General features: G+C 63.9%; 47 protein-coding genes (2 of these 47 running past the window's edge). 25 read left to right on the plus strand and 22 right to left on the minus strand.

Annotated elements, in window-relative coordinates:
• The 3 genes from KRX12_RS07345 to KRX12_RS07355 form a co-directional block, all read right to left on the minus strand.
• A protein-coding gene (locus tag KRX12_RS07345; RefSeq protein ID WP_255549188.1) for an Nramp family divalent metal transporter crosses the window boundary here: on the minus strand, nucleotides 1–96 show its 5' portion. It extends 1,182 nt beyond the left edge of the window; 96 of the gene's 1,278 nt are visible here — the first part of the coding sequence; the start codon lies at nucleotides 94–96; its stop codon lies beyond the left edge, outside the window.
• Between the two features lie 226 nt (nucleotides 97–322).
• Nucleotides 323–2,140 (minus strand): 2-isopropylmalate synthase, encoded by a 1,818-nt coding sequence (leuA, locus tag KRX12_RS07350; RefSeq protein WP_218366207.1) that lies wholly within the window; start codon nucleotides 2,138–2,140, stop codon nucleotides 323–325.
• 294 nt (nucleotides 2,141–2,434) lie between these two features.
• Complete coding sequence (locus KRX12_RS07355; protein WP_218364685.1) at nucleotides 2,435–3,274, minus strand: DMT family transporter; 840 nt, start codon at nucleotides 3,272–3,274, stop codon at nucleotides 2,435–2,437.
• Nucleotides 3,275–3,500: 226 nt separating this feature from the next.
• Here KRX12_RS07355 and KRX12_RS07360 point away from each other — a divergent pair, with 226 nt between their 5' ends.
• Both KRX12_RS07360 and KRX12_RS07365 read left to right on the plus strand, forming a co-directional pair.
• The gene (locus KRX12_RS07360) at nucleotides 3,501–4,766 is read left to right on the plus strand and encodes an aspartate kinase (protein WP_218364683.1); all 1,266 of its coding nucleotides are present in this window, start codon (nucleotides 3,501–3,503) and stop codon (nucleotides 4,764–4,766) included.
• A gap of 164 nt (nucleotides 4,767–4,930) precedes the next feature.
• A complete protein-coding gene (locus KRX12_RS07365) occupies nucleotides 4,931–5,794 on the plus strand; it encodes a GDSL-type esterase/lipase family protein (RefSeq protein ID WP_218366208.1) in 864 nt (287 codons plus the stop codon).
• A 127-nt stretch (nucleotides 5,795–5,921) separates the two neighbouring features.
• Here the strand turns inward: KRX12_RS07365 and KRX12_RS07370 are convergent, their stop codons facing one another.
• Complete coding sequence (locus KRX12_RS07370) at nucleotides 5,922–6,521, minus strand: superoxide dismutase (RefSeq protein ID WP_218364679.1); 600 nt, start codon at nucleotides 6,519–6,521, stop codon at nucleotides 5,922–5,924.
• A 228-nt stretch (nucleotides 6,522–6,749) separates the two neighbouring features.
• Between KRX12_RS07370 and msrA the strand changes: the two genes are divergently transcribed.
• Nucleotides 6,750–7,403, plus strand: a complete 654-nt coding sequence (msrA, locus tag KRX12_RS07375) for a peptide-methionine (S)-S-oxide reductase MsrA (protein WP_218366209.1) — start codon at nucleotides 6,750–6,752, stop codon at nucleotides 7,401–7,403.
• Here msrA and KRX12_RS07380 read toward each other — a convergent pair.
• Nucleotides 7,400–7,990 carry a phosphatase PAP2 family protein gene (locus KRX12_RS07380; protein WP_218366210.1) on the minus strand — a complete coding sequence of 197 codons (591 nt, stop codon included), beginning with the start codon at nucleotides 7,988–7,990 and terminating at the stop codon, nucleotides 7,400–7,402. The genes msrA and KRX12_RS07380 overlap by 4 nt on opposite strands.
• 12 nt (nucleotides 7,991–8,002) lie before the next feature.
• The gene (locus tag KRX12_RS07385; RefSeq protein WP_218366211.1) at nucleotides 8,003–8,668 is read right to left on the minus strand and encodes an HAD family hydrolase; all 666 of its coding nucleotides are present in this window, start codon (nucleotides 8,666–8,668) and stop codon (nucleotides 8,003–8,005) included.
• Between the two features lie 134 nt (nucleotides 8,669–8,802).
• Between KRX12_RS07385 and KRX12_RS07390 the strand changes: the two genes are divergently transcribed.
• From KRX12_RS07390 to KRX12_RS07400, 3 genes are all read left to right on the plus strand, one after another.
• Nucleotides 8,803–9,747: an L-lactate dehydrogenase gene (locus KRX12_RS07390; RefSeq protein ID WP_218366212.1), complete on the plus strand. Its 945-nt coding sequence runs from the start codon at nucleotides 8,803–8,805 to the stop codon at nucleotides 9,745–9,747.
• A gap of 165 nt (nucleotides 9,748–9,912) precedes the next feature.
• Entirely contained in the window at nucleotides 9,913–10,638 is a 726-nt protein-coding gene (locus tag KRX12_RS07395; RefSeq protein ID WP_218366213.1) for a glycerophosphodiester phosphodiesterase family protein, read from the plus strand.
• 55 nt (nucleotides 10,639–10,693) lie between these two features.
• Nucleotides 10,694–11,608: a DUF5926 family protein gene (locus KRX12_RS07400; RefSeq protein WP_218366214.1), complete on the plus strand. Its 915-nt coding sequence runs from the start codon at nucleotides 10,694–10,696 to the stop codon at nucleotides 11,606–11,608.
• 59 nt (nucleotides 11,609–11,667) lie between these two features.
• Here the strand turns inward: KRX12_RS07400 and KRX12_RS07405 are convergent, their stop codons facing one another.
• The 4 genes from KRX12_RS07405 to KRX12_RS07420 all read right to left on the minus strand — a co-directional run bounded on the left by KRX12_RS07405 (nucleotide 11,668) and on the right by KRX12_RS07420 (nucleotide 16,501).
• Nucleotides 11,668–13,059, minus strand: a complete 1,392-nt coding sequence (locus tag KRX12_RS07405) for an HNH endonuclease signature motif containing protein (protein WP_218366215.1) — start codon at nucleotides 13,057–13,059, stop codon at nucleotides 11,668–11,670.
• A 113-nt stretch (nucleotides 13,060–13,172) separates the two neighbouring features.
• Nucleotides 13,173–14,081: an LCP family protein gene (locus KRX12_RS07410; protein WP_255550143.1), complete on the minus strand. Its 909-nt coding sequence runs from the start codon at nucleotides 14,079–14,081 to the stop codon at nucleotides 13,173–13,175.
• 507 nt (nucleotides 14,082–14,588) lie between these two features.
• Entirely contained in the window at nucleotides 14,589–15,302 is a 714-nt protein-coding gene (locus tag KRX12_RS07415) for a CPBP family intramembrane glutamic endopeptidase (protein ID WP_218364669.1), read from the minus strand.
• Nucleotides 15,299–16,501, minus strand: a complete 1,203-nt coding sequence (locus KRX12_RS07420; RefSeq protein WP_218364668.1) for an amidase — start codon at nucleotides 16,499–16,501, stop codon at nucleotides 15,299–15,301. Before KRX12_RS07420 ends, KRX12_RS07415 begins: the two co-directional genes overlap by 4 nt.
• A gap of 83 nt (nucleotides 16,502–16,584) precedes the next feature.
• Here KRX12_RS07420 and pheA point away from each other — a divergent pair, with 83 nt between their 5' ends.
• Both pheA and KRX12_RS07430 read left to right on the plus strand, forming a co-directional pair.
• The gene (gene pheA / locus KRX12_RS07425) at nucleotides 16,585–17,511 is read left to right on the plus strand and encodes a prephenate dehydratase (RefSeq protein WP_218366216.1); all 927 of its coding nucleotides are present in this window, start codon (nucleotides 16,585–16,587) and stop codon (nucleotides 17,509–17,511) included.
• Nucleotides 17,508–18,188 (plus strand): histidine phosphatase family protein, encoded by a 681-nt coding sequence (locus KRX12_RS07430; RefSeq protein WP_218366217.1) that lies wholly within the window; start codon nucleotides 17,508–17,510, stop codon nucleotides 18,186–18,188. Before pheA ends, KRX12_RS07430 begins: the two co-directional genes overlap by 4 nt.
• A gap of 30 nt (nucleotides 18,189–18,218) precedes the next feature.
• On the opposite strand, the gene KRX12_RS07435 is transcribed toward KRX12_RS07430, so the two are convergent.
• From KRX12_RS07435 to KRX12_RS07445, 3 genes are all read right to left on the minus strand, one after another.
• On the minus strand, nucleotides 18,219–18,566 hold the full coding sequence (locus KRX12_RS07435) for a metallopeptidase family protein (protein ID WP_218364663.1): 348 nt from the start codon (nucleotides 18,564–18,566) through the stop codon (nucleotides 18,219–18,221).
• An 11-nt stretch (nucleotides 18,567–18,577) separates the two neighbouring features.
• On the minus strand, nucleotides 18,578–19,591 hold the full coding sequence (locus KRX12_RS07440) for a septum formation family protein (RefSeq protein ID WP_218364662.1): 1,014 nt from the start codon (nucleotides 19,589–19,591) through the stop codon (nucleotides 18,578–18,580).
• Nucleotides 19,592–19,701: 110 nt separating this feature from the next.
• Nucleotides 19,702–20,445 carry a GntR family transcriptional regulator gene (locus tag KRX12_RS07445; protein WP_218364661.1) on the minus strand — a complete coding sequence of 248 codons (744 nt, stop codon included), beginning with the start codon at nucleotides 20,443–20,445 and terminating at the stop codon, nucleotides 19,702–19,704.
• Between the two features lie 115 nt (nucleotides 20,446–20,560).
• On the opposite strand from KRX12_RS07445, the gene serS reads away from it, so the two are divergent.
• From serS to KRX12_RS07460, 3 genes are all read left to right on the plus strand, one after another.
• Nucleotides 20,561–21,820 carry a serine--tRNA ligase gene (gene serS / locus KRX12_RS07450; protein WP_218366218.1) on the plus strand — a complete coding sequence of 420 codons (1,260 nt, stop codon included), beginning with the start codon at nucleotides 20,561–20,563 and terminating at the stop codon, nucleotides 21,818–21,820.
• 63 nt (nucleotides 21,821–21,883) lie between these two features.
• The gene (locus tag KRX12_RS07455) at nucleotides 21,884–22,795 is read left to right on the plus strand and encodes a 1-acyl-sn-glycerol-3-phosphate acyltransferase (RefSeq protein ID WP_218366219.1); all 912 of its coding nucleotides are present in this window, start codon (nucleotides 21,884–21,886) and stop codon (nucleotides 22,793–22,795) included.
• Complete coding sequence (locus KRX12_RS07460) at nucleotides 22,792–23,658, plus strand: HAD family hydrolase (RefSeq protein WP_255549187.1); 867 nt, start codon at nucleotides 22,792–22,794, stop codon at nucleotides 23,656–23,658. The genes KRX12_RS07455 and KRX12_RS07460 overlap by 4 nt, the downstream gene beginning before the upstream one ends.
• 170 nt (nucleotides 23,659–23,828) lie before the next feature.
• On the opposite strand, the gene KRX12_RS07465 is transcribed toward KRX12_RS07460, so the two are convergent.
• Complete coding sequence (locus tag KRX12_RS07465) at nucleotides 23,829–26,057, minus strand: N-acetylmuramoyl-L-alanine amidase (protein ID WP_218366220.1); 2,229 nt, start codon at nucleotides 26,055–26,057, stop codon at nucleotides 23,829–23,831.
• Nucleotides 26,058–26,285: 228 nt separating this feature from the next.
• Between KRX12_RS07465 and glf the strand changes: the two genes are divergently transcribed.
• Together glf and KRX12_RS07475 are read left to right on the plus strand one after the other, a co-directional pair.
• Complete coding sequence (glf, locus tag KRX12_RS07470) at nucleotides 26,286–27,431, plus strand: UDP-galactopyranose mutase (protein WP_218364656.1); 1,146 nt, start codon at nucleotides 26,286–26,288, stop codon at nucleotides 27,429–27,431.
• Between the two features lie 410 nt (nucleotides 27,432–27,841).
• Nucleotides 27,842–29,209 (plus strand): MFS transporter, encoded by a 1,368-nt coding sequence (locus KRX12_RS07475; RefSeq protein WP_218364654.1) that lies wholly within the window; start codon nucleotides 27,842–27,844, stop codon nucleotides 29,207–29,209.
• On the opposite strand, the gene KRX12_RS07480 is transcribed toward KRX12_RS07475, so the two are convergent.
• Both KRX12_RS07480 and KRX12_RS07485 read right to left on the minus strand, forming a co-directional pair.
• Nucleotides 29,206–30,066, minus strand: coding sequence for a mechanosensitive ion channel family protein (locus KRX12_RS07480; protein ID WP_218364652.1), 861 nt, complete (start codon nucleotides 30,064–30,066; stop codon nucleotides 29,206–29,208). The genes KRX12_RS07475 and KRX12_RS07480 overlap by 4 nt on opposite strands.
• A gap of 6 nt (nucleotides 30,067–30,072) precedes the next feature.
• Nucleotides 30,073–31,266, minus strand: coding sequence for a trans-acting enoyl reductase family protein (locus tag KRX12_RS07485; RefSeq protein WP_218366221.1), 1,194 nt, complete (start codon nucleotides 31,264–31,266; stop codon nucleotides 30,073–30,075).
• A 73-nt stretch (nucleotides 31,267–31,339) separates the two neighbouring features.
• Between KRX12_RS07485 and zomB the strand changes: the two genes are divergently transcribed.
• The 11 genes from zomB (at nucleotide 31,340) to KRX12_RS07540 (ending at nucleotide 50,333) form a co-directional block, all read left to right on the plus strand.
• A complete protein-coding gene (zomB, locus tag KRX12_RS07490; RefSeq protein WP_218366222.1) occupies nucleotides 31,340–33,133 on the plus strand; it encodes a flagellar motor control protein ZomB in 1,794 nt (597 codons plus the stop codon).
• 178 nt (nucleotides 33,134–33,311) lie between these two features.
• Entirely contained in the window at nucleotides 33,312–35,285 is a 1,974-nt protein-coding gene (locus KRX12_RS07495) for a glycosyltransferase (protein ID WP_218366223.1), read from the plus strand.
• Entirely contained in the window at nucleotides 35,278–35,796 is a 519-nt protein-coding gene (locus KRX12_RS07500) for a phosphatase PAP2 family protein (RefSeq protein ID WP_218364644.1), read from the plus strand. Before KRX12_RS07495 ends, KRX12_RS07500 begins: the two co-directional genes overlap by 8 nt.
• Complete coding sequence (locus KRX12_RS07505) at nucleotides 35,793–36,803, plus strand: decaprenyl-phosphate phosphoribosyltransferase (protein WP_218364642.1); 1,011 nt, start codon at nucleotides 35,793–35,795, stop codon at nucleotides 36,801–36,803. The genes KRX12_RS07500 and KRX12_RS07505 overlap by 4 nt, the downstream gene beginning before the upstream one ends.
• A gap of 312 nt (nucleotides 36,804–37,115) precedes the next feature.
• Nucleotides 37,116–38,144 carry an alpha/beta hydrolase family protein gene (locus tag KRX12_RS07510; protein ID WP_218366224.1) on the plus strand — a complete coding sequence of 343 codons (1,029 nt, stop codon included), beginning with the start codon at nucleotides 37,116–37,118 and terminating at the stop codon, nucleotides 38,142–38,144.
• A gap of 332 nt (nucleotides 38,145–38,476) precedes the next feature.
• Nucleotides 38,477–40,402, plus strand: coding sequence for an alpha/beta hydrolase-fold protein (locus tag KRX12_RS07515; RefSeq protein ID WP_218366225.1), 1,926 nt, complete (start codon nucleotides 38,477–38,479; stop codon nucleotides 40,400–40,402).
• Nucleotides 40,403–40,426: 24 nt separating this feature from the next.
• Entirely contained in the window at nucleotides 40,427–40,873 is a 447-nt protein-coding gene (locus KRX12_RS07520; protein WP_218366226.1) for a hypothetical protein, read from the plus strand.
• Nucleotides 40,874–40,878: 5 nt separating this feature from the next.
• Entirely contained in the window at nucleotides 40,879–41,781 is a 903-nt protein-coding gene (locus KRX12_RS07525) for a cutinase family protein (protein ID WP_218364634.1), read from the plus strand.
• Between the two features lie 167 nt (nucleotides 41,782–41,948).
• Nucleotides 41,949–43,778, plus strand: coding sequence for a FadD32-like long-chain-fatty-acid--AMP ligase (locus KRX12_RS07530; protein WP_218364632.1), 1,830 nt, complete (start codon nucleotides 41,949–41,951; stop codon nucleotides 43,776–43,778).
• Between the two features lie 145 nt (nucleotides 43,779–43,923).
• Nucleotides 43,924–48,765 (plus strand): polyketide synthase Pks13, encoded by a 4,842-nt coding sequence (pks13, locus tag KRX12_RS07535; protein ID WP_218366227.1) that lies wholly within the window; start codon nucleotides 43,924–43,926, stop codon nucleotides 48,763–48,765.
• A gap of 26 nt (nucleotides 48,766–48,791) precedes the next feature.
• Entirely contained in the window at nucleotides 48,792–50,333 is a 1,542-nt protein-coding gene (locus KRX12_RS07540) for an acyl-CoA carboxylase subunit beta (RefSeq protein ID WP_218364885.1), read from the plus strand.
• Nucleotides 50,334–50,417: 84 nt separating this feature from the next.
• Here KRX12_RS07540 and KRX12_RS07545 read toward each other — a convergent pair whose 3' ends face one another.
• Genes KRX12_RS07545 through trmB form a run of 6 tightly spaced genes read right to left on the minus strand, consistent with a single transcriptional unit; the run spans nucleotide 50,418 to nucleotide 55,783 of the window.
• Nucleotides 50,418–50,789 (minus strand): DUF3054 domain-containing protein, encoded by a 372-nt coding sequence (locus KRX12_RS07545; protein WP_218366228.1) that lies wholly within the window; start codon nucleotides 50,787–50,789, stop codon nucleotides 50,418–50,420.
• Between the two features lie 5 nt (nucleotides 50,790–50,794).
• A complete protein-coding gene (locus tag KRX12_RS07550; RefSeq protein WP_218364628.1) occupies nucleotides 50,795–51,865 on the minus strand; it encodes a YbhN family protein in 1,071 nt (356 codons plus the stop codon).
• Nucleotides 51,865–51,987: a hypothetical protein gene (locus KRX12_RS11010; RefSeq protein WP_370625560.1), complete on the minus strand. Its 123-nt coding sequence runs from the start codon at nucleotides 51,985–51,987 to the stop codon at nucleotides 51,865–51,867. The genes KRX12_RS07550 and KRX12_RS11010 overlap by 1 nt, the downstream gene beginning before the upstream one ends.
• Nucleotides 51,988–52,023: 36 nt before the next feature.
• Nucleotides 52,024–54,216: an MMPL family transporter gene (locus tag KRX12_RS07555; RefSeq protein WP_370625561.1), complete on the minus strand. Its 2,193-nt coding sequence runs from the start codon at nucleotides 54,214–54,216 to the stop codon at nucleotides 52,024–52,026.
• Nucleotides 54,217–54,244: 28 nt separating this feature from the next.
• Nucleotides 54,245–54,910 (minus strand): NYN domain-containing protein, encoded by a 666-nt coding sequence (locus KRX12_RS07560; RefSeq protein WP_218366229.1) that lies wholly within the window; start codon nucleotides 54,908–54,910, stop codon nucleotides 54,245–54,247.
• A 3-nt stretch (nucleotides 54,911–54,913) separates the two neighbouring features.
• The gene (gene trmB, locus KRX12_RS07565) at nucleotides 54,914–55,783 is read right to left on the minus strand and encodes a tRNA (guanosine(46)-N7)-methyltransferase TrmB (RefSeq protein WP_255550144.1); all 870 of its coding nucleotides are present in this window, start codon (nucleotides 55,781–55,783) and stop codon (nucleotides 54,914–54,916) included.
• A gap of 273 nt (nucleotides 55,784–56,056) precedes the next feature.
• Between trmB and KRX12_RS07570 the strand changes: the two genes are divergently transcribed.
• Nucleotides 56,057–57,671: the 5' portion of a phosphoenolpyruvate carboxykinase (GTP) gene (locus KRX12_RS07570; protein WP_218364883.1), read on the plus strand. 209 nt of this gene lie beyond the right edge of the window; 1,615 of the gene's 1,824 nt are visible here — the first part of the coding sequence; it begins with the start codon at nucleotides 56,057–56,059; the stop codon falls past the right edge of the window.

Here is a 57,671-nt window from a genome sequence, read left to right on the forward strand (position 1 = left end):
CACGAGGCCAGGGCCGATCACACGCCACTTGGCGTCGGGGTTGGGGCCATCTGCGGATGGCTGGGTGGTAGGTGGGGAAGCGTCAGCGCGGGACATGTGATCCTCCTTTGCTCGATATCGAGAGTGGTTTGGGTCACAATCCTAGCAAGGGGAGGAGACGTGGTGGGGTGCGTCGCGGCAGGTGAGCGGCCCCCAGTGCAGGTGGCAGGGCGGAATTCGCTGTGGTGCAGAGGATGCTGCTGCCGGCAGGGTGGCGTCGATAAGCGCGCAGCAGACACTCCCGAGGCCCACGGGGAGCGCTCGGGAGTAGGAGAGCGAGAGGCTAGGCCATGGCGCGGTTGATCGCGGAGGTCACGGCCTTCAGCGAGGCGTAGGTGATGGAGCCGGCCACGCCGACACCCCACACCTGCTGGCCATTGACGTCGGCGTAGACGAAGGCGGCGGCCTCGGCGTCATCGCCGGCGGTACGGGCGTGCTGGGAGTAATCCAGCACCTCGACGTTGATGTCCAGCTGCTCGAGCGCATTCGCGTAGGCGGACACCGGGCCATTGCCGTGGCCGGAGACAGTCTTTTCCTCGCCGTTGATCTCCAGCTTCGCGGTCACCTGCGAGAGCTCGCCATCGGACTGGGCGTTATCCACGCGCAGCGAGATTTGCTCGACCGGGCTCACCCGATCCAGGTACTCGCTCGCGAAAATATCCCACATGGACTTCGAGTTCACCTCGCCGCCCTCGGAATCGGTCACGGCCTGCACCACGGAGGAGAACTCCACCTGCATCGGCCGCGGCAGATTGATGCCGTGGTCGGTCTTCATGATGTAGGCGACGCCACCCTTGCCGGACTGCGAGTTCACGCGGATCACGGCCTCGTAGTTGCGGCCCACATCCTTCGGGTCGATCGGCAGATAGGGCACCTCCCACGTGATATCGCGCAGTTCCTCCCAGGCCACATCGGTGTGGGTCGCGCTGGGGCGGTGCTTGGCGGCCATGGCGTCCAGGCCCTTGTTCACGGCGTCCTGGTGGGAGCCGGAGAAGGCGGTGAACACCAGATCGCCGCCGTAGGGGTGACGCTCCGGCACGCGCAGCTGGTTGCAGTACTCCACCGTGCGACGAATGTGGGCGATATCGGAGAAGTCGATCTGCGGGTCGACGCCCTGGGTCATCAGGTTCAGGCCCAGGGTCACCAGGCAGACATTGCCGGTGCGCTCGCCGTTGCCGAAGAGACAGCCCTCGATGCGGTCGGCGCCCGCCATGAAGCCCAGCTCGGCGGTAGCGACACCGGTGCCGCGGTCATTGTGCGGGTGCAGCGACAGGATGATGGAATCGCGACGGTTCAGGTTGCGGTCCATCCACTCGATCGAGTCGGCGTACACATTGGGGGTGATCATCTCCACCGTGGAAGGCAGATTGATGATCATGGGGTTCTCTGGGGTGGGCTGCATGACGTCGGTGACGGCGTCGATGACTTCCTTGGCGTAGGCCACCTCGGTGCCGGTATAGGACTCCGGCGAGTACTCCCAGCGCCAGTTGGTCTCTGGGTAGTCCTTGGCGATGGTCTGGATCAGCTCAGCGGCGTCGGTGGCCAGCTTCTTGATCTGCTCCTTATCCTTCCGGAACACCACATCGCGCTGCAGGATGGAGGTGGAGTTATAGAAGTGCACGATCACGTTCTTCGCGCCCTCGCAGGCCTCGAAGGTGCGGCGGATCAGGTGCTCGCGGGCCTGCACCAGCACCTGGATGGTCACATCATCGGGAATCTTGTCTTCCTTGATGATCTCCTGCACAAAGTTGAAATCGGTTTGGGAGGCCGAGGGGAAGCCCACCTCGATCTCCTTGTAGCCCATGCGCACCAGCAGGTCGAACATGCGGCGCTTGCGTTCCGGGCTCATCGGATCGATCAGGGCCTGGTTGCCGTCGCGCAGGTCCACGGCGCACCACTGCGGGGCCACCGTCATCTTCTTGTCCGGCCAGGTGCGATCCGGCAGCGAGAAGTCTTCGACTTCCACGTGATAGGGCTGGTAGCGCGTGCTCGGCATGCTGGAGTTGCGCTGCTTATTCCATGCCGGCTGCCCCTCGCGACGCGGGCCGTTCGGGGTGGTGATTTCAGTGGGGGCGGAGATGAAAGTGTCGTTCATCGACATAACTATGGGTGCTTTCTTAGTTCAGTGTTCGGGGATGTTGGCCGCGCCAGAAACTCCGCGACGGGGCGGCCAACGAACAATGAAGCGCTAACACCCGCCGCGGCGACTAAGGAGGAGGAATCCCTGACTACCGCGAATCATGTGAGGCACATTACCGTATCCGTCGCGGGGTTCGGGCACCGATGTTCCATCCTTTGGGAAAATCCAGTTCAGCGTTCCCCCTATCGGGGGCCTATGCGCGCTTATCGACGCCCACTCGCCGGCGCCTCAGCCCGCTGGCACGGGCGATGCCCACTAGTCGATTCCCAGCCGCGATAGCTGGAAGGTAGAGCCAATCATGGCCAGCAGCGCTAGGGCCATCCACGCCCATTGCCACCCGGTGGCCTGGAAGGATTCGCTTAACACCGTATAGCCCAAGATGAAGGCCACGATGGGCTCGGCGACCTTCATGGCCGGCAGGGAGTTTTTGAGCGCGCCGGCATTAAAGGAGACCTGCTGCACCAAGGTGCCGATGGTGGCGCAGGCGATCAGCGCATAAAGCTCCCAGGAGGTGAGGATGCCGTAGAACCCGCCTTTGTGGACGAAGATATCGGCGATGGCCTTGGATAGCACCGCCACATAGCCGAACACGGCGCCGGTGACGATGCCGAGCAGCAGGGCCTTTTCGCGGCGGATTTGGCGTTGCGCCCAGCGGTCGAGGCCGACGAGAACGACCACGCCGATGCCGAGGGCCAGCAGCCAGCGGTGCAGCGATGGATCAGGGGTGCCCGAGGCGGGGCGGCCCAGTAACACCAGCACCGATACGGAGACGGTGAGCACGCCCGCCCACAGCATTTCGGCGAAGGTGAGCCGGTGCTTGTCGTAGTAGGCCGACAGCGGCAGGGTGAACATGAGGGAGAGCACCAAGATGGGCTGCACCACGAGCAGGGTGCCGAAGCCGAGGGCCACAACCTGCAGGCCATAGGCGCCGAGCGCAGAAAAAGAGCCTGCCCACCATAAGGGGCGGCGCATGGCCGTGGCGATGGACCGGCCCTCGGGTGCCTCGAGTGCGATATTGTGCCGCACAACCGTGCCCCACGCGATCGTCAGCGCAGAGGCAGTGGCAAAAAGAATGGCAAGCAGGGTATTAGGCACAGCACTTAGAGTATCGCTAGGGGTGGCGCGCAGCCGTGGCGGCGCGCGGGGTGGCGGTGCTGGCGTGGTGCGATCCTCACCCTGGGGGTGAATGTGAACTCGATAGTGTCCTGCAGTGGGCGCCATGTACGATGAGTGCGGAAAAACCAATACTTCGGCAGAAATTGCCTCGCGGACCCACGGTAGAGACGGTGCGGGGCCTCATGCCAAGGAAAGGACGGCACCTGTGGCACTGATTGTGCAGAAATATGGTGGATCATCTCTCGAGAGTGCGGAGCGTATCCGCAGCGTTGCTGAACGTATTGTGGCCACCAAGAAGCAGGGCCACGATGTGGTGGTGGTGTGCTCCGCCATGGGCGATACCACCGATGAGTTCCTCGATTTGGCGGCGCAGGTCAATCCCGTTCCGCCGGCCCGCGAGATGGACATGCTGCTCACCGCTGGGGAGCGTATCTCCAATGCGCTGGTGGCCATGGCTATTGAGAGCTTCGGTGCGAAGGCCCAGTCCTTCACCGGCTCCCAGGCGGGCGTGCTCACCACGGAGCGGCACGGCAATGCCCGCATCATCGAGGTCACCCCGGGACGCGTGCAGGAGGCCCTCGACCAGGGCAAGATTTGCCTCGTCGCCGGCTTCCAGGGTGTGAATAAGGAAACCCGCGATGTCACCACCTTGGGCCGCGGCGGTTCCGATACCACCGCGGTGGCGCTGGCCGCGGCGCTCGAGGCCGATGTGTGCGAGATCTACTCGGATGTGGACGGCGTCTACACCGCCGATCCGCGCATCGTGCCCAATGCCCGCAAACTAGACAAGATCTCCTTCGAGGAGATGCTCGAATTGGCTGCTGTGGGATCGAAGATCTTGGTGCTGCGCAGCGTCGAATACGCCCGCGCATTCAACGTGCCCTTGCGTGTGCGTTCGTCCTACAGTAATGACATTGGCACCCTCGTCGACGGATCAATGGAGGATATTCCCGTGGAAGAAGCAATACTCACTGGCGTGGCAACCGATAGCTCGGAAGCCAAGATCACCGTGTTGGGAATCTCGGATCTGCCGGGCGAGTCCGCCCGCATCTTCCGTGCCATCGCGGATGCAGAGATCAACATCGATATGGTGCTGCAGAATGTCTCCTCCCTCGAGGACGGCAAGACCGACATCACCTTCACCTGCCCGCGCGCCGATGGCCCCCGCGCCATGGAGCTGCTGAAGAAGATGCAGGTTGGTGCCGGCTACGAGAACGTGCTCTACGACGACCAAGTGGGCAAGGTCTCGCTGGTGGGCGCAGGCATGAAGTCTCACCCCGGAGTCACCGCCGACTTCTGTGAGGCGCTGCGTGATGTGGGAGTGAACATCGAGCTCATCTCCACCTCCGAAATCCGCATCTCGGTGCTCGTTCGCGAGGCCGATCTCCCCGAGGCTGCCCGCGCCCTGCACGAGCGCTTCGAGCTTGGCGGCGAGGAAGAAGCCATCGTTTACGCAGGTACTGGCCGCTAAACAGACTCTGCGGCCCGCTCGCTATCTGACCGTCCCTGGCACCCGCTGCTAGGGGCGGTTTTTCTGTGAGCTGGGTTAAAGGTTTTTGGGGCCATCTGGGGCTCAGGTTATTCTCATGCAGAATGCACCTAACCGGGGTGAGCCGCATGAAAGGGAAAATTATCGTGGGATTCACGACAGGTCTGAAGAAAATTACCGCCGCTATGTTGGGAGTCGCCACCGCCGCGGTGGTGGGCGTGAGCGCTGCCCCAGTGGCTGCCGCCGCCCCGCAGGGCAATATCGCCTACTTTGGTGATTCCTACTCCGCGAACCCGGATCAGATCCTCAACGCCATGCGCGGGATGAACCCGCAGGTGTACAACGGCTATCCCAACCGCGAGGGCTGCCTGCAGGCCCCGAATAATGCGCCGCGCCTGCTCGGCCAGATCGCCAAGGCACCGATCTCTGACTGGTCCTGTGTCGCCGAGACCTCGCGTGTGGCCACCCAGCGCGTCACCCGCGCCATCCAGGCCGGCGATATTCACCCCGGCACCCGCGCCGTGGTGTTGGCCGCGGGCATGAATAACTACGGTGGCTTCGGTGTGCGCGATGGCGTGAATATCCTCGATAACCAGGCCGTGCACAACGCCTACCTGAAGGATATTCATGACGCCGTGAATCAGATCCGTCGCGTTTCCCCGCGCATCCAGATCATCATTCCGGGCATGCTGCAGGTCACCGAGCCCACCTCGGGCATGCTTTGCGCACTGAACGTGGTTCCCAATGCCCCGATGGGCGTGCCGGTGCCGCTGCTGCGCGATGTAGAGAACTGGAACCGCGATAACCAGAGGGTGGCGGCCCGCCAGACCGGCGCCACCTTCGTGGACATCAAGGCCGGTTCCGCCGCCCACCACACCTGCGTGCCCGATATGCAGCGCTGGGTCTCCGGCAGCATCGACACCACCACCCCGAACTACAACATGGGCCTGCACCCCAGCGAAGCAGGTTCCCGCTACGTGGCGCAGCGCATCGCCGCCGCCCTGCGCTAGGTTCTCGGCTTCATAGCCACTAGCACTGCACGCCTCGACCGGGCGTGCAGTTTTTCATGCCCACACAACGCAGAACGTGGCCCCACCCACTGAGGGTGAGGCCACGACTGAGCAGGCGTGATAGGCCTTAGTTGGCTGCCTTGGCGTAGCGCTCGGCAACGTCATCCCAGTTGAAGACGTTCCACACGGCCTCAACGTAGTCAGCCTTAACGTTCTTGTACTGGAGGTAGAAGGCGTGCTCCCACATGTCCAGCATGAGCAGCGGGGTCAGGTTAGCGGAGATATTGCCCTGCTGATCGGTGATCTGCTCGACCACGAGGCGCTGACCGATGTGGTCATAGCCGAGTACTGCCCAGCCGGAGCCCTGCAGGCCCAGAGCGGCTGCGGAGAAGTGAGACTTGAAGTTCTCGAAGGAACCGAACTCGGCGTTGATGGCCTCAGCCAGCTCGCCGGTGGGCTCGCCGCCACCGTTGGGGGAGAGGTTCTTCCAGAAAATGGAGTGGTTGGTGTGGCCACCCAAGTTGAAAGCGAGGTCCTTGGACAGGGCGGTAACCACGGCAGAGATCTCGCCGTTCTCACGAGCAGCGGCCATCTTCTCGAGGGCAGTATTAGCACCCTTGACATAGTTGGCGTGGTGCTTGGAGTGGTGCAGCTCCATAATCTCGGCGGCGATGTGCGGCTCGAGAGCGTCGTAGGAGTAATCCAGCTCGGGAAGGGTGTAAGTCATGATAAAAGCCTTTCGTGGTTTTTACGTTCACAGCCACGGCGCGGTGCCGTGGCATTGATACCCATGATAGGTGAGAATGTGAATATCGCAACAAAATGGTTGATAAAACCGGCCCCGGCAGGGGTGCTGCGGCACGAACGTGGCGGCGGGACTAGATTGGGGCGCATCCCCCCCCACCTGGCCACCGAGTGGACATCGCCCTTACCCCCTAGAGAAAGTGCTAGCACTATGGGATTTCTATTTTCACGCACCCCTGAGATGGTGAGCAAAGAGCAGGCGCTGCACGGCGGTTCTACCCCCGTGCTGGAGCACCCTCAGCCCCACGCGGTTCTCGGCACTCCGATCACCGGACCGTGGCAGCCGGAGCAGCGGCGCCTCATCATTGGCATGGGATGCTTCTGGGGCGCAGAGAAGCTGCTGTGGCAGCTCGACGGAGTGGACTCCACCTCCGTGGGCTATGCCGGAGGGTTCACGCCCAATCCGACCTACCGCGAGGTGTGCACGGGCCGGACGGGCCATACCGAGGTGGTGGAGGTGGTCTACGATCCCGCGCGGATCAGCGGTCGGGAGATTATTAGCGCCACTCTTGAGGCCCACGATCCCACCCAGGGCTATCGCCAGGGCAATGATGTGGGCACCCAGTATCGCTCCGCCTATTTTGTGGATTCCGCCGAGGATGAGCAGCTCGTGCGCGAGCTTCTAGCCGCCTATGAGCCGAAGCTGGCCGCGGCCGGGTTTGGCCCCGTCACCACCGAGGTGGCCCAGCTCAGCGATACCCCCGCGGGCGCCTACTATTTGGCCGAGGATTATCACCAGCAATATCTGCACAAAAACCCCGAGGGCTATTGCCCCGTCCACTCCACGGGGGTGGCCTGCGGCTAGCGCGCCGGGTGGGCCGGAGCCAGCGGCAGGGGCAGCCCACCGCGGCGGCGGCTCAGTACCCCCACCAGCAGGATCGCCATACCGGCGATGGTCGCCCCGATGACCCATCCGGCCAGCACATCGGTGCTCCAATGGTGGGCGAGAAATACTCGGGAGACGCCCATGCACAGCGCATATCCCAGGGCGACCAGCCAGACGAGGATGCGAACACCGCGCCCGCGCACCGCACGGCTGCCAAAGTAGGCGAGCACGAGAGCAAGGACGGTTGCGTTGAGCGTGTGCCCCGAAGGGAAAGAATATGAGGGCTCGAAGGGCGGCACTGCGAAGGCATAATCGGGCCGGGTGCGTCCCACCAGCGTCTTGATGATGGTGGTGGTGCTCGTCGACAGCGCCGCCGCCAAGGCGAGGGTGAGCACGGGAGTCCAGCTGCGCAGCACTGCAGTGAGCAGAAATGCGAGTGCTGTGGCCACGGGCAGGCTCAGGGCGGTGGTGCCGATATTGGTGAAAGCGGTGACCGCCGCGTCGAGCGCCGGGGAGCGGTGATCCAGCCCCCACTGAAGATATGTTGTGTCGATTGAGCTAAGCACCCATAAAGGCTACTACGGGCGCGTTCCGCCGAGAACCTGAGTGCGCAGCAGCTCCAGCAGCTCGGCGGGGTCGGCAACATGCACGGCGTCGAGGCCGGCGGCTTGGGCGGCACGCACATCGTTGGTGTAGTTATCGCCGATCATCACCGCGCGCTCTGCCGGCACCCCAAGCAGCGCCAGCGCCTCCCGATAGGCCTGCGGATCGGGCTTGGCGCAGCTGAGTTCCGCGGTGGGAATGAGGCTTATCGACGCCGACTCGAGGCCGGTGGCAGCGAGCTTGCCCGCCTGCATGTCGCGGGCGCCATTCGTAAAAATAGCCACCCTTGCCCCAGAGTCCACGGCGAGGGACAAGGCTGCAGCCGCATCGGGGAACGCGTGCCAGCCTTCACGGTAGAAGGAGGCGAATACCTCGAAACGCCGGCGCGACTCCTCTTCGCTGAGCGGGGCCGCAAAGAAGCGGGCCATGCGGTTGAGGCGCTGCTGGGCATGGGTGATCTCACCTCGTTCGAAGCGGGAGAACTCCTCGTTTTCGATCTGGAACCACCGCTCGATGAGGGCGTGTTCTGGGCCTTCCATGGCGTAGTGCTGGATCAGTCGGGTGGCTGCGTGGCGGGCGGCGGAGTCGTGATCGACGAGCGTGCCGTCGAGGTCAAAGAGGATGGCGTCGTAGCGGGGCATAGTGTCTCAGTATAGAAGCTGTGGGGTTTCCCACTTTCAGCCGAAAAAGGCTGCCAAATACTGGCAAAAACAAAAACAAACGGGCACAATAGGCAGCTGAAAGCGAAAAACCAAACATCGCGAGGGATGAAACAATGAAGGATATTGTTGGCAACAAGGTTGTGCTCATCGGCGCCGGTGACGTGGGAGTGGCCTATGCCTACGCTCTGGTGAACCAGGGCACGGTGGACCACCTGGCCATCATCGACATCGATGAGAAGAAGCTCGCCGGCAACGTCATGGACCTTAACCACGGCGTCGTCTGGGCCAGCTCCCGCACCCGTGTCAGCAAGGGCACCTACGCCGACTGCGAAGACGCCGCCATGGTGGTCATCTGCGCCGGCGCCGCCCAGAAGCCTGGCGAGACCCGGTTGCAGCTGGTGGACAAGAATATGAAGATCATGAAGTCCATCGTGGACGAGGTGATGGCCAACAACTTCGACGGCATTATGTTGGTCGCCTCCAACCCGGTGGACGTGCTCTCCTATGCCGCATGGAAGTACTCCGGCCTGCCGTGGCAGCGCGTGATCGGCTCCGGTACCGTGCTGGATTCCGCCCGCTTCCGCTACATGCTCGGTGAGCTCTACGACTGCTCGCCGACCTCCATCCACGCCTACATTGTGGGCGAGCACGGCGACAGCGAGCTGCCGGTGCTCTCCTCCGCCACCATCGCTGGTGTGTCCATGCGCATGAAGCTGGCCAAGGAGCCAGAGCTGGAAGAGCGCCTGGAAAAGATCTTCGAAGACACCCGCGATGCCGCCTATCGCATCATCGACGCCAAGGGCTCCACCTCCTATGGCATCGGCATGGGACTGGCCCGCATCACCCGCGCGGTGCTGCAAAACCAGGATGTGGCCTTGCCAGTCTCCGCTCTGCTCCAAGGCGAGTACGGCCAAGAAGACATCTACATCGGCACCCCTGCGATTGTGAACCGCAACGGCATCAACCGTGTGGTCGAGCTTGAGCTCAACGAGCACGAGATGGAGCGCTTCACCAAGTCCGCTGATGCACTGCGCGAGGTTCAGCAGAACTTCTTCTAAATAGATAGAGCGCTCGCTCGCCTCAGCACCACCGGCCTGTCCCGCACCTGAACTGGGTGCACGGGGCATGGCCGGTGCTTTGCGTCTGCGCCCCGTATCCTAAAGCTGGCGACACGATCCGCCGCCCGAGCACGGGGCGATACTGATACAGGAGGCAGCGAGAAAATGTATGTGATCGCGCACCGCGGCGCATCCGCCGACTATCCGGAGCTCACCGCAACAGCCTTCACCGAGGCGTTTGTGCAGGGCGCGGACGGGGTGGAATGCGATATCCGTCTGGCCCGCTGCGGTGAGCTGGTATGTATCCACGACCCCATCGTGGATCGTGTCTCTGATGGCAGCGGCCGAGTATCCACCCAGACAGTAGAGCAGCTACGCCGGTACAACTTCGGAACCGCAGCGGCCCCCTCTGGGCCCTGCACCCTCAACGAACTGCTTGACATCATGGAGGATCACCCCGGAAAGCACCTCTTTATAGAGAGCAAGCACCCCATGCGCTATGGCCGGATGCTGGAGGAGGAATTGGTGAAAACACTTCGCTACCGCCGCCTCGAAGCAGATCCCTATATCCACGTGATCTCCTTTTCCGGATCCGCGATCAACCGCATGCAGCAATTAGCCCCGGAGCTCGACCGGATCTACCTGCGCAACGAACCCAACGCCTGGTATCACCGCATTCGCGAGCAGACGATTCACCCCACCTCGGTTGGTCTCGCTATGCGGAAAGCCCGCGAACACATCAACAATGGCACCCTGCCGCCGGCGAGCTATGTGTGGACCGTGGACAACCCCGAGGAGATGGCGGTGTGCCGCGACAATGGAGTGCAGTGGTTGGCCACCAATGTGCCCGCTCTGGCGCGCGAGGTCGTAGACCGCGGGCCGCGGGTCTAACACCCACTGGGGAGCAGACAACTGGCGCGCCGGGGCGAACGGGTATGTTTGTGCCATGGGCAAAAAGAAGAAGAATCGTGAGAATCTGCCTGAGGGCATGAGCCGCAAGCAGGCCAAACTCGCCGCACGTGCCGCTGAGCGCGCCGCGCTGATGGGCGAAACCCGCCCCTTCGAGGGGCTCGCTGCCGAGCCGCAGCTGGTGGCGCTGCAGGAGTTCATCCCCTCCGCATACGCCAAGGTGGACGTCGCTGGAACTGACCGCGAGGTCTACATCTGCACCGTGCTGCCGGGAGCCGTCGCTGCTTTGGTGCGCGACGAGGAGGCTGGCGGCGAGGCTTTTGTGGCCATGCAAACCCAGCACCGCACCAAGACCCAGGGCAAGGATTTGGCCTATGCCCTCAATTGGGTCATCAACGCCGCCCCCGGCGCTACCTTGGCGCCCGGCAACCAAGATGGCTCCCAGCCAGAGCTGAGCGCACTGCTGAGCGCAGATGCCGAGCTCGACGTGCAGGCCTTCGATACCTTCAACTGGTGGGTGCCGGAGGGACAAACTGGCGATGAGCAGACCGCACGCATGCTGCAGATGGCCAATGACACCATCATTCCCTCCCAGGAAGTACACGCAGACGTACCCGGTGCTCTGTGGTGGGTGGATCCCGGCGAGAAGGCCCACATCCGTTGGGTGCGCCAGGATGATGAGGACAAGCTGCTCGCTGCCCTCGCCCGCATCGCGGCGGCCGGCAAGCTGCACCTTGGCGAGGACACCAAGTTCGCTGGTGCCTTCCGCACGCACGGCCTCACCGTTCCGGTCTTCGATCTCGATCCCACGATCACTCCGGAGGAGTGCGTTCCGGCCGTGGAGGAGCTCAATTCCTTGATCTCGGCAGAGCTGAGCAATGATGCGCAGCTGAACGCCGAGGAGCGTAAGGCCCTCAACAACATCAAGTCGCGGCAGCTCACTATCCGCTAATACGCGCGATAGTCATGGCTGCACCGGCCAGCTGGGGGATCACTCCCAGCTGGCTTTTTCTATTGTTCGGGGTCTGGTGGTGAATGTGGCCAGGCTTGGCGGCGTATTTTCGCGCCCGCCGATTGTGCCGCTGCCGTGGATGTATTGGGTACCGGGTTTTCGGGGTCCTCGGCGGTTGCCGAGCCGACCACTCCGGTCTTGGGGTGGCGGGCAGCGTGCTCCTTTATTGGATGCTGCTTGGTGTCATCGTTGTCGCTGTGGTGCTCGGGGCAGCGCAGCGTGAGATTCGCTATGTCGGTGGGGCCACCGTCATTCCACGAGGTGATGTGGTGGATATCGCAGCGACTCACCGGCTCGGAGCATCCCGGGTGGGAGCACACGAGTTCGGAGGCGAATAGCGCGAGGCGCTGGTAGATATTCGCCAATCTGGTGGTTCTTCGCAGATCCAGCACCTGGCCGGTGCGGGGATCATGGACGCACACGAAGCCGTATTTTGCTTGGGCGAGCGAGAGCACGTCGTTGACGGTGAGCTCATTGCCGGTGTTGGTGGGAAAGAGCATGCCGGCGGCGGCGAGATCGGCATCGTCGAAGTCCTTGGCCGATACCGAGAACACCATGCTGGCCGTGCCGATGCCGCCGCGGTCGAGGGCGGCGTCGAGTGCATCCGCGTAGCGCTGCTGGGTGGTGCGCGGGTCATCTTTATCCACGGTGCGCTCGACGCAAGGCTCCAGCCATGCCCGCAGCTTGGCAGTGATGCGCTCGGGCAGATAACCGAAGACGCGGCTGCCGCCGTCGTTATCCGCCTCGGTGATGGTGAAAGCGCGGTTGCGTTCGGCGCGGGCTGGTTCGGGGCTGAGCTCGCTATTGGCGTTGCTAACCAAGTGCTTAACATAGGCCCTGGTGTCATCGCAGCTGGCGTTGTGGGCATAGTCCACGGCCTTTTGGCGCAGTGTTTCGCGTAGCAGCGCGCTGCCGGTGCGCAGCCCGAGCAGGGCTTTATCTATCGCGGTGCGGGTATCGCCGGAGATCCGGTAGTCGCACAGCTGCCTGCGGGTGCGGCCGCGCAGCATCTCCGCGGCGCCGCGGTTGATGTCGTTTTGCTCCTCAGTCAGCGTCTCATCCGGCTCGTCCTTGAGCTTTCCGTAGAGGCAGCGGGCCTGGCCGATGGTGGAGTTGGCGCGAGAATTAGACCAGCCGAGACGTTCCTTGAGAATACGGCGCGGCTTGGAGGTACCCGCCACGTCCATGAGATCTTCCGTGCTGGCGAGGTGCGCGATCAGCACATCGAGGTGCGCCTTGAGCGCCATATGTTCCTCGAGTTCCGCCAGCTGCGGGAGAGTGGCCCCCAGAGAGGTGAACCCGCCGGTATCGACGTCGTAGAGCGCCACGAGCTGGGCGAGATCTTCGCCGATGCGGTCAACAAGCTGCTGTACCTGGTCGATAGCGGTCATGGGGGCCTCCTTCCTGAATGAGCGTGTGCGGCACACACTAAAACAGGACAGACCATGCCCGCTGCGCGGGCTGTGCATAACTCGCGGCCGGTGAAGGGTTATGCACAGCTGGGCTAGCGAAGGGAGCTAAAGAGTTGCTCCGCCTGGGTTTCGTCCCACAGCACAACCGAGCCGACATCCACATAGTCCATGCCGCCCACGGGGGCGACCTCGGTGTTGAAACCGCCGGCCATGTGCAGTGCCGCCCACAAAAGATCCCAGGTGTGGTCGCTCGAGTCCACCGTGAGCGAGCCGGCTACCCCGTTGACCAGCGGGATAGACCGGAAGGGGTTGAGGAAGGTGGTGGGGGAGGCCACCTTCTTGGCGAGGGCGCCAAGGAACTGCCGCTGGCGGGCCGCGCGGTCAATATCTCCCTGCGCAGTGGATCGGGTGCGCACGAAGCTCAACGCCTGGGCGCCATCGAATTTCTGGCAGCCGGCTTCCATGTGGAAGTTGATCACGTCATCGTGGATGGGCTCATCCACGCAGAGCTCCACCCCGCCCACAGCATCGACCGCGTGGGCGAAGCCGCCGAAGCCGACCTCGGCGTAGTGATCGATCTTCAGCCCCGTGCTCTGCTCGACGGTCTCGATGAGCAGTGGCGGGCCGCCGAAGGAAAAAGCAGCATTGATCTTGTTCATGCCATAGCCCGGAATCTCCACATAGCTATCGCGCGGGAGAGACAGCAGCGTGGGCTTGCCGAAGAGGGGCACGTGCAAGATCATGATCGTGTCGGTGCGGTTACCTCCCACATCCCCGCCGGTCATCAGCTCCTGGTTCTGCTCGGGAGTGAGACCCTCGCGGGAATCGGAGCCCACCAGCAGCCAGTTCGAGCCGCTGGTATTACCGATCTGCTGGGCGGGCATGGCCTCGACCCGCTCGAATTTGGTGTCGGCCCACAACATGCCCACCACCGCGATGGTGACGATGATTGCCAGCGCCCAGCGGAACATGGAGAAACAGCCCATGCGGGGTCGGCGCATGCCCCGCCATGGGGCGCGGCGCCGGGGTGCAGCGGCAGGCTGCGGCTGGAGCGGCTGCTGCGGCGCAGGGTGCACTGGCTCCGGCACCGGAGCGTAGTACTGGCGGGGCCGCTGCTGCGCTGAGCGTGCCGCCTCGGGGTGCTCGCGATAGTAAGCCTGGCGCTGCTCCTCGTAGCTGGGCTGGCGGTGCCGCCCCAAGGATTCTTCGCTGCGCCGGTGGCGCTGCGGCCGGTAGTCCGATGCCCGATGCTCGGGCTGGGGCCGGTTGATTGAGCGATCACGGCGCGGTTCTCGCCGCGGCTCCCGGCGGGGCTCACGCCGAGGTTCCCGCCGAGGTTCACGCCGCGGCTGCGGGTCGCGAGAAGACTGAGGATTGCGTCGAGAAGCGGGAGAGTCCCCCGCACGGGGCGATTGAGGGCGCCGCCTGACGGGACGACCGTAGTGATCGCGCAGGATACGGCCGTCTTTGTCTCTCGCGAAATCGTCCATGTCTGGATACTTTAATGCCTAAGACAATCCAAGCCTTGATACATCGAGGAATTGGTAGCCCAAAAAAGCCACGGCGTCGATGAAAAAATGGGCGAATACCAGTGGCCACACCCGCCGGAACTTCCAGTAGAAGGCTGCAAAGACCACGCCCATCACAATATTGCCCGCCCCGGCGCTGAGCCCCTGATACAGGTGATAGGAGCCGCGCAGCACTGCGGACGCGCCGATGATCGCCACCGGCGCCCAGCGCAGCTGCGCCAGCCGGGTGCTCAGCCACCACACCACCACGGTTTCTTCGGCGAAGGCATTGGCGAAGCTCCAGAGCAGCAGGATCAGGCCTGCCCACAGCCCCGCGTCATAGGCGGATACCACCACTTCTTTGGTCCAGCCGGCGTGCAAGGCCAGCACGTACAGCCCAAGTCCCGGAATACCGATCAGTGCGGCCAGAACGGCCCCGCTCAGCCCATCGCGCGGGCGCGGGCGCTGCAGAAAGATACGGTCGCGGGCGAGCAGATAGACCACTAACAGGCCCCAGCCGCAGAGCACGGCGGCCGAGATCAGCTGCAACCCCAGATCCAGCCACGGCGCCGAGGACTGTGGGGCGTTGAGCGTGGTGCTTTGTTTATTGAGCGCCTCGGGCGCGAGCAACGCATCGGTCAGCCGCAGGGCGGAGCGTAGCCCCGAGGCACCAAAGGTGATGAGAAGAACCACCAGGATTTCCGCCAGAATCATGCCTCTTCTCCTTTCGGCGCGCCCGCAGCTTCGAGCTGTTCGGCCACCCCGAGCAGCTCGGCGGGGCCGGTGTGGATACAGCCCAGGTGGAGTCCCACGGGCGGGCGCCCAGGCAGGGACCAGGGCACAGAGATGGCGGCGCGGCCAGTGATATTGAAGAGGCTGCCCCACGGGGTCCAGCGGGTTTGTTCGTCGAAATCGTCTTGGGGCTCTAGGGAGCTGAAGGTGCCGATCGGCGGGGGATCATAGGCCAAGGTGGGGGTGAGCAGCAGCTCGCAGGGCCAGGCGTAGCGCACATGCCGGTCGAGAGCGGCGAGGGTGCGCAGCGCCTCCTCGAGCGCCCCCGGGGCGAGGTCGCGACCCCGCTCGCGCATGTACTCCACGATCGGGGAGGCGGGGCCAGGAATGCGGCTCGACTTGTGCCACATCAGGGTTTGGAAGGCGGCGAAGGGCTCTGGGCCGTAGGCGGGGTCCACAGGGATGATCTCGTGCCCGTGGGCACGGAGCTGCTTAGTGGCGTCGGCAAGCGCAGAGAGCATGATCGGATCGACCTCCCCGTCGCCGTGCAGCGGGGCGCGGAGCACCGCAATGCGCAGGCGGCGGGGGTGGGGGCGAAAGCCGTGGAGAGCAGCGGCGCGGCGCACACTGGTGGTGAGGAAGCCTTGGGCGGTGAGCCGGCCCTCGCCGGGAGTGTGCGGCGGTTTGAAGCCCACCAGCCCGCATGCCGCGGCGGGTACTCGGATGGAGCCGCCGCCATCGGAGGCGTGGGCGACGTCGACGATGCCGCGCGCCACCAGGGCTGCCGCGCCGCCGGAGGAACCACCGGGAGTGCGCCCCGGCCACAGCGGGTTGCGGATGGCGGGCTGACCGACGGGCTCGGTATAGGCGGTCATCCCCATCTCCGAGGTGGCGCTCTTGCCGGCGATGGTGGCGCCCTGCTTCAGCAGCCATTCATTGACGTGATCATGGCTGCGCGGAATGTGGCGGCGATGTATCGAACCATAACTCGTGGGCATGCCCGCCACATCGGAGAGATCTTTGACGAAAAGCACCATGCCGTCGAGGTGGCCATGCCCGGTCGGGGCCACGGGCTGGGTGGTGGCATCGTGCACCACTCCGTGCTCGGCGGGGGTGAGCGCCGCCAGCTCGCGGTGAATGCGGGCGAGCTGGGCATCGATTGACGGGGCGGGATGCGGCATGAATGTTGATGGTAGACCGCTACTGGTGGCGGGGGAAAGGGAGCCCGTGTTTGTGTGCCAGTGAGCCGCTACACTCAAAGATCATGAGTACTAGGGTGGCTTTTCTCGGTCCGCGCGGCACGTTCACGGAGATGGCGATGCAGGCATTCGCCAAGCGCGGCTGCTTTGACGCAGACGATGTGACGGGGCTGCCGGTGTCCTCGCCGGCCGAGGCCCTCGACGCGGTCGTCCAAGACCGGGCTGACTATGCCTGCGTGGCCATCGAAAACTCGGTGGATGGGGCCGTCACCCCCACCTTCGATGCCCTCGCCGCCGCCGAGGGGGTACAGATTTATCACGAGTTCGCCCTCGATATCTCCTTCGCATTCATGCGGGGCGACGCCGCGCCTACGACCACCCCGCCGCGATTGAGCACCCACCCCGTGGCGTGGCAGCAGGTGAAACACTCGGCGCAGCGCCTGCTGGGCGAGGTTGAATTCATTCCCGCCTCCTCCAATGCCGCCGCGGCGGAAGCCGTGGCCCGCGGCGAGGCCGATTATGCAGCCGCCCCGGAAGCCGCCGCCGAGCTGTGGGGCTTGCAGGTGGTGGCCAGCGATGTGGCCGATGTGCCGGGGGCGCGCACCCAGTTCGTGGTGGTGGGCCCGGCAGGCATACCGACTCCGCGGACGGGAAATGATCGCACCTCCGTGGTGTTCACCCTGCCGAATGTGCCCGGCAGTCTGGTGGGGGCGCTGACGGAGTTCTCGCTTCGCGGCGTGGACCTCACCCGCATCGAGTCCCGCCCCACCCGCACTGGGCTGGGCACCTACCGCTTCCACGCCGACCTGGTGGGGCATATCGACGACGCCATCGTGGCCGAAGCGCTGCGGGCATTACACATGCGCTGCGAGTCCTTGCACTATCTCGGCTCGTGGCCACATAATTCCGCCCCGCCGGAGCAACCCAGCAACACCCCTGAACGTGATGCCGCCACCGCGTGGGTGGCCCGAATGAAAGAAGGTCAGCGATGAGTGCCACCTCCCGCCAGGGTCGTATTATTTTGGCTCGCCACGGCGAGACCTACGCCAATAAAAACCGTGTGCTCGATACCTTCCCGCCGGGAGCCGAGCTCACCGAGCAGGGCCAGCAGCAGGCCTATGCGCTGGGGGAGAAGCTCGTCGAGTTCAGCGGCGAGCACCTCGGGCAGATCTATTGCGGGCTGGCGATCCGCGCCCAGCAAACCGCGATGCGCGCCGCCGAACGCTTCCGCGACAGCAGCGGCCGCGAGCTGGGTCGAGTGCTGGTGCGCGAAGGAGTCCACGAGATCAGTGCCGGCGACCTCGAGGGCAGTACGGATCCCGAGGATGCCGCGCTCTACCTCGACTATTTCTACCGTCGCCTCTGCGGCGAGCAAGCGGCGCTGCCGGGAGGGGAGTCGCTGCGCGCGATCCTCAGCCGCTACCTGCCGGTGCTGGCCGAGATGCTCAACGAGCACGTGGATGCTGGCCGCGATGCGGTGCTGGTCAATCACGGCGCTATCAGCCGCACGGTTGCCAGCCATGCCTGTGGGCTGGAGCCGGAGTTCGCGCGGGATCACCGCCTCGAGAATTGCGGGCTGATTGTGCTGGAACCGCGCGGGCAGCTTTTCGGTAGTTGGACCCTGACCCACTGGTCAGATACTCCGGTGGGGGAGCTCGGCGGGGCCTAAAACACTGAGCCCTGGTAGCTCGGGTGGGTTTTAGCCCCAGCCGAGCTCGTGCAGCCGAGCGTCGTCAATGCCGAAATAGTGCGCGATCTCGTGTATCACGGTGATCCGCACCTGTTCGACGAGCTCACTTTCGCTCGCGCAATAATCCTTGAGGGATTCGCGGTAGATGGTGATGGTGTCCGGCAAAAAGCCGCTGAATTCATTGGTGCGCTCGGTCAGGGCCACGCCTTCGTAGAGCCCGAGGACGCCGGGGGATCGGGGATGGCGGTCCTCGATCTGGATCACCACGTTGGTGAGGTGGTTCAAGAGCTTCTCGGGGACGAGGTCCAGGCCTTCGTCTACGAGTTCTTCGAAGCGTTCATCGCTGATGGCAACCATGGTGCGCGTCCTTAACGGGGGAGGTCCTCGCGCAGCGGATTGCGCTCCGGCTGCGGCGGCGGGGCCGCGCCATCGATGGTGAAGGGGCCGGTGGCGGTGCCCTTCAACGTGGAGAAGCCACCATCCTCGCGGGCCTTGATCAGCGAGCAATTCACAGACTTCGAACCGCCCTGCCATGCATCGGCGGAGAGCGTGGTCCAGAAAGGCTGCAGCGTGGACTGGTAGAGGTTCTCCTCGCTGCCCAAGAAATCCTCCGCGGCCTGGGTGCAGACGCGGTTGAGTTCTTGATTTTGCTGCTCCTCGGTGGGTACGGAGTCCGGGAAGAACTCGGTGAGGTTCACCACGCGAGTGACCTCGAGAACGTGGTCGGTATCGCAGCTGACGGTGTGGGGCACATTGGCGGCGTCGATGCTCACGCAGGTGCCGGCCTCATAGACGCGGGCTTGGTCCTGATCGGCCACCTTGCCGGTGGTCTCCAGCGGCACGCCATTGGGGTCGGTGGATTGCAGACCACACAGCATGGTGCGATCGCCGGCCTCCCAGGCGCTGGGCGGGGGAAGCACCGGCGCGATGGAATAACGGCCGCGCGGATCATAGGTGCCGTTGAGATAGCTGATGGTGGGCTGCTGGCAGAGCTCCTCGCGCAGCTGCGCCTGCCGGGTGAGGTCCGGGGCGGGGGCGTCGGGGCCGAACTCGGAGGAGGGGTAGGCGGCCAGGTCTTCGCGGGCGGTGACCTCGAAGCGGTGCGGGCTAGCGCAGTCGGTTTGTTCGAAGTCAGCGACCTCACCTGCGGAGGTAAAGGACCATGTCACGCAGGAGCCGGCGTCGGCGGTGGTAAACGGCGCCACCTCTTTAACCGTGGAGGTCGTGGGGGAGGCGTCTGGGGTTTCCGCGGGTGTTTGGGATTCTCTGACCATGTCGAAGCTGCCAATCGCCACACCGCCGGCGAGGGCGGCGATTGCGCAGATCCGCAGCGCGGTGGCGCTGCGCCAGGTGGGTGTAGTCGTCGAATTCACGTCCCCCATGCTAGCGGCTTCCCTTTTCTCCGGCTGTAAGTGGCGTGGCATAAAGCCCCGTGCACAGCAGCAGCCGCAGCGTGACCCGCTCGCGCTGGGCGCCTAGGCGTAGTGGAGCGCTAGGCCCGCTGCACGTGGGTCTTGAGGCTAAAACGATCCGGGTGGTAGAGCGAGCGGCACCACTCCACGGGCTTATCGTTCGAGCTGGAGACTCGCGTGACGGCCAGGAGCGCGTCGAGGGGGCGAAGCCCCAGCAGCTCGGCATCATCGGGGCTGGCGTTGATGGCGGTGGCTGTTTGTTCCGCATCGGTGATGGCCACCCCATAGTCGCGATCCAGGATGGCGTAGACCGACTTATATACGTCGGTTTCCAGCAGCGTGGGGGCGTAGCGGGAGTTATACCAGCCATCGTCGATGGCATAAGGCTCGCCATTGCCCAGCCGCAGCCGCACCAGGTGGGTGTGCGGGGTGCTGGGGTCGGTGCCGAAGAACTTCGCCACCTCCGGCGGGGCGGGCGCCCAGGCGGAGGCCAGGATTTTCGAGCTAGCGGTGAGCTGCTGGGCTTCCATTTCGGAGGAGAAGGACGCCAAATGCAGGCGATTGATCAGCGGATTGGGGGCCACGAAGGTGCCTTTGCCCCGAGCGCGTTTGAGCTTGCCGCTAGCCACGAGGTCACCAATTGCGCGGCGCACGGTGATGCGAGAAACACCGAAGGTATCTTCAAGGATGCGCTCGCCGGGCAGCATATCTCCGGGCTTGAGCTCGTGGGTGCAGATGTCCTCGAGAACTTCCCGCAGCTGGGCATGCTTGGGCTTGCCGGTGTCGGCAAGCGGGCGCGCGGGAAAAGACGGGGACGGGGACATACCTCCATACTAGCGAACTGGTGATAACCGGAGCGGGCCAATGGATGTATCCTCTGCCACGCGCTGGGGTGGAGACAGTCCCATTTTTGGCCCGCTGCGCGGTAGGCTGATGAATGTGATTGATCTAAAGTTCTTGCGTGAAAACCCAGATGTCGTTCGCCAGTCCCAGCTGAACCGCGGGGACGATCCTGCGCTTGTCGACGCCCTCCTCGCGGCCGATGAGCGCCGCCGTTCCGCCATTGTCGACGCGGATGCTCTGCGCAGTGAGCAGAAGGCCTTCGCGAAGAAGATTGGCCAAGCCGCCCCCGAGGCCCGCCCAGCCCTGCTCGAGGGATCTAATGAGCTCAAGGCCAAGGTTAAGGCAGCCGATGCGGAGCAAAAGGCCGCCGAATCTGAGGTGCACGAACTACAGATGAAGCTCTCCAACGTGGTGGAGGGCGCCCCCGCCGGCGGCGAAGAGGACTTCGTCGAGGTGGACTATGTGGGTACCCCGCCCGAGCTGGATTTCGAGCCCAAGGATCACGCCGAGCTCGGCGAGAGCCTCGGCCTGCTCGATATGGAGCGCGGCGTGAAGGTTTCGGGCGCCCGCTTCTATTACCTCACCGGCTACGGCGCCCTGCTGGAGCTCGGCCTGATGAACCTTGCCGCCAAGAAGGCGATGGAGCACGGCTTTAAGCTCATGGTGCCGCCGGTGCTGGTGCGCCCCGACGTGATGGCCGGTACTGGCTTCCTCGGCGAGCACTCCGATGAAATCTACTATCTCCCCGCCGATGACCTTTATCTCGTGGGCACCTCGGAGGTGGCCTTGGCTGGCTACCACAAGGACGAGATCATCGACCTCAGCGATGGGCCCAAGAAATACGCGGGCTGGTCCAGCTGTTTCCGTCGTGAAGCTGGCTCCTATGGCAAGGACACCCGCGGAATTATCCGCGTCCACCAGTTCAACAAGCTGGAGATGTTCGTCTACGCCAAGCCCGAGGATGCGGAGCAGGAGCACCAGAACCTGCTGAATATGGAGCGCGATATGCTCTCCGCCATCGAGGTGCCCTATCGCGTCATCGATATTGCCGGCGGCGATTTGGGTCAGTCCGCGGCCCGCAAGTTCGACACCGAGGCCTGGATTCCCACCCAAAATACCTACCGCGAGCTCACCTCCACCTCCAACTGCACCACCTTCCAAGCCCGTCGCCTGCAGACCCGCTACCGTGATGAGCAGGGCCGCGCCCAGGTGTGCGCCACCCTCAATGGCACCCTCGCCACCACCCGCTGGCTGGCGGCCCTGTTGGAGAATCACCAGCGCAAGGACGGCTCCGTGGTGGTGCCGGAGCAGCTGCGCCCCTATGTGGGCGTGGATGTGCTGGAGCCCCAAAGCTAGCCCCGACCGCCAACTCTCGGCTGCCCCCTAGGCCGATCAGGACCCCATAAGAGGACACCGTCAATGTGGAGAAAAAACAACCAGCGTTTCCGGAAGACCTCTGGATTCCTCGTGCCCACTTCCGAGCCGGTCATCAGCGCATCACACCACGCTGAGCTGAAGGAGCCGGTGTATCGCATCGGTATCGCCGTGGCACGGCTGGTGATGAAATTCCAGGGGATCCGCGCCGTGGTGGAGGGCACCGAGAATATTCCCGCCGATGGCGCAGCGGTGATCGCGGTGAATCACACCGGCTACATGGACTTCATCTTTGCCGGCGTCCCCGCCTACCTGCGGGGCCGGCGGCTGGTGCGGTTTATGACCAAAAAGGAGATTTTCTCCGCCCCCTTCCCGGTGGGCTGGGTGATGCGCGCGATGAAGCACGTGCCCGTGGACCGCGAGGCCGGCCACGACGCCTTCGAGGCCGCAGTACAGCACTGCAGCGACGGCCACTTGGTGGGCATTTTCCCAGAGGGCACGATCTCTCGCTCCTTCGATCTCAAGGAGTTCAAAACGGGGGCGGCCCGCATCGCGCAGCGTTCCGAGGTGCCCCTGATCCCGCTGGTCGTATGGGGTTCCCAGCGCTTCTGGACCAAGGATTTGCCGAAGAATCTCGGCCGCAAGCACCTGCCGCTGTGGGTGCGCGTCGGCGAGCCGATTTCCACTGAGGGCAACCCCGAGGAGGTCACCGCTCGGCTGCGCGATCGCATGAGCGAGATGCTGGCCGAGGTGCGCCGCGACTATGCCGAGGAGTTTGGCCCCTTCGCCGGCGATGAGCCGTGGCTGCCCGCGAGCATCGGGGGCTCTGCACCAACCCAGGAGCGGGCTGACCTATTGGATCAGGCGGAGAAAGAGCGTCGACAAGCGAAACAAGCTCGCAAGGCCGAGCAGGCACAGGCGAAAGCCGCTAAGAAAATGAAAGAGAAAAAACGATGACCTCGTCACCTTCGCCCACGGATGGCATGTTTGCGCGACCGCTGCTCATCGCCACCGACGTGGACGGTACCCTCATCGACGACGCCGAGCGCATCCCACCCCGCGTGGTGAGTGTGCTTCAGCAGGCCGTGCACGAAGGAACGAAGGTGGTGCTCGCCACCGGCCGGCCGCCGCGCTGGATCTTCCCCATCCTCGAGCAGCTAGGAATTAATCCGCTGTGCGTATGCGCCAATGGCGCCATTGTCTATGACTCCGCCCAAGACAGGATCATTCATAGCGCCACGCTAAAACCGGAGACTCAGCGGACAGTCGCCCGCATCGCCACCGAGGTGCTGGAACCGCTGGGCGGGGTACATTTCGCCGTCGAACGCGCCGGGCGCTCCGCCTTCGACCCCACCCATGAGCTCTTTGCGGTGGCACCGGATTATTCCCACGCCTGGGAGTCGCAGGAGTACGGGGTGGAGGAGCATAAGGAGCTCTTCGGCAGCTCCGCGGTGAAGCTGCTGGTGCGCAGCGAGCATCTTAGCTCCGAGAAGATCGCCGACCTGCTGCGTGACCGCATTCCCGCAGAGATGGCGCATGTGACCTTTTCCATGTCCGGCGGATTGGTGGAAGTGTGCGCCCCAGACGTGAACAAGGCGGTCGGATTGGCGCAGGTGGCCAACTACTACGGCGTCGACGCCGCCGACGTGATGAGCTTTGGCGATATGCCTAATGACTGCGAGATGCTCCGCTGGTCGGGTCGCTCCTATGCCATGGGCAACGCCGCCCAGGCTGTGCGCGACGCCGCCGATGAGACCATTGGCGATAACAACGAAGGCGCGATCGCCGACGTGCTAGAGCCGCTCTTCCCCGAATCCTAACGCGCCACCGCGTAGCCCCCACCGCCAATACCGGCAGGTGGGGGCTGTGCTGCGTCGGTCGGCGCGAGGCTGTGGCGCCAGACTACAGCGCAGAAACCGCCCCATCCGACGGTGCGGAGGGGGCGGTCAGAGTACTGGCTGAGGCCAGCGCTTCGCGGTGATCTGGGCGCCTAGCGGGCGATGATCTCGAGGCTGCCATCCGTGGGGTTATAGCTGATGTGGCCGCCGATGAAGTCCACTCGGTAGCCGTCCTCGGTGGCGTATTGATCGCTGGTCGGCAGACCCAGGATGCCGGCGTCGAGTCCGGTCGAGGCCCACGCATCCGCGATCTCGCCCCACAGCGCGTGCGTGCCGCCCTCGGGGGAGGAGATGATCACACCATCGGTGAAGGGCACATAGCGCAGCTCGCCCACGGCCTCCGAGGGCGATGCGTAGTGCACGCCACCGCGCGGGCTGCCCAATACGGGACCGAAGCGGTTATCAATCTCGTTGTATTTCTGCGCTTCGACGCTATCTCCAGTGGTGGTGATCTTCTTCGGCACAAACACCGGCAGATCGGCGATGCTCAAATCATCGATCATCGGGATATTACCCACCTCATCCAGCGCACCATTCTGCATGCCCGGAGCGTTCTCGGAATTGAGCACGAGGGCCAAGATGGAGCCGACGATATCGAGGATCTCGGAGACATCGACACTGCGGCCTTGGACATGATCGATGATGGCGCCGAGGGCGCGGGAGAAGAGCGCGGATGCCTCTTGATCGGCCTCGCCGGTGAGATCCACCTCAGAATCCGGGGTGGGTTCCTTCGTAGTGTCCTCCTCCGGTTCCGGAGTGGGCTCCTTCTCCGCAGGCGTGGTGGTGGAGGTCGCCGGGGTGGGCTCCTTCTCGCTGGTGGTCTCCGTGGTGGTTTCCGCCGCGGTCTCGGAGGTGTTCTCCGCAGTGCTCGGTGTAGTGCTTGCAGAAGACGTGGTTGTCGTTGCGGCAGGCGTCGTGCTCGAGGTCGCCGGGGTGGGCTCCTTCTCGCTCGTGGTCTCCGCAGCGGGCTCTGTGGTGGTTTCCGAGGTGGTTTCCGTGGTGCTGGTCTCGGCAGTGCTGCTCTCGGCAGTGCTGCTCTCGCTCGTGGATTCCGTGGTGGTCTCCGTGGTGGTCTCAGCAGCCGCCGTCGACGTGGTGGTCTCCGCGGTGGAGGTCTCGGTATCGCTGCTTGTGCCCACCGCGCCAGCGTTGATGGCATCGTAGGTCTTCTTGGCGATGGTGCGGATCTTCAGCATCTGCGCGTAGCCGGCGTCGCCGGGGCAGGTGGTATTGCCCACGTCGCGGTGCGCGAAAATATTCGGCAGCTTCACCGCGGTACCGGCGGGGTACTTGGTGTAGTGGCTGCCCTCGGAGTAGTGGATGCTGGAGCCGGTGGGATCGAGGCCCTCGACGGCGGTGCGCCAGCCGATAGTCTTACCCATGGACTCGATGGTGGCGGTGGTGGGGTTCTGGGTGGAGTAGTTGCCGATCATGGAGATGCCCCAGGTGTTCTGGTTGAAGCCACCGGCGTGCGCCCCTTGCACGGCCTTGTTGAGGCCGCCAGCGCGGCCTTCGTAGATATTGCCGAACTTGTCTACCAGTGCGTTGTATCCGATATCGCACCAGCCGAGGGTGGCGGCGTGGTAGTGATAGATGCCGCGCACCTGGGCGGCCGCCTGGGCAGCGGTGTAGTTATTGCTGCCGGCGGTGTGGTGCACGGTGATCCCGGAAACGTGGTCATCGTAGGTGGGGCTCATGCAGCGCTTGGACTCGTCCGCGCCCCAGCCGGCACGGGAGATCATGCTGGGCATGCCATCGGAATCGGTGGCCAGCTCGATGCCGGCACGCGGGTCGGTGGAGGCGTTGCCGTCGATGAACACGGCATCGAGATTCGTGGGCCCACCGGAGATCAGGTCCACGTTGGTCACGGAGACCTGCACGGAGTGGGTGGGGGCGAGGTAGATCAGCTCGGTGCCGTCTTTTTCGCCGCCGCTGCTCTCGTTGAGGGGCTCGGCCTCATACCAGGGGCCCCAGTTGCCGGCGTCGTCCTTGGCGCGGAAGTGGGCCACAAAGTCCTTGGTGCCGTCCCAGGTGAGCGCGAACATGGAGAATTCTTCGTCGCGGGTGAATTGTTTGACGGTGCGTTCACCCTCGCCCTCGCCTTGGCTGTCTACTGCGGGGTCAGTAACCACCACGTTGTCGCCGCTGTCGAAGGAGATGGAGGATTCGCTGACGCTAATCGGGTCGGCCGCGACGGAGTCGGTGGGCCGGATGGTCTCGGAGTTCATGGCTACTACGGAGCCGAGGATCACGCTTGCCGCCGCCACGATGGCAGTGAGCGGCCGCCCCGTTCGGCCGAGGAACCGTCGTCGTTGCTGCACTATGGATTGCCCCCTGAGGGTTGTTGCTGGAGAAACGTAAATTAACCTTTGTAAATCTTAGTATAAAGCTGGGAAAATTGATACGAATGTGGTCAGCGTGCAGGGCGTGGGGCTGATCTGGTGGCTGACATGTCCACATAGGCTGGGCATTGTGCCCTCCGGTTCTTCTTCTGCGCCGCGGCCCCGCCATCACCCTTTGCTGGGGCCACTTGGTTAAGCTTCGGAGATATGACTGACTATGACCTCATTGTTGTGGGCTCAGGCCTCTTTGGGCTCACGGTTGCGGAGCGTGCTGCCTCGCAACTGGGTAAGCGGGTATTGATCGTCGAAAAGCGTGGGCATCTCGGTGGCAACGCCTATTCCGAGAAGGAGCCGGAGACCGGCATTGAGGTGCACCGCTATGGCGCGCACCTCTTCCACACCTCCAATAAGCGGGTCTGGGAGTATGTGAACCAGTTCACCTCCTTCACGGGCTACCAGCACCGTGTGTTCGCGATGCATGATGGCCAGGCCTATCAGTTCCCGATGGGACTGGGGCTGATCGCGCAGTTCTTCGGCAAGTACTACAGCCCCGAGGAGGCCAAGGCTCTTATCGAGGAGCAGGCCGCCGAGGTGGACACCGATGACGCCCAGAATCTCGAAGAAAAGGCGATTTCGCTGGTCGGACGCCCCCTCTATGAGGCGTTTATTCGGGATTACACCGCCAAGCAATGGCAGACCGACCCGAAGGAGTTGCCGGCATCGAATATCACCCGCCTGCCGGTGCGCTACACCTTCGATAACCGCTACTTCAATGACACCTACGAGGGCCTGCCGGTAGACGGCTATGCCGCGTGGCTGGAGAAGATGGCCGAGCATGAGCTCATTGAGGTGCAGCTGAATACCGACTGGTTCGAGGTGCGCGAGCGCTATAGCGGCGTGCCCGTGGTCTATACCGGCCCCATGGATCGCTACTTCGACTACTCCGAGGGGCGTCTCGGTTGGCGCACCCTTGATTTCGAGCTCGAGGTGCTGCCGGTGGGCGATTTCCAGGGCACCTCGGTGATGAACTACAACGATGCGGACGTGCCCTATACCCGCATCCACGAGTTCCGCCACTTCCACCCGGAGCGCGATAGCTATCCGAATGACAAGACCGTGATCATGAAGGAGTATTCCCGCTTCGCCGAGGGCGATGATGAGGTGTACTACCCGATCAACACCCCGGAGGATCGCGATATTCTCGGCCGCTACCGTGCCCTCGCCAAGGACGAGGAGGAGCGCAATCAAGTGTTCTTCGGCGGCCGCCTGGGCACCTATCAATACCTGGATATGCACATGGCTATTGCCTCCGCGCTGAGCATGTTCGATAACAAGCTGCGCGATATCCTCTAGCCTTCTTTCGCTTATCGACGCCATCTCGCGCAGGCGTCACCCCCGAACACAGGGTCGAGACCGGTTAAGCCGCCTCGGCCCTGTTTTCTTTATGTCTAAAGAGGTATCACTATTGCCCTAGCTACCCCCGCTCGGGTGGTTCCGAGCGTCTATGGCACAGATTCGGGTGGAGACAATCATCACAAGGCGAGGGGTGGTATGGGGGAAGGGGGTGGGGTTGAGCTGCACTGATCCTCTCGCTTAACTAACTCTTACGTAGGCGGAGCAAATGGTGCTCAGAGTGTTCTTCTTAGGCGGCGTTAATCTGAGAATTAGTGTTGCCTGCGCGCCGCGCCCGAAGGAGGAATGTGGAGCCCGCAGAACACTGGCCCTATTCAGATTGTTAAGAGAAAAGGAGCTCGGAAGAGATCATGGGTATGTCATGGCTCGCTGCCCCGCCGGCGGCACCCCGAAAGAGTTCTGAAGAAATCGACCGCCTCTACCCGCGCCTGCGTCTGCAGGTGTTCATGGGTATCTTCATCGGCTACGCCGGTTTCTATTTGGTGCGCAACAACATCTCGGCGGTGGCACCGCTGCTGGTGAAAGAAGGCCACATCGATGTGGTCGGCGTCGGCGTGATCGCCAATGCCGTGCTGTTCGCCTATGGGCTGTCGAAATTCTTCTCGGCTATGGTCTCTGACCGCTCCAATGCCCGCTACTTCATGCCGCTGGGCCTGGCGCTCTCGGCGATTGTGAACCTCTTCATCGCTTTCGTGCCGTGGGTGTCCGCCTCGGTCACGGTGTTTGCCACCGTCATGTTCATCAACGGCTGGGTGCAGGGCATGGGCTGGCCGCCCTGCGGTCGCGTCCTCGTCTACTGGTTCTCCACGAATGAGCGCGGTTTTAAAACCTCGCTGTGGAATACCGCCCACAATGTGGGCGGCGCGGCCCTGCCCGCCCTCATCGCCCTCGGCCTGTGGATGTTCCCCGATACCTGGGAGGTCGCCTTCTGGGTACCGGCCGTGGTCGCCCTCGTGGTGGCCGCCATCGGCTTCCTCTTGGTGCGTGACCGGCCCGAGGCCGAAGGCTTGCCGCCGATCGAGGAATACCGCCACGACCCCGCCAAGGTGGATGTCGACGAGGACGATGACACCAGCACTCTGGATCGAGTGTTGAAGCACGTGCTCACCAACCGCACCATCGTGATGCTGGCCATCGCCAATGTCTTCGTCTACGCCCTGCGCTATGGCGTGCTCAACTGGATCACCGTGTTCTTGCACGATAAGCACAACGCAGAGATCGGCAGCGGCCTGGTGGGCTTCGCCACCTTCGAGCTCGCGGGCATTGTTGGCACCATCCTCTGCGGCGTGGTCTCCGACAAGGTGTTCCGCGGTTGGCGTTCCGGCGCCGGCATGCTCTTCAGCGTCGGTGTGGTGGTGTGCATCCTCTTCTACTGGCTGCTTCCCGTGGGCACCCCGATGTGGCTGCTCATCCTGCTCGTGGGCATGATCGGTGGCCTCATCTACGGCCCCGTGATGCTCATCGGGCTGCAGGCCATTGACCTCTCCCCGCACAATGTCGCCGGCACCGCCGCAGGCTTCACCGGCCTCTTCGGCTACCTGCTGGGTGCGACGCTCGCCTCTACCGGCGTGGGCGTCGTGGTGAAGAACTACGGCTGGGATATGGCCTTTACTATCTTCATTATCTTCGGCGTGATCACCGTGCTGCTATTCGCACTGGTGGGCCGCGATGAGCGGCGGCTCATGCAGGCCCACGCGGAAAAGGTGAAGAACTCCTAGTTCTCCTCCATCTCCACCACGGTGGTCGGGCCAATCGCGACGCCCTGCGCCGCGAGGGCCTTGATCACCGCCACGATCGCCGCGTCCATGGACGTGACGGTCTCCATCTGCCGGGATCCGGACCAGAAGCGGATCTCCATGGTGGCCAGTCCTCCCACCACATCGCGGAGCACGGCCACCGGCTCCGGCTCATTGAGCACAGCGGGCTCGGCGTTGAGCGCCTCTATGGCGATCACCCGGGCCCGCTCATAGTCTTTGGGATTGCGGATCTCCACGTCGAAGGAGGTCCGCACCCACTCGTTATGGGTCTGCACCGTCATCATCGAGGTGTGCACCGTGCCATTGGGAATGAGCACTTGGCGGCCATTAAAGGTGCGCACCGTGGTGGTGGAGAGGTTAATGTCTGTCACGGTGCCGGAAATATCCTCGATGGCGATCTGATCGCCCACCACCGGTTTTTCCCGCATGAGAATCACCAGCCCAGCAAACATGTTGCCCAGCACGGTTTGGAAGGCAATACCGGCGGCGATGGACACCACGCCCAAGCCGCCAATGATATTGACCGGCTTAATCGAGGGGAAGGTGTAGGTAATGGCCACGCCAAAGGCGATAATGATGACCGCCCACGCTGCGATCTGCGCGAAGGCCCGCGCCGAGACCGGGGCGCGCCCCACGGTGACGAGCAGCGGCTTCGTCAGCTTGAGCACCACCCAGGCGAGCATGCAGCCGACGAGGAAAATCAGGGCGCCAATGCCCACCTTCTCCCATGTGAGCATGCGCACCGCTTGTTGAACTTGATCGGCGGTGACTCCGCCCTCGGCGGCGCTGGACTGCTGCGCCAGAATAGTCGCCAGCATCTCTGTTTATTTCTTTCTCTCGTCGGCAGAAGAATCAGTGTGGTCAGCGGTACCCGCCGGGCAGGTGCGGATCTCCATTCCGGCTGCCCGGAGACGGCGCAGCGCGGCCGCACCGCCGCCGGTGGCTGGGGTGAGCACGCCGGCGGTGGCAGGGGAGTCCGCGTCGAGAAGCGACAGCGCAATCTCGCTGATCATCAGCGCGGTGCTGTCATATCCGGGGTCGCGGTCGTGGTGGATGCGCACACTGTGGCCGCTGGCCAGCTCGGTGGTGGTCACCGTGAAACGCCCTGTGGCGCGCTGCTGCTCGCTGGGGCCTTCTCCCGGGGCGGGGAATAGCCGCTGCAGCACTCGCTGCCCCCAGTCCCGTTGCGCGAGATAGCTGATCGCGCCCAGCACAGCGGTGAAGGCGAGCGCCCGCGGCCGTGAGCCGAGATCATGCACCTCGCTATAGCGGAAGGACTCGCCATAGCCGAGCAGCCAGGCCGAACGCCGCACCAGGCGCACGTTATAGCCGGCCATAAAGAACGGCGCGAGACTCTCCCCGCGTCCCAAACGGGGGCGTGACGACGCCTCCTCGCTGGGCGCCGGACCATAGAGCTCATTATTTAATGCATAGGGGTGGCGGGCCGCGGGGCGCCCGGTGCGCAGCGAGTTGAGCATGGAGGCGATGGTCCCGCCCGAGACCCCGCCGACCAGATCGGAAACCACCATCTGCACCGTGCCGAGCTGCCCGCCACAGTGCTCAGCGAGCAGCCAGCAGGCCAGATCGGAGGGCACAGAGTCGAAACCACAGGAGTGGATGATTTTCGCCCCGCGTGCCGCGGCGAGATCGTCGAGCTCGCGGACACTATCTTGGACGAATTCGGCCTCGCCGGAGAGATCCACATAGTGGGTGCCGGCCTCGGCGCAGGCGCGCACCAGCGCCCGGCCATAGCGGGCATAGGGGCCGACGGTGGTGATGATCACCCGGGCGCTGCGGGCGAGCTCGGCCATAGCCGCCGCATCGCTGGCATCGGCCACGCGCACGGGCACCTGTGTCTCGCCATAGAGTTCAGTGAGGGTGTGCTCGGAGCGGCCGGCGAAGCAGAGCCGGCGCTCGCCGCCGTGCTCCAGCAGATAGCGGGCGATTATTCGGCCCACAAAGCTCGTGGCGCCAAAGAGCACAATGTCGTAGTCACGGGATGGGTTAGCGCTGCTCATAGTGTCCATAGACTAACAGCCTCCACCTCAGCTAAGGCGCTGGAGCATCTGGGCGCTGCTAAACTGTGCAGTCATGAGCCGACACCGGCGCCGCTATCCCCGCCGCACCCCGCTGGCGCTGTCTACTGCAGCGTCCGCCCTGCTTGTTGCCGTTTTCGCCTTCGTGGGCGGCTGGATGCGCCGCTGGATGAGTGACGATGGCCTCATCGTCTTGCGTACGGTGCGCAATCTTCAGGCCGGCCACGGCCCAGTGTTCAATATCGGCGAACGGGTGGAGGCCAATACCTCCACGCTGTGGCAATACCTTATTTATGTGGGCGGAGTGCTCACCCATGCTCGCCTGGAGATGGTGGCCTTGGCGCTGGCGTTGCTGTTCACCACGGGCGCGGCAGTGATCGGGGTGCTGGCCTCGGCACGGTTTTATCGCGGGGCCACAGTGATCCTGCTGCCTGCGGGCATGCTGGTGTATTTCGCCCTGCCCCCCGCACGCGATTTCGCCACCTCCGGGCTGGAGTGGGGGCTGTCTATTTTTTATCTCGCCGCGCTGTGGTGGGTATTCCTGCGCTGGGGCTTCGATGATATCGCCGCCCCACTCGTCGGTTTTGTTGCCGGAATGAGCTGGCTGGTGCGCCCCGAACTGGCGCTCTATGGCGGGGTGGTGATCATCGTGCTCGTGGTGGGGGCGCAGAGTTGGCGCTCCCGCGGCTTCGTCCTCGCGGCGGCGCTGCCGGTGCCCCTGGCTTATGAGATCTTCCGCATGGGCTACTACGGAGTGCTGGTTCCGCAGACAGCGGTGGCGAAATCCGCCAGCGGGGCGGAATGGGCCTCGGGCCTGAACTATCTCCGCGACTTCAGCCACCCCTATGTGCTGCCGGTGGCCTTGGCTGTCATCTCGCTTATGGCCGGCACGGCCGCTTTGGGCAGTTCCGCCCAGCGCCGGCCGGTGTTCGTCACCGCGGTGTTTGTGGCCTGTGCCTTAGTACATGTGCTCTATGTGCTGCGGGTCGGCGGTGACTTCATGCATGGCCGCATGCTGCTGCTGCCGCTATTCGCCCTCCTGCTGCCCGCGGCGGTGCTGCCGCTGCGGCTGGAACGCAGCCCCATCGCCCTGGCGCTGGCGGTACAGGCGGTGTTGATCGCCGGCTGGTCAGGCACGGTCGCCTATCGCGGCCATCCTTGGGAGATCCCGGAGAAGGACTCGGATCTGAACATCGTGGATGAGCGCGGCTTCTACTATCAAACCACCGGCCGCGACCCACAGACCGAGCCGCTGCTGCTGGCCGAGAACTTCCTCACCTTCCCCAATATGCAGGGCTTTCCCGAAGCATTGCAGCTGGCCGAGCACGGGCAGGCGGCCGTGCTCGGTTTGGCCATTAACCCCGAGACCGATGAGCGGCACTGGGTGGCGTATCCCCGCACCGTGGGGCAGGGGGATTTTGATCGTTTCGCGCCCACGATTAACTACATCAATCTCGGCATGACCAGCATGAACTCCCCGCTGGACGTGCGCGTATTGGAGCCGGTGGGGCTCGCCACCCCCTTGGCGGCCCGCTCCCCCCGCTTGGAGAGCGAGCGTATTGGCCACGACAAGCTGCTCTCCCTGCCCTGGGTGCTGGCCGAATCCTCCACAGATATCAACCGCCTGCCACCAGGAGTGGATCGCGAGGCCGTCGAGGCCGCCCGCCACGCCCTCTACACCCCTGAGTTTCAGGAGCTGGCCGCCAGCTATCGCGAGCCGATGAGCATGCACCGTTTCGTGGCCAATATTCGCTATGCGTTGAGCGGCAAGGGCATCTTCACGGTGGAGTTCGACCCCCATACCTACAGCGATGTGCCGTCGAGCGGGAAGCCCATCACCTGGAATTAGGGCTCGCCTGTCGCGTCGCGGTGGCGGCGGGATGGCGTCGATAAGCGCAGGAGAGAGGGTTGATGCCCCTCACATTTTTCTCCCCGCCACGAGTGTGTGGCGGCGTATAGGCGGGGCGGCGACTATCGTTGATGCAGATAAAACGTGCCCGAAGAATCGGAAGGCCTAAAAACTTTTTATGAGTGCTGATACTAAGTTCCTCGCAGTGGAACAGCTGCAGCGTGTGCTGCTGCCGAAGCGCGGCGAGCCCCGTGATGTGCGGATGCTCTATCTGATCGAGTCGGAGCAAAACCCTGCCCGTGCCCGATGGGATAGCCGCACCGCAGTGACGATTCCCGAGGGCTGTGAGGTCTCCTTCCAGACCTATTTCAATGCTTTCCCCGCCAGCTACTGGCGCCGCTGGTCCCAGCTGGACTCCGTGGTGCTGCGCCTGGAGATGGACGGCGACGCACGTATCGACGTTTACCGATCCAAGATTGATGGCGCCCGGATCGCCGTCGATGGCGGTCTCAGCGAGGGCGGCGTGATCGAGTTCGAATGCTCCCTCGCCCCCTTCGAGGATGGCGGCTGGCTCTGGTTCGATGTCACCAGCGATAGCGAGGTGACCATCACCAAGGCCGGCTGGTACGCCCCCTGCGCCCCGCAACCGCAGGTGATGCCCGATGGCAGCACCGTCGGCCCCTTCGAGCCGCGCGTCACCGTGGGTATTCCCACCTTCAACCGCCCCGCCGATGCCGTGGCCGCCCTTGAGGCTCTGGCCTCTGATCCGGATGTGGATGCGGTGATTGATACCGTCATCATGCCCGATCAGGGGAATAAGCATCCCGCCGATGAGCCCGGCTATGCCGATGCCGTCGCCGCCTTTGGCGATCGTTTCTTCGAGTTCCGCCAGGGCAATCTCGGCGGCTCCGGCGGCTATTCCCGCATCATGTACGAGGCCCTCGGCGGGGCCGATGGCACGGGCGCGGCTGGCGAGAAGCAGTCGCCCTACATCCTCTACATGGATGATGACATCGCCATCGAACCCGACTCGGTGCTGCGCGCCCTGCAGGTGGCCCGCTACGCCACCTCCCCGATCCTCGTCGGCGGACAGATGCTCAACCTGCAGGAACGCTCCCACCTGCACTCCATGGGCGAGGTGATCGACCGCTCCATCTTCATGTGGACCTCCGCTCCCTTTGTGCACTATGACCACGATTTCGCCAAGAACCCGCTGAGCGATCGCGGCGACTTCGGTGATAAGCCCGGCACCCCCCACTCCCGCGACCTGCACCGCCGCATCGATGTGGATTACAACGGCTGGTGGATGTGCATGATCCCGCGCGTGGTGGCCGAGGAGATCGGGCAGCCGCTGCCGCTGTTCATCAAGTGGGACGACGCCGAGTTCGGCCTGCGCGCCGGGGCCCATGGCTATCCCACCGCCACGTGGCCGGGCGTGGCCATCTGGCATATGGCCTGGTCCGATAAGGACGATGCCATCGACTGGCAGGCCTATTTCCACCTGCGTAATCGCCTGATCGTGGCCGCGTTGAATCATGAGGGGCCGGTGGACGGCATCATCAAGTCCATGCGCAAGGCCACCCTCAAGCACCTCATGTGCTTGGAGTATTCCACCGTGGCCATCCAGAACGAGGCCATGAAGGACTTCTTGGCCGGCCCGGAGCGGCTCTTCGATATCCTCGAGTCCTCGCTGCCGCGCATCCAGCAGATCCGCAAGGACTATCCCGATGCTGTGGTGCTGCCCACCGCCGCAGAGCTGCCCAAGGCCACCGGCATTCCGGGCGTGCCCACCCACGACATCGGCGGTCGTCTTGCACCGTTGAAGAAGGCCGTGTGGCTCGCCAAGGGCATTAAGCACTCGCTGTCCAAGGAAAACGACGACCACCACGAGGTGCCGCAGGCCAATCTCTCGCCGCTCGAGGCCCGCTGGTTCTCGCTGTCCCGCGTGGACGGCGCCACCGTGACCACCGCCGATGGCAGGGGAGTGGTGTATCGCAAGCGCGATCGCGCCAAGGCGAAGGCGCTATGGGAGGAATCCCGCAGCCTGCAGAAGGAAGTGGCCGAGCGCTTCGAGGAGCTGCGCACCCTCTACCGGGCGCACCACGAGGTGTTGACCTCGCGCGAGGCCTGGGGGAAGATTTTTGATGAGTAAGGCTGAAGCCGACATTTTGGTGGCCATCCAGCAGCGGCTTTTCGACGCCCCCTTGGTGCTTCCTTTCGCCCGCGGCATGTCCTTTTTCGGCGAGCATGCCGCCGGCTGGATGGGCTCGGGGCTGGTACTTGCCGCTGTCGATCGGCCCCGCCGCGCCCAATGGCTCGGGCTGAGCGCCGCCGCGTTCAGCTCCCATGCCGCGAGCGTCATTATTAAACGCATCGTCCGGCGGCGACGACCACATGATGAGCGAATCCTAATTGGCGTGGGTACGCCCTCGCGCTTAAGCTTCCCTTCGTCGCATTCGACCTCCACCACCGCCGCGCTGGCCTATGCCGCCCATGTCACGGGCTCGCCCGCGCCGCTGGTCGGGGTGCCGCTCATGATGGCCTCGCGACTCGTTCTGGGGGTGCACTATCCCACGGATGTGGCCGCTGGTGCCGCCCTGGGCTGGCTCAGTGCAGAGCTGGTGGACACGCTGCTAGAGGACAAGCTGAAGGAGATAGTATGACGAGCACTGAGGCCCACGATGCTGGTCCCGCGGACCAGGACACCGGCCTGATTGGCTCAGAACCGCACACCCGCGGCTTGGACGTGGGCTCCCAGCATCAGCCGCCCCGCAACCTGCTGGATGGCATGATCAAGGCCTTGCGCCCGAAGCAGTGGGTGAAAAACGTGCTCGTGGTGGCCGCCCCCTTGGCTGCCGGTGTGGAGGCGTTCACCGTCACCACCTTCCGCGATATCGTGATCGCCTTCGCCGTGTTCTGCATGGCGGCCTCGTCGATCTATCTGGTCAATGACGCCCGCGATGTAGAGGCCGACCGCGAACACCCCATCAAGCGTTTCCGGCCCATCGCCGCCGGGGTACTGCCCGTGGGCGTGGCCTATGGCATGGCGCTCGTGCTCATTGCGGGCGCCGTGGGAGTCTCGCTGCTGGCGACCTCGGGGACGAACCTCGCCGTGGTGGTGTCTGTGTACATCGTGCTGCAGCTTGGCTACTGCTTTGGCTGGAAGCACCAGCCGGTGATCGATATTGCCTTGGTCTCCTCCGGATTCATGCTGCGCGCCATGGCCGGTGGCGTGGCCGCCAGTATCGCGCTCTCCCAGTGGTTCCTGCTGGTGGCTGCCTTCGGTTCGCTCTTCATGGCCGGCGGCAAGCGCTATGCCGAGTATCTGCTGGCGCAGGAGACCGGCGCAAAGATCCGCAAGTCCCTCCAGGGCTATACCCCCACCTATCTGCGTTTCGTCTGGCAGATGGCGGCCACTGCCGTGATCATCTTCTACGCCCTCTGGGGCTTCCAGATGGCGCAGGCCGCCGATGGCGATGGGGCGGTGTGGTACCAGATCTCTATGGTGCCCTTCACTGTGGCGATCATGCGCTATGCCTCGGATATCGACCGCGGCGAGGGCGGCGCCCCCGATGAGGTGGCCCTGCGGGATCGGCCGCTGCAAACCCTGGCCGTGCTGTGGATCCTGTGCATTGTTTTGGCCGTCTACTTAGCTCCAGGAACCCTCTAATAGGTGGGGTGCGAGACAGGGTCCTATCCTTAGCGTGAATTAGGGAAAATATCAGGGAGGCGCAGTATATCCCCGATATCTGCGCCCATGCGCGCGAGTGTCGCCTAGCTTAGGCGACACTTTTTTCTTGGGTATTCCCCTTTTTTATGGTGTAGCGTTTAGCTGTGTAACAAATGAGTCACGGTGATCGATTCACACTGTGGACGCGCTACCCCTATGCCCTCAGCAGGGGCGGGGACGTAGAGCGCCTGGCCGTCACGGGATGTGCTGGGTGTACGAATGACAGAGAGTTAAGACTTTTCTAGGAGAACCATGAATTATGCAGCCTCGCTGCGACGCAGTGGACGCACCATCGCCGCTGTGTTGCTGGCCCTCTGCACCGCGCTCGGCGTCATGGTGGCGACCAGCTCGAACGCCCAGGCCGGCAACCGCGACTGGCTGCGGCCGGACGCCACGGGAAAGTGCGAGTGGGATAAGCCCGAGCACTCGATTCAGCGGTGTGATGTCTACTCCCACGCTATGGGCCGCAACGTTACGGTCCAGATTCAGCCTGCTGGCCGCGGCGGCAATGCAGGCCTGTACATGCTCGATGGCATGCGCGCTCTCGACACCGCCAATGCGTGGACCTTTGAGACTGACGCACCGACCCTGTTCCTGAATGACAACATCACCCTCGTGATGCCGGTGGGCGGCGCTGGTTCCTTCTATACCGACTGGCACGGCGATGCCACCGTTGATCCCCGAAACTACGTGAACTACAAGTGGGACACCTTCCTCTCGAAGGAGCTTCCGGACTACCTGGCTACTCATTTCGGTGTGGCGCGCCACAACAACGCTGTGATCGGCCTGTCCATGGGCGGCACCGCTGCCATGAACCTGGCCGCCAATCACCCAGATCGCTTCCGCCAGGTCGCGTCCTTCTCCGGCTACCTCACCCAGACTCTGCCGGGCATGGAGATTCTCCTTGGCCTCGCCCTGCTTGATGTGGGCGGCTATAACATCATGAACATGTATTCCTCCATGGCGGATCCGCGCCGGGTGGCGGAAGACCCCTTCATGAATATGGATAAGCTGCGCGCCAATGGCGCGAATGTCTACATCTCTGCTGCCTCCGGTATCCCGAATATCACCCGCAACTTGCCGCCGAACGTGATCGCTGCTGGCGGCCTGCTGGAGGCCAGCGCCCTTGCCTCCACCCGCATGTGGGAAGCTAAGGCCCGCACGGCCGGCCTGAACTTCACCACGAACTTCCCGCCCATCGGTATCCACGATTGGGCACAGTGGAACTTCCAGCTGCACCAGTCCGAGGGCTGGATCTTGGATGGCATGCGCGCCCGCTAAGCCCGCATAGCCACTGCGACAGCACCCGCCTCCCCGCACGAGTCACGCTCGGCAGGGAGGCGGTTTTTATATTCCCGGCGTGCGGTTTTTCGCTGCTGGTGGCGTGTCGCTGAACCTAAAGTCTAAAGTTATACTTAAACTTACATTCCAATGCGCACTCCGCGCGCGCCGGAGGAGGGGAACTTCCGGCTCCGCAGTGTGATGAATCCGAGCAGTTCGGCTCTCCGTTGGCTCCTCGCAGTCACGTGTGCCGCATTGCATGCTCGCGCTGTCGTTCGCGAGCTATCCACTCACTAGCACTAGGTTCCACCACGCCGCTTAAAGGAAAGCACATGTTCAACTCGACTTCTGCTCCTCGCACAGGTTCGTCGCGACGTTCCCTCAAGATTGCGCTCGCAGCCATCCCGACGTCGATCGCTCTTGCCGTCACCGTGCTGCCTCTGCCGCAAGCCCAGGCGCAGACGCCTGGCTCGAGCCTGAGCTCCTCTGGTTTCACCGACTCGCTGCGTCCAGAGGGCACCCCGTCGCGCACCCCGGTGCGCACCGAATTTCCCGAGATCAACGGGCTGCCCGAGGGTGTGAGCGTGGCGAAGGTGGAATACCTCAGCGATCGCCACATCAAGATCTATATCAACTCCGCGGCGATGCCGGGCGAGCCGATTCCGGTGCAGGTGCTGCTGGCCCGCGACTGGTACGCCAATCCCGACGCCACCTTCCCCTCGCTCTGGGCGCTCGATGGCATGCGCGCCCGCGATGACGAGTCCGGCTGGACGATCGAAACCGATATCGAGCAGTTCTATGCCGACAAGAACATCAACGTAGTGATGCCGGTAGGCGGCGAGTCCTCCTTCTACTCCGACTGGCTCGAGCCGGACAAGGGCAAGCACTACATGTGGGAGACCTTCCTCACCCAGGAGATGGCCGCGGTGCTCAAGGAGGGCTTCCGGACCAATGATCAGCGCGCCGTGGTGGGTCTGTCGATGGGCGGCACCGGTGCCTTCAACCTGGCACAGCACCGCCCGGATCTCTTCCGCTTCGCCGGATCCTTCTCCGGATACCTGGACACCACCACGACCGGCATGCCGGAGGCTATTACCGCCGCCATGACGGATGCCGGCGGCTATAACGCCGCCAAGATGTGGGGCCCCTTCTATAGCCAGGCGTGGATCGACCACGATCCCAAGCTGGGGATCGAGGCCATGAAGGACATGAAGGTCTATGTCTCCGCCGGGTCGGGACGCGCCAGCAACCCCGCCGATCAGCAGAACTACGCCGGTCAGGGGCTTGAGGTGCTCTCGCGCTTGAGCTCCCAGACCTTCGTGAACAAGGCCAAGCAGGCCGATGTGGGCGTGATCGTCCGCTTCCGTGACTCTGGGGTGCACGCATGGCCCTACTGGCAGTTCGAGATGAAAAACGCTTGGCCGCACATCGCCGATGCACTCGGCATGAAAAAGGAGGATCGCGGCATCGAGTGCATCACCCAGGGCGCCATTGGCGAGGTGACCAAGTCTGGCCGCTGGGGCGACTGCGTCACCAACGAATACCCGGTGGCCGGCGGTGTGGCCCAGGACTTCCGTGATGGCCGCGCCTACTGGTCCGAAAAGACCGGTGCTTGGGTACTCAACGGCCGCATTAGCGCCCGCTACTCCGAGATCGGTGGCCCCAGCTCCTGGCTGGGCTTCCCGAAGACGCACGAGCGTGCCACCCCGGACAAGGTGGGCCGCTATAACCACTTCGAGAATGGCTCGATCTACTGGACCCCGGACACCGGGGCGGTGGCCGTGCCCGCCGATATTGTGCGCGAATGGGGCGAGAGCGACTACGAGAGGGGTCGCCTCGGCTACCCGACCGCAGCGCCGGTGGCCGTGGGCGAGGGCCTGATGCAGCAATTCCAGGGCGGCGTTATTGCCCGCACCCCGGATAATCGCACCGTCACCGTGATCGGCGCGATTGCGCAGAAGCTCAAGGATTCCGGACTGGGCGATGCCGGCATCGGCACCCCGATTGCGGCCGAGCGCCTCATCCCCGGCGGCGCCCTGCAGGAGTTCGAGGGCGGCGTGATCTACTGGAGCCCCAAGACCGGCGCCAAGATCATCAAGAATGGCCCGATCCGCGACTACTGGACCCAGCAGAAGTGGGAGACCGGCCCGCTCGGCTGGCCCACCAGCGACACCGAGGACATCCCGGCCGGTGGGCAGCGTCAGCAGTTCGAGGGTGGCACCCTTGAGGCTGTCAACGGCACCATTGTGAAGAAATAAGCGATGAAGGAAGGGCGGACCCCCATGCTGAAGCGTGCGGTTCTATGCGTGGCGGCTCTCAGTGTGCTCTCTGGCTGTGGCTCCTCAACTTCGGAGGCACCCAAGGAGCCCAGGGTAGAGTCTCTGCACCGCGAGCAGTCCACACAGGACAAGGACAAGAAGTCCAGTGAGCCGAGCTCGCCCACCGAGGAGGCTCCGGCGGATCAGAGTGCGCGGGAGATCGAGTCGATCCCGGGCGCTGAGCCGGGAGACCCCAAGGAAGTCGAGTTCTTCGAAGAACTCAAGGGCGTCGATGTCAATGGGGTGGAGGACCAACTGGTGGCCACTGCCCAAGAGGTGTGCGAAGAGGGGCGCGATTCCGTGCTGCTCAACGCCGTCGCGGGGCAGCTGGATCAGCAGGGTCGCAGCGAGCTCAACGTTGAGCAGCTGGCGGACCGCATTGCGGATGCCGCCGAGAAGGCGTACTGCTAGAGCTCATGAAAAAGCTCCTCACAATCCTTGCCGTCGTGGTCATGCTCGGCGTCATTCTGGTGGGCGTGGGCGATTGGCTCACGAGCAATCCCCAGAACTCTGGGCAGCAGGCAGCGTCGGATGGCGATGCCGCGGATCCCGATGGTTGCCCCCGTGTGGAGTTCATCTCCGCCCCGGGCACATGGGAGTCGAGCGCGGATGATGACCCCGCGAATCCCACCGCCAATGAGCGCTCCTTCATGCTCACTATCTCGCGGCCTCTCGCCGAGGCTTATAGCGAGCAGGAGGTGAAGGTCTGGACCCTGCCCTATACGGCCCAGTTCCGCAATATCAATGCGCTCACTGAGATGAGCTATGACGATTCCCGTACCGAGGGCATCGACCGGCTCAACGCCGAACTGGTGGCCACTCATCAGCAGTGCCCGAATACCGAGTTCATCCTCGCCGGATTTTCCCAGGGTGCGGTGATCGTGGGCGATATCGTCTCCGATATCGGCAATGGTCGCGGCGTCATCCCCGCCGATCGCATCAAGGGCGCGGCGCTGATCGCCGATGGCCGCCGCGAGCCGGGGGTGGGCGTGGTGCCCGGTACTCAGGTTGGCGGCGTGGGCGCGGAGATCGCCCTGCATCCGCTCAACGCCGTGGTGCAGCCTATTGTGCCGGGAGCCACCATGCGGGGCAGCCGCGCCGGGGGCTTCGGTGAGCTCAACGATCGCGTCATGGATGTTTGTGCCCCCGATGATCCGATCTGCGACGCGCCACGCGATGTGCGCAATGCTCTCGAGCGGGCGCAAGCCATGCTGGAGGTCAATGGGGTGCACGCATGGTATGCCCAGAACGAATATGTGGTGCCTGGTACCACCGCCGATAAGTGGACGGTGCAGTGGGCCAAGGAGCTCATCGGCTAGAACAGCCGCGGTGGTTCACGCAGCGGCGACAGGGACGGTTCATCCGCCCGTGTCGCCGCTTTTTGAATTTTTGCGCCACAAAGTAATAGTCTGGTAGCCGTACTTGACAATAGTCACATAAGCACCACGCGGACACAGCGCGTGCATCATCGACAGGGGTAATGCCAATGGATCTCAACGCAGTGTTGGGCAAGTTTTTTGATAGCGAAGGCAATATCGTTCTGCCTCCCATGCTGAGCTTGGCGGGGCTGGCTGAGATGTCCTATCAAGCTGGGGCTGCCCAGGGCGATGGCGACCGCGTGTGCTTGAGCTATTGGGACTTTAGCGCCAGCCGCGAGGGCGAGCTGGTCACCTACACGCGTTCCCAGATCAACACCCGCATCAAGGCCGTGGCCGCGCGGCTGCAGCAGGTAAGCGAGCGCGGCGATCGGGTGGCCATCATGGCCAATAACAGCCCCGAGTACATCTTTGGTTTCCTCGGAGCGCTCTATGCGGGCACGGTGCCCGTGCCGCTCTACGATCCCAATGAGCCGGGCCACTCCGAGCACCTGCAGGCCGTCTTCGCTGATTGCGAGCCGCGCATCGTGCTCAGCAATAAGCGCACCGCCGCCGCCGTGCGCGGTTTCTTTGCCGAGCTGCCCGGCAGCGAGCGCCCGCGCGTGCTCACCGTGGACGCGCTGCCGGATTCCACGGCCGCTAAATACGTCAACCCCATGTCCGATCCGCAGGCCATGGCCGCCCGGGCGATGCTGCCGCTGGATATGCCCGCGTTTCTGCAGTACACCTCCGGCTCCACCCGCACCCCGGCGGGTGTGGTGCTGAGCAACCGCTCCATTCTCACCAATGTGCTGCAAATCTTCCGCGCCGTGGACATCAAGTTCCCGCTGCGCCTGTCCACCTGGCTGCCGCTGCACCACGACATGGGCATCATCTTGGCTATCTTCGTCACCATTCTGGGCCTGCCCCAAGAACTGATGTCTCCCCGCGACTTCGTGCAGCGCCCCTCCCGCTGGCTCAACCAGCTCAGCCGCCGCGAGGGCGATCAGCACGTCTACACGGTGGCCCCCAACTTCGCCCTGGAACTGGCCGCCCGCTACACCGAGGGGGCAGAGGATCTGGATCTCTCCGCCGTGGAGGGCCTGATCTGCGGCTCCGAGCCGGTCACCGAGGCCGCCGTGGAGTCCTTCCTCAGCGCCTTCGAGCCGCAGGGCTTCCGCCGTTCGGCGCTGCGCCCCTCCTATGGCCTGGCCGAGGCATCGCTCATGGTCACCACACCGCAGCGCGGGAATTGCCCGGTCATCAGCCACTTCGATCGCCAGGCCCTGTCCGAGGGACGCGCGGAGATCCGCGAGAAGTCGGAGACCACCGTGGCCTTTGCCTCCAATGGCGAGGCCGTGCCGACGCAGCTCTGCACCATCGTCGACCCCGAGACCCGCACCGAGCTGCCTGATGGTCAGATCGGCGAGATCTGGGCGCATGGTGACAATATGGCCCAAGGCTATTTGGATCGCCCCGATGATACTGTGGCCACCTTCCGCAATAAGCTGGCCGCGAAGCTCGAGGAGTCCCGCGTGCCCACCGCTCCAGAGGACGGCTATTGGATGGCCACCGGCGACTTGGGCGTGATGTTCGACGGCGAGCTCTATATCACCGGCCGGCTCAAGGACCTCATCGTGATTGCGGGCCGTAACCACTACCCGCAGGACATTGAATACACGGTGGCGTCGGCAAGCGAGCATGTGCGCCCCAACTGCGTGGCTGCCTTTGCCATCGAGGGCGATGACGTGGAGAAGCTCGTGATTCTCGCGGAGCGCGATCTCTCGGCCGAGGAAGACGGCGATGAGCAGGCTATTCAGGATATCCGCGCCGCCGTGGTGCAGGGCCATGGCGTGCAACCGCACGAGGTACGCATCCTGCCGCCGGAGGGCATCGCCCGTTCTTCGAGCGGAAAGATCGCGCGCAAGGTGAGCCAGCGCCAGTATCTAGCAACTATTTAGTAACATAACGGTAACGGCCGCATTCTGGCGGCTTCTCTCCGCGGGTATCGCGGCGAACGCTGTTACTGTGGCCCTCCACCGGGATTCAGTGTGTTCCACCGGATCATGGGTGTGAGGGCCGTTTTCTGTCGTAGTTAGGTGAGTTGTGAACGAGAACCAGGGTCAAGGTCCTACCTCCGTGAACGAGCTGTCGGCGTGGCTGACACGCTGGGTAGCCGAGAACACTGAGCTATCCGTGGACGACGTGGACGTGGATACGCCCATGCAATCGTTCGGGCTCTCCTCCCGCGATGTGGTGATTCTCTCCGGCGAGCTGGAGAGCCTCACGGGGGTGCAGCTCGACGCCACGGTCGCGTATCAGCACCCCACTATTCGGGCGCTGGCGGAGTTCGTCTCCGGCGGTGGGGCACACGCCCCGGCCCCGAGCTCCGCCCCGGCCGCGTCGCGCCTGCAGGGTGGCGTGCTCACCCCGGGCACGCACGATATCGCCATCGTCGGTGTGGCTGCTCGTATGCCGGGCGCGTCCTCCGCGGCGGAAATGTGGGAGCGGGTAGTCGACGGCGAGGTCATGACCGGCGATCTGCCGCTGGGCCGCTGGTCCGAATACGCCGCCGATGAGGTCACCCAGGCCCGCTTGAGCAAGGTGCCTACCACGGGCGGCTATCTCGATGACATTCAGAGCTTCGACGCCGAGTTCTTTGGCCTGTCTCCCGTGGAGGCCGCCAATATGGACCCGCAGCAGCGCCTCACCCTCGAACTCACCTGGGAGGCGCTGGAGCACGCCGGCATTCCCGCAAACACGCTGCGCGGCACCCGCACCGGCGTGTACATGGGCTCGTCTAATAATGACTACGGCATGCTGGTCTCCGCCGACCCCAATGAGATGCACCCCTATGCGCTCACCGGCACGGCCAGCTCCATCGTGCCGAACCGCGTCTCCTATGCCTTCGACTTCCACGGCCCCTCGGTGAGCGTGGACACTGCGTGTTCCTCCTCGCTGGTCGCCGTGCACCAAGCGGTGCGCGATTTGCGCGCCGGGGAGGCCGATACCGCCATCGCTGGCGGCGTGAACGTGCTGGCTGCGCCCTTTGTCTCTATCGCCTTCGGCGAGCTGGGCGTGATCTCGGAAGAGGGGATCAAGGCCTTCTCCGATGATGCCAAGGGCATCGTGCGCTCCGATGGGGCGGGAGTGCTGGTGCTCAAGCGTGTCGACGATGCGCTCGCGGCCGGCGATTCCATCTTGGCCGTGATTAAGGGCTCGGCGGTGAACTCTGATGGCCGCTCGAATGGGCTGACCGCCCCGAACCCGGAAGCCCAGGTGGATGTGCTGCGTCGCGCCTATGCCGATGCCCAGGTGGATCCGGCCGCAGTGGATTATGTGGAGGCCCACGGCACCGGCACCATCCTCGGTGATCCCATCGAGGCCCAGGCCCTCGGCGCGGTCTTGGGCGCGCAGCGCGGCAACGCCGAACCGCTGCTGCTGGGCTCCGCCAAGACCAACTTTGGCCATACCGAGTCCGCGGCGGGTGCTGCGGGCATGATCAAAGTCGTGCTGAGCATGATGCACGATACGGTGCCGCCGCTGGCGGGCTTTAGCTCGCCCAACCGCTATATCAACTTTGACGCCGATCATCTCGAAGCCGTGGAGGATCCGCGGGAGTGGCCCGAGTACTCCGGCCACAAACTGGCCGGTGTGTCCGGTTTCGGCTTCGGCGGCACCAATGCCCATGTGGTGGTCTCTGAGTTCCTCGCCGCAGATTATGAGCAGCCGCGCCCCGTGCAGGAGCCGCAGCTCGGCGGCGAGGGCGCGCTGGTGACCGTCTCCGGGCTGGTGCCCTCGCGCCGCAAGGCGGCCGCCGCCGCACTGGTGGAGTGGATGGAGGCCCACCCCGAGGCCACGCCGGTGGAGATCTCTCGTGCCACCGCCAAGCGCAATCATGGCCGCTCCCGGGCCGCCGTGGTGGCGCAGGATCGCGAGGAATTGCAGAAGCGACTGAGCTTGGTCGCGGAAGGCAAGAAGGCGCACGGTATCGCCGTGGCGGATGCCCCCGCCCAGAACGGCCCGGTGTTCGTCTACTCCGGTTTTGGTTCGCAGCATCGCAAGATGGCCAAGGATCTTTTCACCTCCTCCTCGATATTCGCGGCGCGTATCCGCGAGCTGGATGAGATCATTCGTTTCGAGTCCGGCTGGTCGCTGGAGGAGCTCATCCTCAGCGACGAGCTGAACTATGACACCGAGACCGCGCAGGTGGGCATCACCGCCATCCAGATCGCGCTCACCGACTACATGGCTGAGCTGGGGGTGAAACCAGCGGCCGTGATGGGCATGTCCATGGGCGAGATCGCCGCCGCCTATGCGGCCGGTGGCCTCAGCGCCGCCGATGCCATGCTGATCGCCTGCCACCGCTCCCGCCTCATGGGCGAGGGCGAGCGCTCCCTGCCCGAGGACGAGCTCGGCGCCATGGCCTTGGTGGAGACCGCCTCCGATGATCTCCCCGAGGGGATCGAGCCGGCCGTCTATGCCGGCCCCGGCATGACCACCGTCGGCGGGCCGCGCGAGGCCGTCACCGCCTTCGTGGAGCAGCTGGAGTCCGAGGGTAAGTTCGCCCGCCTGCTCAACGTCAAGGGTGCCGGGCACACCAGTGCGCTGGACCCGATCTTGGGCGAGCTCTATGCAGAGATTGCCCCCATCGAGCCGCAGCCAATATCCATTCCGCTATTCAGCTCGGTGGAGCGCGGCCGCGTCTACACCCCGGGCGAGGTGGTGCATGGTGCTGACTACTGGGTCACCTGCACCCGCCACTCGGTGTGGTTCCAGGACGCCACCGAGCAGGCTTTTGCGCATGGCTATGAGACCCTGGTGGAGATCTCTCCGAACCCGGTGGCGCTCATGCCGATGATGAATACTGCCTTCTCGGTCGCTAAACCGGATGCGCAGCTCTTGTTCCTGCTCAAGCGCAAGGTTCCGGCGGCGGATTCGCTGCGCGAGACCCTCGCCAAGCTCTATGTCCAGGGCCAGCCGGTGAATGCTTCTGTGCTCTTCGGCGATGGCCCCTGCGCGGAGCTTCCCACCATGCGCTGGAAGAAGCAGCGTTATTGGACGGCTGCCCGCCCGGCCGGTGGTTCGCCGCAGCTGCCCGGCTCCAAGGTGGTTCTTCCCGACGGCACGGTCGCTTTTTCCACTCAGGCGGATCTGGTCCCCAGCTCCCATGCGCTTATCGACGCCGCCGCCCAGGCCCTCCTGCCCGGTGCCCAGGTCGTGCTCGTCGAGGACCGCAACCCGCTGGCACCCACCGGCGAGATCACCACCACGGCCTCCACCTCCCTTGGTGGCGTGGATGTGCGCGTCTACGCCATCTCCGGCAGGGAGAGCACGCTGGTAGCGGAAGGCTTCGCCGCCGCCCCGAGCATCGCCGAGGCCACCACCGCCAAGCCCGGCCCGGCGGCTCCGGCTGCCGGCGCCGCTGCAGCCACCCCGCCCCCTGGGGTGGAGGATGCGGAATTCGGTGTGCAGGTCTGGGACCCCGCCTCTGGGGAAACCGTGGAGGAGCGACTGCGCATGATCGTCTCGGAGTCGATGGGCTATGACTTGGAAGATCTGCCCGCCGAGCTGCCCCTGATCGATCTCGGCCTCGATTCCCTCATGGGTATGCGCATTAAGAATCGCATCGAGCACGATTTCCAGATCCCGCCGCTGCAGGTGCAGGCGCTGCGCGATGCCTCCGTGGCCGATGTGGTGCAGATCGTCACCGAGAAGGTGCACAGCCGCGACACCGCCGCAGAGGCCACAGCAGAGAGCACTGCGGCGACCGCGGCCGAGCAGCAGCCCGCCGCCGAGCCGGAGACCGCCGAGCAGGACGCTGCCGCGCCAGAGGACGACGTCGATAAGCGACCCAGCGAGGAGAGCAACGGCGTGGGTGTCGCCCCGCGTGACGCCTCGGAGCGCCTCGTCTTTGCTACCTGGGCCACCATCACGGGCCGGGCGGCGCGGGGTGTGACGAGCGCGCTGCCGGAAATCAGCGAGGAGCAGGCCGAACAAATGGCGGCCCGGCTTACTGAGCGGTGCGGCGTGGACGTCTCCGCGGATGCGGTGCGCGCGGCCGAGAGCCTGGAAACGCTGGCCAACCTGGTGCGCGAGGGGCTCGAAACCGAGGTAGAGGGCACTATTCGGGTGCTGCGGGAACGCCCCGAGGGCTCCACATCCCCGGCGCTGTTCATGTTCCACCCGGCGGGTGGCTCCTCGGTGGTGTACCAGCCGCTGATGCGGCGCCTGCCGGAGGAGATTCCGGTCTATGGCGTGGAGCGGCTCGAGGGAAGTTTCGCGGAGCGCGCTGCGGAATACGTGGACGATATCGTTGCCCGGGCGGATGGCCACCCGATTGTGCTGGGCGGCTGGAGCTTCGGCGGGGCGCTGGCCATGGAGGTCGCCCGCCAACTTCAGGGCACGGCGAATGAGCCCAAGCTGGTGGCGCTATTGGATACGGTGCAGCCCTCGGAGAAGGTGCCGGACACCCTGGAGGAGACCAAGGCGCGCTGGGGTCGCTATGCGGCCTTCGCCAAGAAAACCTATGGCATCGACTTCCCCGTGCCCTATGACTTGCTGGAGTCCGCCGGTGAGGAGGCGCTGCTGGGAATGCTCACGGAATTCCTCGCCACCACCGATGCCAGCGAGCACGGTTTGAGCGCCGGGGTGCTGGAGCATCAGCGGGCCAGCTTTGTGGATAACCGCATCCTCGATCAGGTGGATTTCCACACCTGGGCGGAGGTGCAGTGCCCAGTGGTGCTCTTCCGCGCGGAGCGGATGCACGATGGCGCAATCGAGTTAGAGCCACGCTACGCGTCGATTGACGAAGATGGCGGATGGTCGAGTATCGTGGATGAGTTAGAAATTGTGCACCTCAAGGGCGATCACCTCGCAGTGGTGGATGAGCCCGAGATTGCAAAGGTGGGCTCATATCTGAGCCGCCGCATAGTTGAACTCGAGTAGCAAGAGGATAAACGATAGTGAATCCGATGACCACGGCTGAGAAGCTCGCTGATCTGCGCCAACGCCTGGAAAAGGCGCAGGATCCCGGCAGTGAGCGTTCTCGCCGTAAGCGCGACGAGGCAGGTTTGACCACGCCGCGCCAGCGCATCGCCCGGCTGCTGGACGCCGGCTCCTTCGTGGAGGTCGGCGCCTTGGGCCGCACCCCAGACGAGGCGGATGCTCCCTACTCGGACGGCGTGGTCACCGGCTATGGCCGCATTGACGGCCGCACCGTGGCGATCTACGCCCACGATAAGACCGTCTATGGCGGTTCGGTGGGCGTGACCTTCGGCCGCAAGGTGTGCGAGATCATGGACATGGCCATCAAGATTGGCTGCCCAGTGATTGGTATTCAGGATTCCGGCGGCGCCCGCATTCAGGACGCCGTGACCTCGCTGGCCATGTACTCCGAGATTGCCCGCCGCCAAATGCCGCTCTCGGGCCGTTCCCCGCAGATCTCCATCATGATGGGCAAGTGCGCCGGCGGCGCCGTCTACGCCCCGGTCACCACCGACTTCGTGGTGGCGGTGGAGGATCGTGCCGAAATGTATGTCACCGGCCCCGCAGTGATCAAGGAGGTCACCGGCGAGGAGATCACCTCCGCCGAGCTGGGCGGTGCCCGCGAGCAGGAGCTCAACGGCAATGTCTCCTATGTGGCGTCCTCGGAAGACGAGGCCTTCGCCTATGTGCAGGACCTCATGGCGCATCTGCCCATGACCTGCTTCGATGAGGCGCCGGAGTTCTGGGCGCCTGCCGATGAGGACGTGGCCCAGGCCAGCGAGCTCGATCTGTTTATGCCGGATGATACGAACGCCGGCTACAACATGCAGGAGCTGCTGCCGAAGCTGCTCGATAGCGATGATGTGCTGGAGATTCAGGAGAATTTCGCGCCAAATATCATCACCGCCTTCGGCCGTATCGATGGCAAGTCGGTGGGCATTGTGGCCAATAATCCGCTGCACTATGCGGGCTGTATTGATGCCGATGCCTCCGATAAGGCCACCCGCTTCATCCGCATTTGCGATGCCTACAATATTCCGCTGCTCTTCGTGGTGGATACCCCCGGCTACCTGCCCGGGGTGCAGCAGGAGAAGGTGGGCTTGATCCACCGTGGCGCCAAGCTGCCCTTCGCATTGGTGGAGGCCAGCGTGCCCAAGGTCTCGCTGATTGTGCGCAAGGCCTATGGCGGCGCCTATGCGGCGATGGGGTCGAAGAACCTTTCCGGCGATATCAACCTTGCCTGGCCCACCGCCCAGATCGCGGTGATGGGTGCGGCCGCCGCGGCCGTGATGATTCAGGGCAAGAAGCTGGCGCAGATGCCGGAGGAGCAGCGCGCCTATATGAAGAAGCTGTTCATGGACTTCTACGACGAGAACATGACCAGCCCCTATGTGGCGGCTGAGCGCGGCTATGTGGATGCCATGATTGAACCCAATACCACCCGCGTGGCGCTGCGCCAGGCTTTCCGCCAGCTCGCCACGAAGCAGGTGGAGGATCTGCCGAAGAAGCACACCATTATTCCGATGTAGCAGGGCGCTTATCGACGCCCACCCGCACCCCATCTCCCGCCACGTCAGGGAGGTGGGGTGCCGGCGTTGTTGTGCCGCTGGGTGCTAGATGGCGGCGTTGCCTTTGTGCATGCGGGCCGCCACCAGGCGCCAGCCGAGCAGCAGTACCAGCGACATCACCGAGGCGACGATGATGAAGGACCAGTGCGGTAGCGCGCCGTGGCGCAGTCCCCAGATTCCCAGCCCGGCGATGACGCTGCAGAGCCAGACGCTGATGCCGGCGGGAGCGATGCGCCATGGCTCGAGGGCGGCGAGATAGATGACGCCCCATGCTAGGAGGGTGCCGATGAGGAAGGGCCAGGCGGTATCAGCCACCCCGGCGGCACTGAGCGGCATCGTGTCGCTCTGGTGGGCGATACGGGCAAGGAGAGCAAAGAGAACGATGGCGAGGACATCGCCGAGAAAATATCGAGCCATAGGCTCTAATCTACTGACCCACCCGCAGGATCGGCATTTCTCCCGCGGGCCACGGGGTCTTGGTGTTCTTTGACCTCGGGGCGCGGGTGAAGGCCCCGGCTGGAGAAGCCGAAGAAGTAGATGATCCAGCCGAGGATGGTGATGAGTCCGAGGCTGATGAGTCGGTAAATAAACACCGCGGAGAAGGCCTGGGCGGCGGTCATGCCGGTGGCCACGAGCGTGCCCATCATGGCCGCCTCCACCGGCCCCAGGCCGCCGGGGGTGACCTGCACGGTGCCGGCGATCTTGGCGGTCACAAAAGCGAGCGCGATGCCAGCAATGGTGGTTTTGTTCTCGCCGCCATAGATATCGGGCAGCTGATAGGTCACCGCCCATACCGCGCCGACGAGGGTGACAATATCGAAGACCCAGTTGAGGAAAGACATGCTGGCCGCGTAAAGGAAAGTACCGAACCCCATGTGGGCGGCCTTGAGCTGATCGATGTGATGGTTAATCGATAGCGATGTGCGGGAGCTCAGCGGCCGGAGGAGACGCTTGAGCGTATCTGGGTTAGAGGAGGCCCAATAGGTGAGCGCGGATAGCGCCAAGAGCACCGCCAGCGTGAGCAGCAAAGACCCAAGGGACAGCGAGGCGCCGAGGAAGATAATGGCGATCACGCCGAGCGCCACCAGCCACAGCGTAGACAGGGTAGAGGAGAGCACCAAGAACCACGTGCTGATGGCGGGGCCGGCGCCCCAGCTGTTCATGATTTGATACTGCAGCACCGTGGCAAAAGCTGGTCCACCGGGAAAGGAGGTGGACCAGGCATTGGAGCCGAAGGTGAGGGCATTGGCTTGGAGCCGGGACGCGTGTACCTTCCCGGCCCGCATAAACACATACATCACCTCGGCCATGGCCACGAGGGCCAGAATGGAGCTGATAATGGCCAGGGCCATGCCGCGGCCGGCCATATCGTCGAGCTCCATGAAGCCTTCCGCGATAAAGGGCAGCTTATCGCGGAAGATAATGAGCACAATCCCGAGCACCACCAGCGGGAACAGCCAACGAACCCAAGGGTTGCGCAGGATCTGCAGCATTAGTCTCCCTTCGTCGCGGGCCCGCGACCATGCTCGCCCTGTTGTTCTCTCTCGAGGCGGGCCATGAGGTCATGGAAGGGGATGAGTTGATTAGTGTCCTCGGCGGGGGTGCCACTACGCACCGTGAGATCCTCTGGATAGACCTCGACGTTGCTAGGCTACTCTGCCTCAGCGTAGTCGCTCTGCTGCGCAGTGGTCGGTGCCACGGCGGCGAGCGGCTCCTTACCGTGGCCGACGAATTCGGAGGCCCGCTGCACCCAGCGCGGCGCCCACCAGCAGTCCTCGCGCAGTAGGTGCATGACAGCGGGCACGAGGAACATGCGCACGATGGTGGCGTCGAGGAGCAATGCAGCGATCATGCCGAAGGCGATGTACTTCATCATCACAATGTCCGAGAAGCCGAAGGCCCCGCAGACCACGATCATGATGAGCGCTGCGGCCGTAATGATGGAGCCGGTGTGCGCGGTGCCATAGCGAATCGCCTGGTCGGTGGTGGCGCCGCGTTTGCGGGATTCCACCATGCGGGAGACCAAGAAGACCTCATAGTCGGTGGATAGGCCGTAAACGATGGCGGAGATGAGCACCAGGATCGGGCTCATCAGCGGGCCGGGGGTGAAGTTGAAGAGATCGGCGCCGAGGCCATCGACGAACATCCAGGTGAGCACACCCAAGGTGGTGCCGAGGGTAAGGATGGTCATGATGACGGCCTTGGCCGGCAGGATGATCGAACCGAAGACGATGCTCATGAGGATGAAGGTGGCGGCGATGATATACACCGCCATCCACGGCAGCCGGTCAAAGAGCGCCTCGATGGACTCGATCTCAAGTGCTGGGGTGCCGCCGATGTAGACCTCCACACCGTCGGGGGTGTCAATATCGCGGAGCTGATCCACCACGGCTTTGTTCTGCGAACGGTTCTCAATACCGGCCGAGAGGACAGTGGTGCCATTCTCGGTGGGGGAGGAGGGGGTAAAGCGCCCCGTGAGCCCCTGTACCTGGTTGGCCTGCTGGTAGATATTCACCAGCGCGGCATTATCGGCGCCGGTCACCACCAGCTTGATGGGCTCGGTGCGGTACTGCGGGAAGTTCTGATCAAAGCTGGCCTGGGTTTGGCGCACATCATTGGTCGGCGGCAGATAGGTTTCATTGATGCCACCGAAGCTCACCCCGCCCAAGGGGATGGTCAAGGCGATGAGCAGCGCGGTGATGCCGAAGGTCACCATCTTGGCGCGCTTCATGGACCAGCCGGCGATACGCGCCCACACCGAGGTTTCGATGTCCTCTTTCCGCTTGGATACCGAGCGCACCCGCAGCTTATTGATATTGGGGCCGAGCATGCCGAAGATCGAGGGCAGCACCGTGATGGAGAGCAGCGCCGCCAGTCCCACCGCGGAGATAGCGCCATAGGCGATGGACTTGAGGAAGGCCTGGGGAAAGACCAGCAGGCCCGATAGGGCCACCGCCACCATGGCCGCGGAGAACACCACGGTCTGCCCCGCCGTGGCGGTGGTGATGGCCACCGCGGAGCGCACATCGCGCCCGGCATCCAATTCCTCGCGGAAACGGGAGACCATGAACAGCCCATAGTCGATAGCCAGCCCCAGCCCGAGCAGGGTCACCACGGACATGGCAAATACGTTCACTTGGGTGAACTCGGCGAGCACGCTGAGCACACCCAGCGAGCCGAAGATGGAGAGAATACCCACGATCAGCGGCATGACCGCGGCGATCAGCGAGCCGAAGACGATGAGCAGCAACAAGCCCACCAGGGGCAGTGCCACCAGCTCGGCGCGTTTGATATCGCCGGCCATGCCCTTATCGAGGGCATCGGCGATGGCCGTGGCGCCGGCCACGTCCACGCGGACATCGTCGTTGAGCATATGCGCCGGCGGGGTGAAGTCCTCGCCCACGGCGCGGAAATCCTTCAGGGTTTGTTCCCCATCGCCCTGTAATCCGATGGCCGCAAAGGCCAGCCGCTTATCGGCCGTGGCCAGCTGGTCATTGCGGTTATCGAAGTAGCTCGTGACATGCGATATCTGCCCCGAATGCTGCTCCTGCAGGCGGGCGAGGAAGTCGCGGGCCTGCTCCACCGTGGCGGGATCGTCCAGGGGGCGATCGCCGATGGATTCGAAGAGCAGGATCACATCGCCGTTGTTATCGCGGCCGAAGGTGTCCAGCTCGATCTGGGCAGCCTGGGTTGAGCTGGAGCCGGGATCATCCCAGCCCTCCTGGCTCATCCGGTCCTCCAGCTTGGTGCCGGCCAGCGCGTAGAGCGCAAGGATCACCAGCACGATCACCGCTGGGACGATGCGCCGGAAACGATAGGACAGCAGTCCCCACTTGTAGAACATGGTGTAGCTCCTCGTCTATCCCCGCGGCCTAGTGCGGCTTGGAATTTAGCAGCGCACGCAGCGGACGGAAGGGCAGCAGCCACGCGCCATCCTCGGGCAGGTTGTCCAAGGTGATGCGCGGCAGGGGCTCGAGGAAGACGCCGTCAATATCCTCGAGATCAACAAAACGCAGTGACTCTGAGGCGGTCGCCCACGAGCAGTGCTCGTGGAAGCCCAGTACGGTCACCGGCACCCCGGTGGCGGCGATCCGCTCGAGAGTGTCTTGGAAATTGCGGCCATCGGCGCTGGCCACCACGAGTCCCTTGAGTACGCCCTCTGCTTCTCGACGCTCAATATGGCGGATCATATCGGGATCCACATCGGAATCCTCCGCCGTTTTGGGCTTCGCGAATACCGCGAAACCCATATTGCGCATCGCATCCACCCAGGGCCGCACGGCCTCGGCGGCGTCGGGGGAGACATTGGTGAAGACGGTGGCCTCAGGATCGATGGCGGGATCGATGGCGGCGGCCTCGTTGATCAGCCAGCGGCCCACCGCATCGAAGCGGGGGCGCTGGGCGCCGGAAGGACGGCCGCCGAGCAGCGCGCCGAGCCCCATATCGAGGTTCGGGCCGTCCCACACCAGCAGCATATTGGCCGGGCCGACGCGCCCCGAATCGTCATAGCGGTGGTGCAGTTCCACGAAATCACTCATGGCCTAGATCTCCTTCGGGGTAGCGTCGTCACGCTTGCGCCACAGATATTCACGAATCACGTGGCTTTTATCGAGGCCCTTGCCCTCGAACTTGGTAATAACTTGCCGGTCAGTGAGCTGAGGGCATTCAGCCCATGGCCACCCCATGTACTCTAGTGCGGGCTCGACCTCGACCAGCTCATCGATCCACTCGGCGTAGTCGGCGTGGTCGGTGGCCACGTGTAGTACTCCGCCCGGCTTGAGGCGGGAGGCGATGAGGTGCAGCGGCCCGGATTGGATGATGCGGCGCTTGTGGTGCCGCGCCTTGGGCCACGGATCCGGAAAGTAGATGCGTACCCCGTCGAGGGAGGCAGGCGCGATCATGCGGTTGAGTACCTCGATGCCGTCGCCGCGCACCATGCGGATGTTGTCGATGCCCTCGCGGACGACGCTGCCGAGCAGCTTCGCCAGCCCGGGCTTATAGAGCTCCACGGCGATGATATTGGTGTCCGCCTCGAGCGGGGCCATCGCTGCGGTGGAGGTGCCGGTGCCGGAGCCGATCTCCACGATGGTGCGTGCCTCGCGGCCGAACCAGGCGGTGGGATCGATGCGCTCATCAGAGAGCACAGTGCCCAAGCGGGGCCAGTGCTCCTCCATGAGGGCCTGTTGATTATCGGTGAGAGTGCCGCGGCGGAAGCTCACCGAGCCGAGCCGCGGATAGTCCAAGCCATCGTCGAAATCGGATTGGAGCGGGCGACCGCCCGGCAGGTCGCCGACGGCACGGTCGCGGCCAGCATCATTGCGCGGTGCGGGGGAAGACGGAGTCGCTGCGGAGGTGGTGTGACCACCTACAGCGCGAGAATCAGAATTATCACTAGTAGACACTTGAGACATTCTTCCAAGTGGATGGGTAAAAGTTCAATAATAGCTAGTGTCCGTCCGGTCATGGTCTGGGGTAGTTATATCGAGTAAATACCCCCAAAGTGGGGCGAGGCCTCTCCGCATAAGGTGTGACTTATGCCCAAAAGCTCACTGAAAGAGGTGTTCGTTCCAGCGAATATTCGTAGCTTTTCTCAAAAGCGATCCAAAACACGGGTTCAGCATGCAGGCACTTCATTAATCTTGGTAGTGAAAGTCTGTCGAGTGATGCACATGTCTGGAGAAGCGATGACCGCTATCAAAGGCCTTGAAGGCCCCGCCCCTACCAAGAATGAAGAACTGCTCACCTGGATCGCTGAGGCTGTCGATCTCTTCCAGCCCGATCGTGTGGTGTTCGCTGATGGTTCTCAGGACGAGTGGGACCGACTCGCCGCCGAGCTCGTGGAAGCGGGTACCCTGATCAAGCTGAACGAGGAGAAGCGCCCCAATAGCTACCTCGCTCGCTCGAACCCCGATGACGTTGCTCGCGTGGAATCCCGCACCTTCATCTGCTCGCACAGCGAGGAGGGTGCCGGCCCCACCAATAACTGGGCCGACCCGGTGAAGATGCGCGAGGAAATGCTGGAGCAGTACAAGGGCTCCATGAAGGGCCGCACCATGTACGTGGTGCCGTTCTGCATGGGTCCGATCGATGATCCCAGCCCGAAGCTGGGCGTGCAGCTGACCGACTCCGCCTATGTGGTCATGTCCATGCGCATCATGACCCGCATGGGTCAGGAAGCCCTGGACAAGATCGGCGAGAATGGCGATTTCGTCCACTGCTTCCACTCCGTGGGTGCACCGCTGGAGGAGGGCCAGGAGGACGTGCCGTGGCCCTGCAATGACACCAAGTACATCACCCAGTTCCCGGAGACCAAGGAGATTTGGTCCTACGGCTCCGGCTATGGCGGCAACGCCATCCTGGCCAAGAAGTGCTACGCCCTGCGCATCGCTTCGGTGATGGCCCAGGAAGAGGGCTGGATGGCCGAGCACATGCTCATCCTCAAGCTCAACTCCCCGGAGGGCAAGTCCTACTACGTGGCTGCCGCCTTCCCCTCCGCCTGCGGTAAGACCAACCTGGCCATGATCGAGCCCACCCTCGAGGGCTGGAGCGCCGAGGTGGTCGGCGATGACATCGCGTGGCTGCACTTCGGTGAGGATGGTCGCCTCTACGCCGTGAACCCGGAGAATGGTTTCTTCGGCGTGGCCCCGGGCACCAACTACTCCTCCAACCCCAACGCCATGCGCACCATGGAGCCGGGCAACACCCTGTTCACCAACGTTGCGCTCACCGACGACGGCGATGTGTGGTGGGAAGGCCTGGAGAACAAGCCCGATCACGCGATCGACTGGTTGGGTAATGAGTGGACCCCGGATTCCGAGCAGCCCTCCTCCCACCCGAACTCCCGCTACTGCGTGCCGATCTCGCAGTGCCCGGTGGCTGCCAAGGAGTTCAACGACTGGCAGGGTGTGCCGATCGACGCCATCCTCTTCGGTGGCCGTCGCCCCGACACCGTGCCGCTGGTAACCCAGGCACACAACTGGGATCACGCCACCATGATTGGTGCGCTCCTCTCCTCCGGTCAGACCGCCGCCTCCGCCGAGGCAAAGGTCGGCTCCCTGCGCCACGACCCGATGGCCATGCTGCCCTTCATCGGCTACAACGCCGGTGACTACCTGCAGCACTGGATTGACATGGGCACCAAGGGCGGCGACAAGATGCCGTCTGTGTTCCTGGTCAACTGGTTCCGTCGCGGCGACGATGGCCGCTTCCTCTGGCCCGGCTTCGGCGAGAACTCTCGTGTGCTCAAGTGGATCATCGATCGCATCGAGGGACGCGTGGGCGCCACCGAGACCGTGGTGG

It is taken from the genome of Corynebacterium sp. TAE3-ERU2, from assembly GCF_019209955.1.
In the GTDB taxonomy this organism is placed as follows: domain Bacteria; phylum Actinomycetota; class Actinomycetes; order Mycobacteriales; family Mycobacteriaceae; genus Corynebacterium; species Corynebacterium megadyptis.

What these genes read in the sequence shown, in the direction of transcription:
- leuA (WP_218366207.1), bottom strand. Translation starts at nt 2,140, where the DNA reads ATGTCGATGAACGACACTTTCATCTCCGCCCCCACTGAAATCACCACC.
- KRX12_RS07370 (WP_218364679.1), bottom strand. Translation starts at nt 6,521, where the DNA reads ATGACTTACACCCTTCCCGAGCTGGATTACTCCTACGACGCTCTCGAG.
- msrA (WP_218366209.1), top strand. Translation starts at nt 6,750, where the DNA reads ATGGGATTTCTATTTTCACGCACCCCTGAGATGGTGAGCAAAGAGCAG.
- KRX12_RS07385 (WP_218366211.1), bottom strand. Translation starts at nt 8,668, where the DNA reads ATGCCCCGCTACGACGCCATCCTCTTTGACCTCGACGGCACGCTCGTC.
- KRX12_RS07390 (WP_218366212.1), top strand. Translation starts at nt 8,803, where the DNA reads ATGAAGGATATTGTTGGCAACAAGGTTGTGCTCATCGGCGCCGGTGAC.
- KRX12_RS07395 (WP_218366213.1), top strand. Translation starts at nt 9,913, where the DNA reads ATGTATGTGATCGCGCACCGCGGCGCATCCGCCGACTATCCGGAGCTC.
- KRX12_RS07400 (WP_218366214.1), top strand. Translation starts at nt 10,694, where the DNA reads ATGGGCAAAAAGAAGAAGAATCGTGAGAATCTGCCTGAGGGCATGAGC.
- KRX12_RS07405 (WP_218366215.1), bottom strand. Translation starts at nt 13,059, where the DNA reads ATGACCGCTATCGACCAGGTACAGCAGCTTGTTGACCGCATCGGCGAA.
- KRX12_RS07410 (WP_255550143.1), bottom strand. Translation starts at nt 14,081, where the DNA reads ATGCGCCGACCCCGCATGGGCTGTTTCTCCATGTTCCGCTGGGCGCTG.
- KRX12_RS07415 (WP_218364669.1), bottom strand. Translation starts at nt 15,302, where the DNA reads ATGATTCTGGCGGAAATCCTGGTGGTTCTTCTCATCACCTTTGGTGCC.
- KRX12_RS07420 (WP_218364668.1), bottom strand. Translation starts at nt 16,501, where the DNA reads ATGCCGCATCCCGCCCCGTCAATCGATGCCCAGCTCGCCCGCATTCAC.
- pheA (WP_218366216.1), top strand. Translation starts at nt 16,585, where the DNA reads ATGAGTACTAGGGTGGCTTTTCTCGGTCCGCGCGGCACGTTCACGGAG.
- KRX12_RS07430 (WP_218366217.1), top strand. Translation starts at nt 17,508, where the DNA reads ATGAGTGCCACCTCCCGCCAGGGTCGTATTATTTTGGCTCGCCACGGC.
- KRX12_RS07435 (WP_218364663.1), bottom strand. Translation starts at nt 18,566, where the DNA reads ATGGTTGCCATCAGCGATGAACGCTTCGAAGAACTCGTAGACGAAGGC.
- KRX12_RS07440 (WP_218364662.1), bottom strand. Translation starts at nt 19,591, where the DNA reads ATGGGGGACGTGAATTCGACGACTACACCCACCTGGCGCAGCGCCACC.
- KRX12_RS07445 (WP_218364661.1), bottom strand. Translation starts at nt 20,445, where the DNA reads ATGTCCCCGTCCCCGTCTTTTCCCGCGCGCCCGCTTGCCGACACCGGC.
- KRX12_RS07455 (WP_218366219.1), top strand. Translation starts at nt 21,884, where the DNA reads ATGTGGAGAAAAAACAACCAGCGTTTCCGGAAGACCTCTGGATTCCTC.
- KRX12_RS07460 (WP_255549187.1), top strand. Translation starts at nt 22,792, where the DNA reads ATGACCTCGTCACCTTCGCCCACGGATGGCATGTTTGCGCGACCGCTG.
- glf (WP_218364656.1), top strand. Translation starts at nt 26,286, where the DNA reads ATGACTGACTATGACCTCATTGTTGTGGGCTCAGGCCTCTTTGGGCTC.
- KRX12_RS07475 (WP_218364654.1), top strand. Translation starts at nt 27,842, where the DNA reads ATGGGTATGTCATGGCTCGCTGCCCCGCCGGCGGCACCCCGAAAGAGT.
- KRX12_RS07480 (WP_218364652.1), bottom strand. Translation starts at nt 30,066, where the DNA reads ATGCTGGCGACTATTCTGGCGCAGCAGTCCAGCGCCGCCGAGGGCGGA.
- KRX12_RS07485 (WP_218366221.1), bottom strand. Translation starts at nt 31,266, where the DNA reads ATGAGCAGCGCTAACCCATCCCGTGACTACGACATTGTGCTCTTTGGC.
- zomB (WP_218366222.1), top strand. Translation starts at nt 31,340, where the DNA reads ATGAGCCGACACCGGCGCCGCTATCCCCGCCGCACCCCGCTGGCGCTG.
- KRX12_RS07495 (WP_218366223.1), top strand. Translation starts at nt 33,312, where the DNA reads ATGAGTGCTGATACTAAGTTCCTCGCAGTGGAACAGCTGCAGCGTGTG.
- KRX12_RS07500 (WP_218364644.1), top strand. Translation starts at nt 35,278, where the DNA reads ATGAGTAAGGCTGAAGCCGACATTTTGGTGGCCATCCAGCAGCGGCTT.
- KRX12_RS07505 (WP_218364642.1), top strand. Translation starts at nt 35,793, where the DNA reads ATGACGAGCACTGAGGCCCACGATGCTGGTCCCGCGGACCAGGACACC.
- KRX12_RS07510 (WP_218366224.1), top strand. Translation starts at nt 37,116, where the DNA reads ATGAATTATGCAGCCTCGCTGCGACGCAGTGGACGCACCATCGCCGCT.
- KRX12_RS07515 (WP_218366225.1), top strand. Translation starts at nt 38,477, where the DNA reads ATGTTCAACTCGACTTCTGCTCCTCGCACAGGTTCGTCGCGACGTTCC.
- KRX12_RS07520 (WP_218366226.1), top strand. Translation starts at nt 40,427, where the DNA reads ATGCTGAAGCGTGCGGTTCTATGCGTGGCGGCTCTCAGTGTGCTCTCT.
- KRX12_RS07525 (WP_218364634.1), top strand. Translation starts at nt 40,879, where the DNA reads ATGAAAAAGCTCCTCACAATCCTTGCCGTCGTGGTCATGCTCGGCGTC.
- KRX12_RS07530 (WP_218364632.1), top strand. Translation starts at nt 41,949, where the DNA reads ATGGATCTCAACGCAGTGTTGGGCAAGTTTTTTGATAGCGAAGGCAAT.
- KRX12_RS07540 (WP_218364885.1), top strand. Translation starts at nt 48,792, where the DNA reads ATGACCACGGCTGAGAAGCTCGCTGATCTGCGCCAACGCCTGGAAAAG.
- KRX12_RS07545 (WP_218366228.1), bottom strand. Translation starts at nt 50,789, where the DNA reads ATGGCTCGATATTTTCTCGGCGATGTCCTCGCCATCGTTCTCTTTGCT.
- KRX12_RS07550 (WP_218364628.1), bottom strand. Translation starts at nt 51,865, where the DNA reads ATGCTGCAGATCCTGCGCAACCCTTGGGTTCGTTGGCTGTTCCCGCTG.
- KRX12_RS07555 (WP_370625561.1), bottom strand. Translation starts at nt 54,216, where the DNA reads ATGTTCTACAAGTGGGGACTGCTGTCCTATCGTTTCCGGCGCATCGTC.
- KRX12_RS07560 (WP_218366229.1), bottom strand. Translation starts at nt 54,910, where the DNA reads ATGAGTGATTTCGTGGAACTGCACCACCGCTATGACGATTCGGGGCGC.
- trmB (WP_255550144.1), bottom strand. Translation starts at nt 55,783, where the DNA reads ATGTCTCAAGTGTCTACTAGTGATAATTCTGATTCTCGCGCTGTAGGT.